The sequence below is a fragment of the Rhizobium sp. C104 genome, assembly GCF_022354505.1.
Classification (GTDB): domain Bacteria; phylum Pseudomonadota; class Alphaproteobacteria; order Rhizobiales; family Rhizobiaceae; genus Rhizobium; species Rhizobium redzepovicii.
This window is the reverse complement of the sequence record NZ_CP092353.1, coordinates 230,686-288,356: the sequence shown is the minus strand read 5'-3', so window position 1 is coordinate 288,356 and position 57,671 is coordinate 230,686. Positions and strand designations below refer to the sequence as shown.

Here is a 57,671-nt window from a genome sequence, read left to right as displayed (position 1 = left end):
CCTGGCAGGAAGCGTCGAATGCGCTTGTTGGTGTTCTCGACGGTCCCTTTTTGCCAAGGCGCACTTGGGTCGCAAAACCAACTGCACACACCGATCCCTTCTTCCAAAGCCCTGAACCCGGCGAACTCGGTACCGCGATCAAATGTGAAGCTTTGACGCGCGAAGGCCGGTAAAGGAGAAAACGCTTTGATGATCTTGTCCATGATCGGGCGCGAATGCCGGCTCGTTTTCTTGATGGGAACGGTATAGCGGCTCTTGCGCTCCACGAGGGAAGTGACTTGGCATGGCCGAGTGGACGTTCGAAGATGAGGAGGTCGCCCTCCCAATGCCCAAACTGCGATCTTTCTCCAATAAAATCAGTCCGTTGGGATATGCGGTGAGTGGCTGGAAACGCACCGTCGCGCGGCTTCCTGGAGCGCAGTGGGCGACGTTTGCGGCGCGCTTCGGGCAGATAGCGATAGAGGCCTAGCCCATAGCCTTCCTGCTGTAGATGAAGCGATAGATTGTCTCTTTGCAGACGCGAACAAGACTTAGCCCCTCCGACAGCAGGCGTCCGGCAATCTGTTCTGGAGACCAGCGAGCCTCCAACTGGTTGATGATCTCTGTGCGCAAATTCGGGTGACGCCGCAGCTTTCTCAGCCGGCGCCGCCGCTCCTTGGAAGTATCGTCAGCAACCGTGCTGTAGTAACCGTCGTAGTCCGGCAGTTCACGATCGCGAAACGTATTGCGCTTGATCTCGCGGTAAATGGTCGAGCGATGACGGCCAAGCTGACGTGCCATCTGGTCTATCGGAACTTTTGCCGCCACCAAGTGATGCAGGCGTCGGCGATCGGCGAGGGTGATCTGCGTATAGCATCAAGACACGCCAGAATCTCCAAAGTGAAGTCATTGAAAATACTGGCATGTCGCACTTGGAAATAGAATGTATCGCGTGATGTTATAACATTTCATAAGGGTTATTATGGAACTATCCTGCGCGCGTACGGCTTGTTCGACTTAGCAAACGCCTCACGCGTCAAGCGATCAACAGGAGGATAAGGGCACCGGGAATGGGCATTGCAGTGGTTTAGTGAAGGGCTGGACCACCTTGACAAGAGCGTCCGCACGTCGAACGCCGGGCGAGATTTGTCCCGCTTCAACGCCGGCGCTCGGCCCAGCGGAACCCTCACTGGATCCTGACCCGGAACCACGGCACTAGGTGTACATTCCGCCGCCAGCTGACCCATCTCATGTTCGAACAGATCATGACCAGCAAAATGATCGGGTCGATAGCTTGGACTAAATTCCATTCGCTTCACCCTTTCCTCGTCGGACCAAAAGTAGTCGACTAGCATTGATTTGGAACATTGCGCAGAGGGGTCGGCAAATATCGTCGCAGAACCGTAAGGCGCCCAACTGGCTTCCAGACCTATGGCGGCTCCTTGAATTCGTCGCTCTGGTGTGACCTTGCAGCCAATGTGTGGAACCAATCTAAAGAATCAAGCGACGGCTCTCGGCGCTTGGACCAGTGCAAGTTGGCCGGAAAGAAACAAACAATTGTCTGCAATCATTCAATGGCTTAAGAGCGTGCGCGGTATTATAGAGGACATCGCCGTGTCTCGGCCTCGAGAAACCCGACAGTTCGTTGATTGGCTCTTTCAGAGGAAACAACCGGACCTGACGCTGCTGGGGGAAGTGGATTCCACGCGCTGTTCAGTCGTTTCAGCGTCGTTCGAAGAGAGGCATTCGACATCGCGGTTTCAGAGCCATGGTTGGTGGTTCCCGTTGGCACGGTACATGCATTGACATCCGCTGATACGTCTGCGTCACCTTCAGGAGAAAGAGTCTCATGCTCAAGCTCACAGAGGATATCGTCACATTGGGTTGGGTGGTCCTGGTCCGAGAGACACAACAGCGCGCTGGCAGTCTGCCCCGCGCGGTAGGGCACGCGCAATGCAGGTGACTCTGGAAACCGCGCGACTATATTTGCGCCCGCTAACCACACCATGGGACCTGCTGCGATTTCATGCACTTCATGCCGATCCTTTCGTTGCGAATGCCATATATGACGGCAAGCCTCCGTCCTTTGCAGACACATGTGCCGAGTTCAAGAAGTCCCGTGCCGATTGGGATAGGTATGGAATCGGTCTCTTTGCAGTATTCGAACGCGACAGCGCCAGCCAGGAAGGCCGCTTCCTTGGACAACGCCGCCTAGGTTTTCTGCCGGAAAGCGACGATCTCGAGCTCAGCGCATGCTTTCACCGGGCCGCATCCGGCAATGAATATGCTCCAGAAGCGGGATGTGCCATCCTTGATTTTGCCTTCACGACCCTGGCAGCACCGCGAGTTCCTGTGCTTTGTTCGGCCTGAGAACCAGCGTTCCTTGCGTTCAGTTGGAAAGATGGGATTCCGGCAGATCGGTGATAGGTGGTTTGGCGACCAACTGACGCGCTGCTTCGAGGTAAGGCAACAAGACCTGAATGGAATAATCGCAGCAAATCCAAGCTTTGCGCCGGTTCGCTACCTTATTCAAAAGCCGGCGATGACGGATTCTGTAGGCCAGGCGATTAGGCCCGACGCGCAATCGCTTCCGCGACCTCGATGCGCCCGTAGCCAACGTTGAAGCAGTAGAGACCCGCGAAGTCGTCGATCAGCTGGTTGCCGCGGGCGTCCTCGATGCGGATCATCCCCTTACCCGCTCCACGATCGTCGGCTCACCAAGTTGCCCGTTGCGAAATCTTTGAGATGCGTAAAAGGATGAGAGCCATGTTACGGTGCTGCCAGGCAGAGTGCGGGTTTCGCGCGGCTCGCTGTAAAACGGTGGCCGACCGTCATACCTACACACCCGACTGCGTCTTCAATTTGTTCTGTCCTGAAGATTAAGATGTAGCTGGAACCATTTGGCAGCATTGACCGACCCATACATGCCCCTGCAATATCTTGCGCAATGACGCCGCATTTTTCGTGACCGACCCCTGTTGGTACCCAGCTTCGGAATTTCCGCGATCATCCAAACCTCTGCCATCTGCGACAAGAATGCGGCCCTTCGATCCGTGGTGCATGGGCGATGCCGCCCGGTTTCGACAGGAGGGCTTAAGCGCACCTGCGGCGCCAATTATCGAATCGTGATCAGATCCCGATCGCTTCATAGGCATCCGCGATTTGTCGGATTGACGCGACATAGGCAGCGGTTCGATAATTTCCGAGTTCCGGTTGCTGTTCGATGAGATCGGCGATGCGACCCCAAGTGCTGCGCATGACGTCTTCCAGTCCGGAACGAACGAGATCGATTTCTGCGCCACCTTCAAGGAACTCGCCGCGGATGTCGGCTGGAAATTCCTTGCCGGTCATGCGTTCCAGCGCCGCGGCAATCGTTTGGTTACGCCGCTCGCGCCGGCGCCGTTCCATCAGCCCGAAGGGAATATGCGTCAGGTTCTTCACCCACTCGAAGTAGCTGACGACGACGCCGCCGGCATTCACGTAAAGATCGGGTAGAATAATGATCCCGCGGGTGCGCAGTGCTCTGTCGGCCTCGAAAGATACCGGTCCGTTGGCCGCTTCGACCACGAGACGCGCCTTGATGCACTCCGCGTTGCCCGCATGGATCGCATTTTCCATCGCCGCCGGAATGAGGATGTCGCATGGCTGCTCGATGCCCTTGATATCGCAGGGAAATGAGGTGGCGCCCTCGAAACCGAGGATGCTGCCGGTTTTGTTCTGATGTTGCTTCAGCGCCTCGATCGCCAGGCCGTCGGCATTGGCGACATAGCCGTCCCGTTCAGCGACGACGGTTATCCGAGCACCATTCTCTTCGGAGAGGAACCTTGCCGCATGGTAGCCGACATTGCCGAAGCCCTGAACGATGACGGCGGCACCCTTCAGATCACGCTTGCCGCTCAATCCGGCGGTGCGCGGATCCTGGAGATAGCTCTGGATGGCGAATTGGACACCTCGACCGGTTGCTTCGGTGCGACCGGCGATACCTCCCTTCGACAGCGGCTTGCCGGTCACGCAGGCGCGGGCATTGATCACATCAGTTGGATTGGCGCGGCGAAACTCGTCCATCATCCAGGCCATCTCCCGCTCGCCCGTACCAATGTCGGGAGCTGGGACGTTGACGCCGGGGCCGATCAGGCCGCGTTTGTTGAGTTCCTGCGTGAAGCGGCGGGTGATGCGCTCGAGCTCCTGCGGCGTCCATTCGCGCGGATCGATCTTCAGCGCGCCCTTCGAGCCGCCGAACGGCACATCAACCAGCGAGCATTTAAGCGTCATCAGCGCTGCCAGCGCTTCGACCTCTTCAGCGTCGGCGTTCGACGCGTAGCGGATGCCACCCTTCACCGGCTCACAGTGCTCGCTGTGGACCGATCGCCACCCGACGAAGCTGTACATGCGGCCGCGCAGGCGAACGCCGAACCGGACAGTATAGGTCGAGTTGCACTGCATGATCCGCTCCGACAGGCCTTCCGGCAGATCGAGGAAGGTCATCGCATGACGGAAGTTCTGATCAACGCTATCCAGGAAGCCCGCAGAGCTGGTCTCTCCGAGCTGTACATTGCGTTGTGGTATTGCGTTCACTTGGCGTTCCTCCTAGCTGGGAAAGTCTCGGCCGCGGCTGTTTCAACTGCACAAAATTCATCGGTCGGCATTGCGAACGAGCAGGACGTAGATCAGCGTGAACAGGCGTCGGGCGGTGTCGTTGTCGATCTTCAGTTTCGCTGACAGCCGGCTTTTCAGCAATTCCGCGGCCTCATTATGAACGCCTCGCCGGCCCATATCGATTGCCTCAAGGCGCTCAGGCCCAGAGTGGCGAACAGCGTCGTAATAACTCTCACAGATGCGGGTGTAGTCTTTCAGCAAGCGGCGAAAGGGCGTGAGCGACAAGTAGTGACTGACAACATGCTCGCCCTGATCAACAGCAACATGCAATGCCAGGCGCCCATCTACCGCTTCGATCCTGAGGCGATAAGGTCCGCCGTCGTGACCGACTGGAATGAATGTATTGGATTCTAGAAGGTCGATGACCGCGATGGCTTGCTCACGCTCCATGCTCGCGTGCTGGCCAGCGAACGAGCGGTCGATCGATACGTCGCAGAGACGGTACTTGGCGAAGGCCATAGCCTGCTCTCCCCTCACATCGCTTCCACACACATAGCGACACCCATGCCGCCGCCGATGCAAAGCGTCGCCAGGCCCTTCCTGGCGCCGCGGCGCTTCATTTCGAAGAGCAGCGTGTTGAGGACGCGGGCACCGGAAGCCCCGATCGGATGACCGATGGCGATCGCGCCGCCGTTGACGTTGACGATCGACGGATCCCAGCCGAGGTCCTTGTTGACCGCGCAAGCCTGCGCCGCGAAGGCCTCGTTGGCCTCGACCAGTTCGACATCGGCGATTGCCCAGCCGACTTTCGCCAGCGCCTTGCGCGATGCCGGGATCGGGCCGGTGCCCATGACCTGCGGATCGACGCCGGCTGTTGCCCAGGACACGATACGGGCCAACGGCTGGATGCCACGCGTGGATGCCTGTGCTTCGGTCATCAGCAGGGTCGCGGCCGCGCCGTCGTTGAGACCCGAGGCGTTACCGGCGGTGACGGTGCCCTCCTTGTCGAAGGCCGGGCGGAGCTTGGTCATCTGGTCAAGCGTTGCGCCATGGCGGATATATTCGTCCTGGTCGACTGTGACATCGCCCTTGCGGGTCTTGACGATGAACGGAATGATCTCGTCGGCAAAACGCCCTGCTTTCTGTGCCGCCTCGGCCTTGTTCTGGGATGCCAGCGAGAACTCGTCCTGTTCCTCGCGACTGAGCTGCCACTGCCGGGCGACGTTCTCGGCGGTGATGCCCATGTGGTAACCGTAGAAGGCGTCGGTCAGGCCGTCCTTGATCATGGTGTCGATCATCTTGAAGTCGCCCATCTTCACGCCGCCGCGAAGATGCGAGCAATGCGGCGCCATCGACATCGACTCCATGCCGCCGGCAACAATGATATCCGCATCACCGGTTGCAATCTGCTGCATGCCGAGAGCCACGGCGCGAAGGCCCGAGCCACAGAGCTGGTTCATGCCCCAGGCGGTCTTTTCCTGAGGGACACCCGCCTTCATCGCCGCCTGACGCGCCGGGTTCTGGCCCTCGCCTGCCTGCAGCACCTGGCCGAGGATCACCTCGTCGATCTCGCTCGCCTCGACGCCTGCGCGCTCAAGCACGCCCTTGATGACGGCAGCACCCAGTTCGTGCGCCGGCGTATTGGCGAACGCGCCGTTGAAGGATCCGACCGCGGTACGGCCGGCGCTGGCGATGACGATCGATGGGGTGCTCATGCTGGTCTCCTCTATGGTCCTCGCGAAGCCGGCAAAGACGGCTCCAGCATCTCGGCAATAAGCCGCCGGTCGGCCTAGTTGACGATGGTCGCCTCGGTGGCGCTGCGGATCTCGCCGTCGGTGACGCCCTCGGCAAGCTCGACCAGCTTCAGTCCGCCATCAACGACGTCGAGCACACCAAGATTGGTGATGATCCGATCGACGACGCTTTGTCCGGTCAGCGGCAGGGTGCAGGCCTTCAGCACCTTTGATTCGCCGGCCTTGTTGGTGTGGTCCATGACGACCACCACCCGCTTGACCCCAGCAACGAGATCCATTGCCCCGCCCATGCCCTTGACGAGCTTGCCCGGGATCATCCAGTTGGCGAGGTCACCGTTCTCTGACACCTCCATGGCGCCGAGGATCGCCATGGCGATCTTGCCGCCGCGGATCATCGCGAAGCTCTGCGCTGAATCGAAGAACGCGGAATGCGGCAAGGCCGTAACCGTCTGCTTGCCGGCGTTGATGAGATCGGCATCGATCTCACCCTCTGTCGGAAAAGGTCCGATGCCGAGCAAGCCGTTCTCCGACTGCAACGTCACATGGACACCTTCGGGGATGTAATTGGCGACCAGCGTCGGAATGCCGATGCCGAGGTTGACGTAAGTCCCGTCTTCGAGTTCGCGGGCAGCGCGCGCCGCCATCTGGTTTCTGTCCCAGGCCATGTCTCTTCCCTGCCCTTCAAGCCGCCGCACGCGTCGTGCGCTGTTCGATGCGTTTCTCGTGCTGACCCTGGATCAGGCGATGCACATAGATCCCCGGCACGTGGATGTGATCGGGATCAAGGCTGCCGACCGGCACGATCTCCTCGACTTCGGCGACGCAGATCTTGCCGCAGGTGGCCGCCGGCGGGTTGAAGTTGCGGGCCGTCTTGCGGAAGACGAGATTGCCCGTCGTGTCGGCCTTCCAAGCCTTGACGATCGACAGATCGGCGACGATGCCGGTCTCGAGAACGAAGACCTCTCCGTCAAAGACCTTGAGTTCTTTTCCCTTTGCTACCACCGTGCCGACGCCGGTCTTGGTATAGAAGCCGGCAATACCTGCGCCGCCGGCCCGCATCCGTTCGGCAAGCGTGCCCTGCGGATTGAACTCGAGCTCAAGTTCGCCGCTGAGATACTGCCGCATGAACTCGGCGTTCTCGCCGACATAGGACGAGATCATCTTCTTGATCTGCTTTGTCTTCAGCAGCACGCCGAGACCGAAGTCGTCGACCCCGCAATTGTTGGACGCGATCGTCAGGTCCTTGGTGCCGGCCTCGCGAATCGCGTCGATCAGCAGTTTCGGAATGCCACAAAGGCCGAAGCCGCCCGCGGCAATCAACATGCGGTCGAACAGCAAGCCCTCAAGCGCCGACGTCGGATTGTCGAAAATCTTGTTCATACTCCCCCGTTAGGTTCGTCTGTTGCGGCGCCGAGGCGCCGCCTGAATTCATTCCTTGGTTCCCGAACACCCGCAGCAGTTTCCCAACCGCTGCGGGCGATCTCGTTCACCCGCGATTGATGCAAACGACCTTCGGCTGGGTCATTTCTTCATAGGCAAAGCGCACGCCCTCTCGCCCCATGGAGCCATATTTGGAACCGCCGAACGGCATGGCATCGAAGCGGTAGTCCGAGGAGTCGTTAATCATCACACCGCCAGCCTCGATCCTGCCTGCGGCGTCCAGTGCGACATTGAGGTTGCTGGTGAAGATGCCGGCGTGCAGACTGTATTCCGGTTCATTCGCGAGTTCGATCGCTTCATCGAGCGTCTGAAAAGGGGCAAGCATGACCACAGGCGCGAACACTTCCTCGTGCCACAGGCGGCAGCTGACCGGCGTGCCTTCCAGCACGGTTGGGTGATAGAGCGACCCCTCGCGTTTGTGACCGCAGAGCAGCTTCGCGCCTGCGGCGATGGCGTCATTGACAGCTGCTTCGGTGCGTTCGGCGACTTCCTTCGAGACCATCGGGCCAACATCCGTGTCTTCCTTCAGCGGATCCCCGGCCTTGAGCTTGTTGGTCGCGGCGACAAAGGCGTCGCGAAAGCGCCCATAGAGTTCAGCCTGGACAAGAACACGCTGGGCGCCGATGCAGTTCTGCCCGGCTGCCCAGAAGGCGCCCGAAACGCAGCCTTCAACCGCCTTGTCGAAGTCGCAGTCATTCATAACGATGACCGGCGCATTGCCGCCCAGTTCCATTGCAAGTTTCTTCAGTCCCGCCTTGCGACTGATGGCTTCTCCCGTAGCAAACCCACCGGTAAAGGAGACCATGCGGACGTCCCGTGCAGAGACAAGGGCCGTCACGATCTCCCTGTCGCCGTGAACGAGGGTGATGATCTCGCGCGGCAAGCCTGCTTCGACCAAGGCGTCAACAAGGTTGATAGAGGAAAACGGCGTCAGGTTCGAGGGTTTCAGCAGTACCGCGTTACCACCGGCAATCGCAGGACCAAGCTTGTGCGCGACTAGGTTCAGAGGGTCGTTATAGGGGGTGATCGCGGTGATGATGCCGAGCGGCTCTCGCGTAAACCAGCCCTGGCGCTGTTCCGACCCCACATAGGCATCGAAAGGCACGATCTCGCCGGCATTGCGTTTTGCCTCTTCGGCAGACAGCTTCAGCGTATTGACGCAACGAAGCACTTCCTTGCGCGCCTGGATGATCGTCTTGCCGGCTTCGCGCACGATGGTCTCAGCGAAAGCGTCACGACGGCTCTCGATAATCTGCGCAGCGCCTTTGAGGATGCTCGCACGCTTGTGTCTTGGCAGCTTGCTGGAAAGCTCAGAGCCGCGACGGGCGCGGGCGAGGAGTTCACCGATTTCGCTTGCATCCGTGGCCTCAACCGTCCCCAGCACAGACCCGTCATAGGGGCTATGGACGGTGATCGGCGCCAAGCTGGTGCTGATATGAAGTTCGGCGGCGGTCATAGGCCGGCTTCCTCTTTACTGGTGCGCATTGCTTTGCGACGGGTAAGTTTCTCGGTCCGGGCAAGGAGAGATCCCTGCCCCATTCTCAATTCCATGAATGCGATGGGTTGCGGTCGGAACCTGCCTACGCCTACCGTCAGATCTTCTGACCGTCGCGGACGAGGTCGTCCATGACCGAGCGCACCGCCTTCTCGGCGATCGAGACGATCTCGTCGATCTCCGCCTTGGTGGTGACGAGCGGCGGTGCAAAGCCGAGGATGTCGCCATGCGGCATGGCGCGGGCGATGAGGCCACGATCGCGGGCAGCCTTGGAGACGCGGGCACCGACCTTCAGGGACGGATCGAAGCGCTTCTTGTTCTCACGATCGCCGACAAACTCGATGGCACCCATCAGACCAACGCCACGCACTTCGCCGACGATCGGCAGCTGTGCGAACTTCTCCTTGAGCTGTGCCTGGAAATAGGCGCCAACCTCGCGGGCGTTGCCCGGCAGGTCTTCCTTCTCGACGATGTCAAGGACCGCGTTGGCAGCTGCCGCACCGATCGGGTGGCCGGAATAGGTGTAGCCGTGCGAGAAGGCGCCGACCTTGTCAGCTCCCTCTTCCATGACCTTATAGACCTTCTCACCGACGATCGACGCCGAAAGCGGGAAATAGGCCGAAGTGAGGCCCTTGGCGACGGTGATCAGGTCGGGTTCGATGCAGTAATGCTGCGAGCCGAACATCGAGCCGGTGCGGCCGAAGCCGGTGACGACTTCGTCGGCGATCAAAAGCACGTCGTGCTTCTTGAGCACCGCCTGGATCGCTTCCCAATAGCCTTCCGGCGGCGGCGTGATACCACCGGTGCCAAGCACCGGCTCGGCGATGAAGGCGCCGACATTGTCCGGCCCGAGCGTCTCGATCATCTCGTCGAGCTCGGCAGCACGGCGGGCTGAGAATTCGTGTTCGGTTTCGCCGGGGTTGGCACCCCAGTAGTGGTGCGGAACACCGGTATGGTCGATCTGCGGCAGCGGCAGATCCATGTGGTCGTGATAGAAACTCATGCCGGTCATAGAGCCGGAGACGACGCTGCAGCCGTGATAGCCGCGTTCACGCGATATAATTTTCTTCTTCGTCGGTTTGCCGCGCAGGTTGTTGTAGTACCAGACGAGCTTTGCCTGGGTCTCGTTGGCGTCCGAGCCCGACATGCCGTAGAACACCTTGCTCATTTTGCCGGGCGCCATCTTCACGAGGCGATCGGAAAGGATCGCAAGCTCTTCGGTCGTGTGTGCAGCGTAGGAATGGTAATAGGCCAGGCGGTAAGCCTGACGCGAGATTGCCTCGGCGACCTCGGTGCGACCGTAACCGACATTGACGCAGTAGAGGCCGGCAAAACCATCGATCAGCTGGTTGCCATGGGCATCCTGGACGCGGATTCCCTTACCCGTCTCGACGATCGTCGGCTCGCCAAGCTTTCCGCTGGCAAAATCCTTCAACTGCGTGAAAGGATGCAGGACCGAGTTGCGATCCTTCTCAGCTATGTTTTTGATGTTGACAGTCATTTTAATTCCTTCCACCGCCGCATCTCGGCTGCGAATTTTGTATCTGTGAACAGGGCCAGATCGAGCAGGAGCACACAACCTCAAGTTTAGGACAGCTTCGCTTGGCCGACCCGCTCCGATGATAGTGCCTTCAAGTGCGAGCTAAACCGCACCATTTCGCTCTGGGGTGGCGCAGGGTTCCTGCAAACTTTTCCGCTTAATGCAGTAGTTCGCTATTCGTGCGGGCTTTGCCGATTTGAATCGTGCCGGTGGGCTTGTGAAGCAACCGTGGTTGTCGAGACAGGAGTGAAAAGACAAAGCGGGGATCGGACCACCGAACCCCGCCTGCATTAGGTGAATCGGATTGCTATCTCCGACAACACATCCTCTTACGAGACACGAGATTTCGCAGTTCGTGGTGTCGATGACCAGCAATTTCCGCGGAACGTTGGACAGGAATTCGGCTTGTCGATCGGTGATCAGGATGCTTTCGGTGATTTCGATGCCCCAATCCCCATACCAAAGACCAGACATGAAATGGAACGTCATTCCCGGCTTCAGTTCCGTCTTGTCACCCTCCCGGAAGCTCGCCGAGCTCTCGCCCCACGCAGTCGGATAGCCCATCCCGATCGGGTAACCTGAGCGACTCGTCTTCTCAAAGCCGTATCGCGCCAACGTTCCGGAATAGGCTCTGGCGATATCCTCGCAGAGGTTACCGGCCACGGCCTTTCGAGCCCCGCCTGCATGCCATCGAGAACAGCCTTTTCCGCGTCCAGTATCTGCTGGGTAGGTCGTCCGAGATAATAGGTGCGCGACAAGGGGCAGTGATAGCGCTTGTGTACGCCGGCAAGCTCGAAGAAAACGCTCTCGTCGGCCCGTATAGGCCGGTCCGTCCAGGTCAGATGCGGGGCGGACGCGTCTGCCCCGGCGCCAAGATTCGGGACGCAGGCCGGATAATCTCCCCAGTAGGCATCGACGCCGCGGGTGCCGATATAAGTGAGTTCGGCAATCACGTCGGATTGCTTTATTCCCAGTCGCAGCAATTCGCCGACACGCTGATGCATGGCTTCGACGATCTTACCATCCGCGCATGTACTCGATTTCTCGTGGGGACTTTACCAAGCGCTGCGAGTTGATCAGTCTGTCGGCATTTTTGAATCTTGCATTCGGGAGCGACGCGGACAGCGCTTCAAAAGATCGGGCCGACAGGCAGGCGCTGTCCTTTTCGACACCGATCGTTGCCGAGCCATGACCCTCGTTTGCAATGATCTGCCCCGGGGCCGACATTGCGTGCAAGGTATCGGACTGGACATATTCGTCACCGTACCATTTGATGCGGTCTTCGCCGATATAGGCCGTCCTGCGGCAACCGTTGGCGTCCATGCGCCGGCCGAACCAGAGCGGATCCTTGTCCTTGGACACCACGACGCATTGAGGCACACAATAGGAGCAGCCATCGTAGCCCGTCAGCCAGCCCATGTTTGCAGGATCGGTTACGACCAATAAGTCGATGCCCGTCTGCTCCATTGCCCCGCGCGCCTTTTCGAGGCGAGTTTTGTATTCAGACAAATCGAACCGTAGCGTTTCGCCGTTCACGTCAGATCCTCCAATTGAAGTCGAAAATTCAAGCGCGGCAGGTTGCTGCGGCGATAGTCAGCCTGCAGAGGTCCGTGATGTCGTAGATGGGCAGCCCGGTCTTTGATCGCAGGGCATTTGCGACGGTGGGAAAGCCTGTGCACTCGAAGAGTATCATTGCGATATCGGGATGGTCCGCGCGAAGTTGCGCGATGCGGTCACCAACTTCCCGTTGAATCTGGTCAACGTCGGTACGGACGAACGGGCGAGCCAAAGCATTGCGCACGTAAACGCCACCTTCGATTCCTCCGACGACCACGCTTTTGCGATCCGCGGGATTTTCGATGCCCAGTAGGTCTTCACTGCAATGTCGAGAGTTGGCGGTCAAAACAGCAAGTTTCTTTTGAGGTGCGAGTTGCCGCAGCAGAGCCGGAATGAGGAGCAGGCTGGAAGTCACAACCGGCACATTGACCGCCGCTGAGATCGCTTGCTGGTGACGGATAAAAAAACCGCAGTCTGCGGTAATCACGCCAGCACCGCGGGCGATCAGCCGCTCGGCGGCGGCTATACAGGCACTCTCGAGCGATGCATCGCCAGGAATGATCACTTCCGCCAGAGCGCCCTCAACCATTTCTGTGATCACGGGTCGGTTGAAAGTCGCCGGGTGGAAGAGCGATCCTTCCCGCGGAGCGAAAGTCGGGCTGTCTGCCGTCAGGCCTTCATCGAGCTCAAGAATTCCGAGAGTAAGGTTGGTTTGCGAAGACATAAAATGAAGCTCCATGGTTAAAACGGCTGTTACCGCTTTGAGAAAAATTCGATTAGCAACTGGCCTCGAGAAATGAGGGGAACGACGAGCCCCTCATCCTGCTTTCTGAAACCAGCGCACCTCCCAAGCCATGCCGAATTTTCTTTCAGTTCTAGCGCCATACTGCGCATCCAGAACCTCCGGTTGATCAATCGATTGTGGTTCCGGCTTTCGCAGCAAGCGCCCTGGCAAAGGCGAAATTGGCAATGGCGGTGTTTTGAATTCCCGTCCCGGTCAGATCGGCAATGGTGATCTGGCTATTGCTGGTGCGACCGGCGATCGCACCAACAACAACCTGGCCGAGCTCGGCAAAAGATTGGTCTTCAGCGACTGCGCCGGCCGCGATAGCGTGATGCAGCTCGCCGAGCCGACGCGTTTGACAGAGGCTGTCCGCGACATAGAGATCGGCGCGGGCAATTGCCTGCGGCTCGACCTCATTCTTGTGTTCGGCATCCGAACCCATGGTCGTGATGTGTTGCCCCGGATCGAGCCATTGCGCCTCAAGGTTCGGATGATCGGCCGGTGTTGTGGTAATGATGACTTGCGCACCGGCGACAGCCTCTTTCCCGCTTTTGCAAGCGGTGACGCTGATACCCAATTGGGCGGACAGTTCTCGCGCCGTCTTTCCGGCCCTGGAGCTGCCGCGCGCCCAAATGCGGGCTTCGCGAATTGGCCGAACCAACATGAGCGCCTGCAGCTGTAGACGCGCCTGCATCCCAGCACCAAACACAGCAGCCACCGACGAGTCTTTGCGGGCGAGGCGCATTGCAGCTACCGCGCCCGCGGCGGCCGTGCGGACATCGGTGAGATAGCCGTTATCGAGCAACCATGCCTGAACCAAGCCCGTCTTGCTGGACAGTAGGATTATCAGGCCATTCGTGCTGGGCAGACCAAGTTCCGGATTGCAGAAAAAGCCGGGGCTGATTTTTATGGCGAAGCCATCTAGGCCGGGGACATAGGCGGTTTTGACGTCGACTTCGCCGCGATGCTCGACAATATCCAGACGAAAAATTGGTGGCATCACCACGCTTTTCGTCGCTAGCGTGCGAAACGCCTCTTCGACGCAACGGACGGCCTCCAGATCCAATGACACCAGCTTTCTCAGCTGGTGTTCCGTTAAGATCGTCGTCGACCTCATGAAGCCCATCCTCAGCCATTCCTCGTCATTGCTGACGATACGTTGATGCAATTTCATATCGATATTGCCGCCCGACAGTACGATCACAACCGGTCCCCGCAGATCGTTGATCTTGTTTGCTAGCAAAGCCGCAATGCCGATCGCTCCCGCACCCTCCACGACTTCGCGCACCTGCGCGTACGCATGTCGAATGCCGGCGGCGATTTCGGATTCGCTCAACAATATGACGTCGTCCAACAGGTCCCGGCACATGGCAAATGTCCATTTGTTGGCGAGCCCGATTCCGCCGCCGAGTGAATCAGCGAGACTTTCGAATTCTTCGACCTGGACAGGGCGCCCCGCATCAAGGCTGGCTTTAATCGCGGCGCCGCGATCCATCGTGAGGCCGATGATTCGCGCAGCCGGCCGAAGGCTCTTCACTGCTGCCGCCACGCCCGAAGCCAACCCTCCGCCCGATAGTGGAATAAGAACAGTAGCTACGTGTGGCAGCGCCTCGACGATTTCCAGTCCGAGGGTACCTTGACCGGCAATGACTGCCGGGTGATCAAACGGAGGAATGAGGCATCGTCCCTCGCCTGCTAATCTCTCGGCTTCTTCCTGAGCGTCATCCTGCGATCGACCGACTATCCGAACCCCAGGCCCAAGCTGCCGAATTTCGGAAACCTTGTTCTCAGGCACCAGATTGGACATGCAGATCGTTGCATTCACGCCGCAAGCGTTCGCCGCGAAGGAAAGTGCGCGCCCGTGATTGCCGGTCGAGGCGGCGACAACTCCCCGTCGCCGCTCTTCTTGAGAAAGCTGGAGAACCGCATTGAAGGCACCGCGCAGCTTGAAACTGCCGGTGGTCTGCCGGTGCTCCAGTTTGAGATAAACCGGAACTCTGGAAAAGCTCGATAACGTAGACGATTGCGTGAGCGGGGTGGTTAGTATGTGATCCTTGATGCGCTTTCGGGCATCTTCGATATCGTTGAGATCGATCATTCGGGTCAGCCTCGGCGCGAAACCAGTCATCACGCGTTTTGGAACAGCTCCCAGCAGTAGCGGATAGCCAGTTCCGTTGTCGGGATTAGCGCGTTGTCCGAGACGCCGAAGGTCGGCGTGTGCACGCCGGACTCGTTTCCGGCTTCCTTGCTGCCAAACCAGAAATAAATCGATGGCAGGCAGCTGGCATAGAAGCCGAAGTCGTCGCTGCCCGAGCTCGCCGAGCCTTCGACATACCTGTCCTCGCCGTCAGTATGCACCACGATGTGCTTAAACAGCGCAACCATTGCGCTGTCGTTAACCACAGGAGGTTCGCCGGCATGCGAGCTGAACTCCGCCCGTCCGCGGTGCATGGCAGCGACACCTTCGGCGATTTCGCCAACGCGCTGGACCAACAGCTTTCTTCTCTCGGGGCTGCTTGTCCGGATCGTTCCAGTCATGGTGACCGAGGGACAGATAATGTTCGTCGCTTCCCCACCACGGATCGTTCCAATGGTGACGATTGCGCCATCGTCTACCGGCATTTCGCGCGACACGACTTTCTGCACTTCATTGATGAAGGCGCCCGCGATCGCAATTGCGTCCACGCCGAGATGCGGTTTGGCGCCGTGTGCCATCGTCCCGGTGAATTCGAGCGAGAACTGGTCTGCAGATTTCGTAACAGCGCCCGCGCGAGCGCCGTATGAGCCGACAGGAATGTCCGTGCGGACATGAAATCCGACGGCGGCATCAAATCCTTCGAGCAACTTTTCATCGACAGCGGTCCTGCCGCCGAGCGGCTCCGCTTCCTCGGCCGGCTGAAAGAAGACCCGCAGCCTTCCTGAGAAATTTTCGCGCATGCGATGGAATGCAAGCGCCGTTCCCAAGGCGATTGAGCCGTGCATGTCATGGCCGCATGCGTGCATCACGCCAGGCACTTGTGACCTATAAGGCAGGTCCTCGCGGGCTTCATGTATGGGAAGGGCGTCAATGTCGCCACGCAGTGCGATTGACCGATTTGCGCCTGGGGCCAAGCCCTGGATATCCACATAGACACCGGTCTTGTGGAAGGTCGTCACTTCGGTCAATCCGAAGCCGGCGAGGGTTTCGATGATCCGCTTTTGCGTTTTCCATTCGTTGTTGGAAAGTTCGGGCTCGCGATGCATTGCGTGTCGCATCTCGACAACTGCATTGCGTTCGACTTCGGAGAGTAGGTTGTTCGTGGTATTGTTCATCGTCACGGTCTTTTCAGCGTTGTCTGGTGTCGAGGCTAGCAGCAGCTGAGCGGCAAAACCCGTCGATTTGAATGCACGTCACGCAGTGTTCCTGCAAAACGCGGCGGTGGCGCGCGATCTGGCTCTGCAAAGAAAATATACTGCTGCCATTGCTACGCCTCGATAGGGATCGCGAAGCTTGCCTTGAGACGATCCATCACCACCATCGTTTTGAAGCCTTTGATATCCGCATTTTCATAGAAGAACCGCCGCGTGAAATGTTCGTAGTCCTCCATGTCTTTGGCGGTAACCACGAGCATGAAGTCGGCATCCCCTGTCACGTAGAAGCCCATCATTACCTCGCGGGTATTTCGGATCGACGCCTTGAACCGATCGACGATGTCGGCTCTTTCTCGTTCAAGGGACACCATGACGACCATGGTGATATGTCGTCCGACTGCTTTCGGTGAGACGATCGAAACGTCCCCTTCAATGACACCCTCGTTGCGCAACCGCCTCAAGCGTCGCTGGCATGCCGTTGGAGAGAGGTGAACGACGCCCGCGAGTTCCTCCGATGTCAATCGATTGTTCTTTTGGACCGCCTGGAGAAGCGCGATGTCCGCACGATCGAGTTCGACCACCGCTATGCCTCCCCGAAGAAGCAATTTGGGACGCGCGTGCGGAAGCCTGCGAGGCCTATTGGGTCTCGCAAACTTCTGTCGCATTTCTGTCTCCGGCACAGATAGTCATCCGACCTGGTCACGCCATTTCGAGAGCGAAGGAGACATGTTGGAATCAGACGAGTATGCACCGAATTCAGTCTCTATTTGACGAAGAGGGTGCGCGGGGTCTTCGTCAGGGGTTCATAACCAGTGTCGGAGACCGCAAAGCTTTGTGTGATCGTGATTCCGACATTGTCGAGCCACAGGCCGGGCATCATGTGGAACACCATGCCGGGCTGGAGCACGGTTTCGTCGCCCTTGCGAATGCTCGCCGTGCGTTCGCCCGAGGCCGGAGGGAACCCGATGCCGGTCGGATAACCGATGCGAGACTCTTCTCGATCCCGTGGCGTGCCAGGGCCTTCCGGAAGTCGCCATCGACCTCCGAGCAGGTTCGCCCGGGTCGAACTGCTTCCAGCCCAGCGTTCAAGGCTTCAACAGCAATTTCCGACAGGTTCAGGAAAGCGGGTAGAGGCTGGCCGACGACGATCGTGCGCGCCAGGTTGACCTGGTAGCGATGCCGGCATCCGTTCAGTTCCAGGTTGACAACGGTGGACTCCGGTAGGGGATCGTCGGTCCAGGCGGCATGTGGCGCGATCGAGCGCTCGCCAATGCAGAGATCCGGAGGGCAGCAAGGATAGTCGCCACCGAATTCGGGCGTGCCCGAAATCTGCTGGTGATAGATCGCAGCCGCGATATCGCACTCACGAACCCCGGCTTGCACCATATCGATGACGCGCGTCATGGCGGCGTCTGCAAGTTGGCCGGCCTGACGCATGATGGCCACTTCGGCCGGGCTCTTCACGAGTCGGATCCATCCAACAAGGAGGTCGGCGTCGACGAACTCGGCATTCGGTAGTGCGCGGGTGAGATCGGCGTGGCCGCGTGCCGGATAGTAATATCCCCCATCTCGACGCCGATGCGCGCCTTTTCCCCTCCAAGCTCCTTCACGATATCGGCCATGAAAGTATAGGCCGAGAGCGTAGCAGATTGAACATAGGTGTCCGGATAGGCCCGGATGTTGTCCTCGGACAGATAGGTGGTCATGGAGGCTGAAACTCGGTCCATGAAACGGCCAATCCAGATCGGCTCCGCGTGGTCTTGTGCCACAACCACCATTTGAGGAGTGTAGAAGGAATAGGCATTGTAGCCGGTAAGGTAGTTCTGGTTGGGCGGTTCCGAGAGGAGGAGGATATCAATTCCTCGCTTCGCCATTTCCTTTTTGACAGCCGCCAGACGAGTCTGGAACTCGCCTAGTTCGAAGTGCAGTTCCTTTATCACGTGGTTCTCCGTGTAGGACGTTCGCCTATGGCGAAGCTTTGATCAGAGCGCTCCGGCACAATCTGCCGAGGCGCGGAGTTTTCGAAAGTCACTCAGATGCGCCGCGCTAAGCCTATTACGGGCGCAGGTACCGGTCGAGCACGTTGCGGGTTACCTGCTCGACCATGGGATCGTTTCTCAGCAATCCGGCAACCCATTCGCAACTTCCGGCATGAAACACCTCACCCTTATTGCGCTTGAAATTGATGATCATTCCATTGCCACGCTTGAGCTTTTCGATATTTTCTCTTGTTGCCTCGCCGAACAGCAATTCCGCGGTCTGGCGCATCTCGGAGTCGTCGAGCGCCAGGTCTTCACGCGCCAAATCCGCGCTCCATTCCATCTGTGCCGCCATTCCGATCGCGAGGATCTCCGTTCCTTCCGGCGCCCTGCTTGTTGCCGTAGGGTATGGCAGCCCATCGCGAATTTCATAGTCCAGGCCGTCCACCTCGTAGCCAAAGATGTGGCTCTCGGCACCGAGCACGTCACCGTAGAAAAGACCAGTGTCGGCAAAAGCCCAATGCTCAGGTCTATAGATAGGGAAGCCCCGGGCTCCGCGCGGAGCGCAGCCCAACCATCCAGCATAAATGCCCTTGGTGGAGTTGAGGCCGAACGTGTGGGCCTCGGGCCGGCCTACCTCCGGCGTCTCCCATAGGGTCGCCGTGCGACTGGCGTCGCCGGTTTTGTAGACCGGGTCCTCTGCACGGGCCCGCGCTTTGTAGCAAACCTGCCGCCGCCCTTCGTCTTCAAGCCTCGTCTGCCAACAAAAGTTGCCCGCGAAACGCGCCACCCGACCGCCTTGATCGACATAGGCGTCGACGGCGTCGCGCATCTCCCAAGTCCAATATTCGTCATGGCCGACGAAGACTACACACTCATAGTTCAACAATATCTTTGCTGTCCTTGTGGACCACAGCGACGTTCGGCCCCCAAATATATAGTGCCGGGAAATCGAATACTTCCGCTCGCGCCTTGGTCGGTATCATCTGACCCATGGCAACGTCCCAACGCCCCTGCCATTTGCCGCCTGCAATGATGTCCCACCCCGGCGTTACGAACGCAATTCCCGTGCCAAGGTATTTGGCAATGCTCCCCGCCACGTCCACATCGTATCCAATAAGTTCGTGCTTCTCGTCCAGGTGCGAGATCGGGCCCCAGTCGGTTCCAACTGCGACTGTGAGCGTCTTGTTCGAAAGCACGCGATCGAGGACTTCGCCGGCATAGCGGACGCAGAAAATGCGGCGGAGGCCAGAGCCAAGGACATGGCTGCGATATTTGCGAGTGTTTTTTCATGCGATGTTCCCCTGTTCTTTTTGATCATGAGCACGACTACTGGCACCCAAATCCATCTTCGGAACGCTGATACCCGCATTTTTAGGGCGACTTGCGTTCAATTAGTTCATGTACATGAAACTCCCGCGTATTGCAACAACTGTTTTAACACCTATTCAATGATACAAACGTATCGCGCCGATGGCCCGGGCGTTCGAAGGCTTCATGCCCTTGCGCCCGCACGCCTGAAAACTTGGCCGGAATGCGTGCTTTGCCAGCGTCCTAAAGAGGATGCTTTGCCATCTCGTCGGCAACGTCTTGGTCAATCGGTGTATCGAAGGTCATTAATATGTAACCCAGCACCGAATAGAAGCCGACCGTGGCCATAATGTCGAAGACAGCTTGCTGCCCCATGGCAGCAGAAATCCCTCGCTCAAGATGCGAAGGCAGACGCGCTCCGTCAAAAAGCGCGTCAACAGCTCCGGCAATCAATCCATCTTCGCCATCCGGAGTTCCAGCCATACCCCGGATCCGGGCATCGGAAATGCCAAGACCACGAGCGCGGCTTACATGATGGGCCCACTCATAGGCAGAACCCATCCGATGTGCCGCGCGCAGAATCACGAGCTCGGATCGAACTGCCCCCAAAGCGCTGTCCTTGACGATATGCTGCCGTAAGGGGGCCCACGCTCGGAGGAGCGCGGGATGATGAGCCATGGTGCGATAGACATTGAGCGCGGCGGCAAAACCAGTTTTCATATCCGCGATATCTGCGGGCCAGTTTTCGTCAGAGATAGGTGGGCAGGACGGTGTCGTCATTTCGCGAGAACCTCAGTCTGCCACTGCGGCGCGGATTGCATCGCCAAGCCGTTCGACGATAAGGTCAATCTGCTCGGGCTGAATAATATAGGGTGGCGCCAGCAGCACATGGTCGCCCTGCACCCCGTCAATCGTGCCGCCCATGGGGTAACACATAAGGCCTCGGCGCATCGCTTCCTTCTTGATCCGGGAATACATCTTGCGGGCTGGATCGAAAGGTTGCTTGGTGTCTTTGTCCGATACGATCTCCACGCCGCGGAAAAGACCGCGGCCACGGATGTCGCCGACATACGGCGATTGCCCGAGTGCCTCATCGAGGCCGGCCTGCAGGCGATCACCCATCCTGATCACGTTTGTCACCATCTCGGGGCGGCTGATTATCTCAACCACCTTACTGGCTGCCGCCGCTGCGATCGGATGTCCGATGTAGGTATGGCCATGCTGGAAGAGACCCGATCCGTCTGCGAACGCGCGGTAGATCTTCTCGGAAAGCAACACCGCCCCGACCGGCTGAAAGCCACCGCCCAGGCCCTTTGCAATCGTTACAAGATCCGCGACAATCCCCTCCTGTTCCAACGCGAAGATCGTGCCGGTGCGCCCCATTCCGCACATGACTTCATCGAGGATCAGCAAGATGCCATACTTGTCGCACACCTGCCGAACCCGTTTGAAATAGTCGGCAACCGGCCCCACTGCGCCAAGCGTCGCACCGACTACCGGCTCGGCGACGAAAGCAATGACCTTGTCCTCTCCAAGTTGAAGGATCTTGTCTTCCAACTCCGATGCAAGACGCTCGGCATAAGCCTCGGGCGTTTCGCCCACCTGAAGATCGCGGTAGGCATAGCAGGGAGAAACATGATGTGTTTCAGGCAGGATGGGTTTGAACTGGGCACGACGCCAAGCATTGCCGCCTGTGGCCAGAGCTCCGATCGTATTGCCGTGATAGCTCTGCCGACGTGCGATGATGTGGCGCCGCTGCGGTTGCCCGATTTCGACAAAATACTGCCGCGCCATCTTGAGCGCCGCCTCGACAGCTTCTGAACCGCCGGACACCAGGTAGACATAATCAAGGCCATCCGGCGCGAGTTCAATCAGTTGCTCTGCAAGCCGCTCGGCGACATCGGTTGTAAAGAAGGACGTATGGGTGTAGCTGATGCGGCCCATCTGCACCTTCATCGCGTCCAGAACTTCTGGATGATTGTGCCCCAGGCAACTGACCGCGGCGCCGCCCGATCCGTCTAAGTAGCTCCGTCCGTCGCTGTCCACGATGTAGATGCCTTGCCCTGCTACCGCGGTAGGCAGAGTTGTACCGATCGTTCGATGGAGAATTTTGGTCATGGTGATCTCGGGTGCTTATCCGTCCGGCTTTCGAACGTTTCCAACCATTGATTTGCAGGTTTCGCCGAAATATGCAACAAATGTTTTATGCAATAGGTTTTGACGCATTTGTTTTCACCGCCCCAGCCATGTTTCTGGAGCGGCTTTTGTTAAGGATTGGCATTCAATTATTTGACTTTTTTGTTCCCGAGAGAGATGGTCCGGGTGAATTATGACATCGTATGTGAGGCAAATGTTGCAAAAGGGTCCATTGCACGCTCTAATTATTGAGCGGTTCGACGAGATGTCTGAGCAGTTGCAACAAGCAGCTCGACACATCTTGGAGCATCCCCAAGAAGTAGCGCTTGTTTCTATGCGCGAGCTCGCGCGCAATGCTGGTGTGCAGCCGTCGACGATGACTCGGCTGGCGAAGTTTCTTGGCTTTTCAGGATATGAAGACTTTAGAGGACATCACGCTGACGTCATCCGGGTGAGCGCAGACGGCTTTGCCGCCCGCGCACTGCAAAGAGACGAAGGAGCGGCCAACGGCGAGGGCTTGGCGTATCGCATGCTCCAGGGCCTCTCAGGTCAGATCGATCGGCTCTGCGATTCCGATACAATTCTGCGGCTCAACACGATGGCCGATCACCTCGCCAAAGCTCGGCGCATCTATGTGCTCGGGTTGCGCTCCTGCCATTCTGTCGCCTGGCATTTCCATTACGTTATGACGTTGCTTGGCGAGAAAACAGTTCATCTGGATGGTCCGGCCGGCACAAGCGGAGATCCGCTCATTCGCGCCACCCAAGACGACGTGCTTTTAGCTATTTCCATAAATCCCTATTCGCTTCAGACCCTTGAATTGGCCGAGGCGGCCCGGGAAAAAGGGATGCCTATTTTGGCGATTACCGACAGCGAAGTGTCTCCTTTGGTGACGATCGCAGAGCACGTGGTGTTATTCCCGACCGAGAGCCAAACATTCTTTCATACGTTGACGCCAGCGCTAGCCGTTTCCGAGGTCTTGTGCGGCCTTCTTGCGAGCCATGATCGCTTAGCCGCTCTGGAAGAACTGAAGCGTGCCGACCGCCACCTTTCAGCGATGAATACCTATGCCACCTCCATTCCGCGGCGGAAGATCTGAGCGCGCGGATACCAGCACAGTTGTGCGTTGCCCAAATAGCCAGCCCCACAGATTCTCCGGGGCTGCCCTTTCGTTAGAAGCATCCACACTGCTTAGACGCGATATCGTCGGGAAAGCTCAGGTCGCGCCGACCGTTGCCTGCAATTTTCCTCGGCCCCGCCACAAGGTGAAGTAAAGAGCGACCAGCCAGACAACAGGGAGTAGCGTCAAAAACGATCCAACTGCAGCAATCGTTGGGTCGATTTGCTGCTTCAAGTTCTCCAGCATCTTCAAAGGGAGCGTGGGGATCGAATAGCCGCTGACAAACGACGTGATAATGACCTCGTCGAAGGACGCAAGGAACGCGAACAAAGCGCCACCGATGATACCTGAGCGGATCAACGGTAGGGTCACCCGCATGAAGGTCTGCATAGGTCCGGCACGCATGCTCATCGCAGCCTGCTCCAGCCTCCTGTCGAAGCCCGAGAGAGTCGCCAAGACGACCACCACGACATAACCAATGGCGCCGATGGTTTGGCCCAGAATAATTCCTGTGCTGGTTCCCACAAGGCCAAATCTCGCCAGTCCGAGATAGACGGCTACACCGACGACGATGATTGGAAACGTTATTGGCGTCAGGATTGCCATGGTCAGACCCGAACGGAGGCGGGGTGCGCAGCGGCTTAGACCAAAGGCGGCCAATGTACCAACGACCGTGGACACGACGGCGACGACCACACCGAATTGGAAGCTGTTCCACAAAGCTCCGATCCAGGAAGGATCCCCAAAGAACGAATAGTACCACCGCAGGGAAACTGCTCTTGGGGGAAACTCGATAAATTCTCCCGAACTGAACGATATCACGATGACGATCAAGCCCGGCGCCAGCAGATAGATCATAACGGGGGTAAGGAAGACAGCTCCGAGGATCTTCGACCAGGAGGTATCCCGTTGCGCCTTGTAGACCCCCGCAGCCCACCGACGGGCCTGATACGGTATTGCAAGTTCGTGCAGAAAGCGGACGCCCTTGCTGGCAGACGGCAACCGGATCGGGCGTGGCTTTCGCTCCGCTTGTCCTGATTGGTCATGGGCGGCTGCAAGATCGACTCCTGCTGTGGAAAGAAGCAGAAGCGCCACCGCAAGGAGAATGAAAGCCGCAGCTGCCGTCTGACCGATGTTCAAGGAGGTCGTAAGCAGCGAGTTGATGAGGGTAGACAGCATAGTGTCGCCTAGACCGCCAAGAGCCTGCGGCGTGATGTAGAACCCAAGGCACACGACAAAGACCAGGATGCAGCCACTTCGAATGCCCGGGATGCTGAGTGGAAAGAACACACGCAAAAAGGCTGTGAGAGGCTTTGCCCCCATGCTACGAGCAGCCGACATCAAGGACTTATCGATACCCATCATCACGCTGATCAATGGCAAGATCATCATCGGCAGCATAATATGCACCATGCCGACGTATACGGCGAAGCGATTATATATGAGCGATAGTGGCCTTTCGATAAGACCAGCATTGAGCAACAGGGTGTTGATCAGGCCACTGTCGCCCAAAACGACCGTCCAAGCATACGTGCGCACCAGTGCGCTCGTTAGCCAAGGTAGGAAGACCATTACCATCAAGATGGGACGTGCGCGACCGGCGTTGGCGATCAGAAATGCAGTAGGGTAGCCGATGACCAAGCACAGTGCCGTCGCGATGAAGCTGATCTCGAAGGTTTGAAACAGGATCAGGACGAAGGATCGCTGTGCAAAAAATCCTTCATAATTTGCAAGAGAAAACGCTGGCGCGTTCAAGCTCGTCAGGAACAAGAGGATCATCGGTATACCGAAAACCGCAAACAAGAGGCCGCAGGCCGGCACCGTAAGCAGGATCGGCATTGACCGTAGTTTTTGAATCGTCATTTACCTGCCCCCACGTTACGCCGCAACAAAGCGGATATCGGACCGGAGCCAGTCTAAGCGGACCTCATCCCCGGGTTGGAAGACTTCCTGGCCTGAGGCAACATGTTCGCGCGCGATTAGCATGGTGTTCCCGACACGTACCCGGTATTTCCTCAGCGGACCTGCATAGATCATATCTTCAACGGTGCCGGACACAGCCTGTCTTTGATCCGCGTCGGCGCGTCTCGCGGCCGTGCGCCCACCAATGCAAATGCGTTCGGGTCGCAACATTGAAACCATTCCGGAAGACGGCACGGCGTCCGATTCCACTTTGAATTCGGTGTTCTCGAGGATGTTGGCCTCGCCCAGGAAATTGGCGACGAAGCGCGTTTTCGGTCGATCGTAGAGTGCTTCGGGCGTATCGATCTGCTCGATTTGGCCAGCTTGCATCACGACGATGCGGTCGGACAAGGTCAGGGCCTCCTCCTGATCGTGGGTCACGCAAATGGTGGTCTTTCCAAATTCTCTATGCAGTTCTTTGATCTCGACCTGCATTTGTTCGCGCAGGTTTCGATCCAGCGCACCAAGCGGCTCGTCGAGCAGCAATATCGGCGGGTCGGCGATCAGCGCGCGCGCAACGGCGACGCGCTGCTGCTGGCCGCCACTCAGTTGTGACGGCATCCGGCTGCCAAATTCGCCGAGCCGAACGCGCTCCAGCATTCGGCTGACTCGCGTCGCCCTGTCGGCGGCCTTGATCCCACGCATCTCCAGCGGGAACTCCAAGTTGCGATGAACCGTGAGGTGCGGGAAAAGGGCATAACTCTGGAATACGATGCCTTGGTCACGTCTGTAAGACGGAACCTTGGAAACTGATTTTCCGGCAATGAGAATGTCGCCCTTTGTCGGTGCCGTGAAGCCGGCAAGGAGCATCAAAGCGGTCGTCTTTCCCGAACCGCTTGGACCGAGAATAGTCAGAAACTCACCCCGAGATACGGAAAGGGAGATATCCTTAACCGCAGCCACGGCCCCATACATCTTTGTAACATTACGGAATTCAATCTGGGTGGCGGCTGGGTCGTTCTTCAATACTTCGTCCTCGGCAGGAAGATAACTTTTCAGGTTCAGGGTCATCAGGATACTCCAGGAGGAACAGTGCGCCAGTTTGGCGTACCATGCCTAAAACTCAGTCGTCAGATAAGGTGGCACCATCCTCACGGAGCATAGTCCAGCGTCCGCGATTGGATGGCGCCACCGATCGAAGTTCGATGAACGGCTTACTGGAGAATCCACTCATTCCAGCGTTGGACCATCAGCTCTTTATTCGACTTGCCGTCCGCGCTTGTCTCGGCATACCATTTTGCGTTCAGAGCAAAACTGGAGGCCGTGTAATCGGGATACGATGCGAGCTTTCGTCCGATTTTTTCAGCTATCGTTTTGTAAGCGTTCTTGTTCGTTGGGCCCTGCCCGATCAACTCAGCGAACGCAGCTTGCCGATCGGCGCGACCGGTCAATTCGAGGAATTTCTGAGCATTTTCCGCATTTGGGCTGCCCTTTGGAATGCACCAGAAATCCGTGGTCAACTTCGCCTGATTGCGATTGATCTCGATTGGCGCCCCCTCATCGATCAGTGAAAGTGCACGACCATCATAGGACTGCACGACGTCGGCGACGTTATCGCGCATGATCTGCAGAATTTCGGAACCACTTGTCCACCATTTGCGGATGTGCGGCCTGATCTTGTTGAGGCTGGCAAAGACGCGGTCGACATCCAGTGGGTATAGCTTGTCCATAGGCACGCCATCCGCAAGCAGCGCTTCCTCCCACGGCCCGTTTCCATATTCACCGGTGAAGAGCGAGCGCACGCCCGGGAATTTTTCTACGTCCCAGAACTCCGCCCAGGTAGTCGGCCGCGGCTTGTCAGCCGGAAACTTCTTGGTGTTATACACCATGTTGGTGGAATAGACGTACGAAGCGAAGCCATTGGTGTGTTTCGCGAATTCAGATATTGCGTCCAATTCGTCTTTCTTCCACGAAGAGTAATCTACCTGTTCGAGATATCCCTTGGCGGTGAGTGGGTCGACGTTGGTCTGACCAAGATTCACGACGTCAGCCGAGACGTTCTTGGTGTCGACCATCATCGCGATCTGCGTGGATGAAAAGTCTGCGGTAACCGGGATAACCTTAACCCCGGTCTCGACCACGAACGGCTCGACATAAGCCTTCATGACTGCGTTTCCCCAGGTGCCGCCGCTCATGTTGACTTTCAACTCACCAGCGGAAGCGGCCCGTGCGCGACCCGAAACGGAAGACATCGCACCGACGGCGATCACGGAGGATGTGGCCTGCATGAAGTGCCTGCGATTTATCAAAAAGCTCATTTTCGTTCCCTCTGTTATTCCCTTGCTTATCAAGGGGCATTCATTCTGCTCGGTTTGTGGCGAACACAACTCACGGGATCAAACTCATTGCCGCAAGCGGTGTTTGGACCGCGGTGTTCGTCATTGTTGTGACGGACTTCATCCTTCCATTTCACCAACCAACGCGGCGGTTGCCGGCTGACCAGTTTCAAGCAACGGCACGCCCTCACGGACTATACCGGCTGGAGGCAATGCCTAGCGTAATACGGCGCCTATTGCAACAAATGTTTTATGCGTCCGGATATGCGTCAAGCGTATTAGATGCAGTCGGCCCGAGCTGCGATTTTGGCCAACTCGAAGAACGTTGGGGGAATATAGCCTGCGGGATTGACCTGATAAGCGCGCGCTCGCGTTGCATGTGATCGAAGGAAAGCCCTCCGAGCTGGAAATCTATAAGGAAAACGGAAAGCCGATTCTCATCGATCCTTACGAAATCGAGCTGTCCCGACTTCATTTCTACTGAACTGCACGCTCGCTAGACCGCTGGCTCTATTCTTACCTCCGCAAACGGCCGACCCCGGTCTTCCAACGCGCTTAAACTATGCCGAGTTTTCAATCCTGATTACCGGAAATCTCGGGCCTTGGGGAATGGGCTCGGCATCGTGTCCGGCTCGGGATAAGTACTCGATTTGCATATCGACACCCTCAAGGTGAAGGCCAGGAATTTTTACTGATCGGACCTAATGGCAACGGCGATCGTTTGAGTTCAATCGCATCAGGTTCAGGGATCTTTTGGTCTGCAGCCTTCTCGCTGTCCTAGTGGCAGAGTGAAACACTTGACGCATATTTTTGCATTGTGTATCAAATGACGCACGCGGCGCGCTTCGCAGGGTGCGTTTGCCGGGGTTCCGCCGAAAGGAACCTACTGCTGCATAGCCCGCCTAAATAGGACAATGAGTGAAAGGCTGAGGACTCAATGAAAAAAAATCTTATCACGTGCGTGCGCGCCAAGGGCAACGCCTTCGAGATTGGCTGTGCGCTCGGAAAAGCCAATGCCACAAGCTTCCTTGAATATCGGCTTGGCACCGAGCAATTTCGCGCCTTGGATGCTCGCTGGCGCGGATCGGAGTATTTGAAGAATTTGGAAGCCGCAGCCCGCGCGGCCTATCCCCGCTACGTGCGCGAAATCGAGGGGATCGCAGAAGGTGCCGGCAAGGATTTTGAGACCATCTTCCTGTTGAATTGCCAGGCCGACCTGCAAATTTCAGAAGCGGCCGCCACACAAAACTCTGTTGCCGGAATGGGCTGCACGACTGTCCTGATTCCAGCTGAAGGCAACGGCCCGGCAGTTATCGCCCATAATGAGGACGGCGAACCCGACTATCTTGGTGCCAATTTCTGGATAGAAATTGAGCCCGATGATGGGCTCGCGTGGAGCAGCTTTATGACGCCCGGCATGCTCCCAGGTGGGACTTTTGGCCTGAACGAGTCCGGCCTGGTCCAGACGATCAACGAGATCACGCCGAACGACCAAAAACCGGGCGTGCCCCGGCAGGTTCTCTGCCGCGCCATCCTTGATGCAAAAAGCTTGGAGGATGCGGTCGGTATTTTGAAGCGAAACGACCGCTCTTGCGGATTCCATCACACTCTCGGCGATGCGAAGACCCGCAAGGTACTCTCTGTCGAAGCGCCGGCCTCCGGCTGCGTCGCGGTAGAGGTTACTGAGCCACGCGCTCATGCCAACCATCTTCTCTCCGGCGAGTTCAGTGGATTGAAGCAGACCATCGGTGCTTCCTCCCGCGACCGACAAGAAGCGGCAGATCGGATGATCGCCGAAGGCGCGTTGGCGGGTGGAGCAGAAGCTGTGCTGTTCGATGAGACCACTCCGATTTTTAAAGAATGGAAAGACTCCCGGACGCTCGCGACGAGCATTTTCGAGCTTTTCCCAAACCGCATCGAGTGGCGCATACATGCGGCTCGTGACGAGCGAAACGCACTAAGCGGAACCATGCGCGTCGTCTAATGCAGCTCTTTGATCGCCGAGCGTAGCGCTGGCTTCGTCCTGCGATCGGCGGCCCATGGGTGCGTAGACCCGGGCGAGAAAAGTCTGGGCATCTCTTGCCGGCTTGCGACAGCCGGCACCTCGGCATCGATGGGGTTGGCCCCGCTCCACCGTCCAGTCGCTGACACTCACCGCGTATGGATTCCGCCATATAGGCCGTGATGTTCATGCCCAGACCGATCCAGCCCGCGGTGAAGGCCGAAAGGTTTATGCCGATCTGCGGGCCGCCAAAGTAAAGCAGGAAGAGCTGCACGAGAGAGGGCGTGCCGCGAAAGACGCTGACATAGCCCGTACCGATGGACCGTGGGATCTGGCTGCGCGACAGCCGCATTGCGGTCAGCACCGCAGCAAGGACAGAACGAAAGCCAGAAATGATATGACAACCGTCACTCCGGCGGCGTCAAGGAAATAGGGAAAAAAACCCTGGATCAGCGCGATGTCCAATGCCCCCTCCCGTGGAAGGCCGGGCCATCAGGCCCGGCAAATGGCGATCAGCGGATGTCGCGACCGATCCATTTCGTAGCAATGGTCTCGTAAGTGCCGTCGGCCATCATGCCATCAAGCGCTTTCTGCATCGCTGCCTTAAGTTCCGGATTACCCTTGCGGATTGCGATACCAATGCTGACGCTGGCGCCTTCGATGTTCGGAATGTCGAGCACGCGGATTGGGTCGCCGGATTGCTTGATCACGGCAAGCAGCGCGATGTAGTCAACCAAACCGCATCGATACGGCCGGCGTTCAAGCCCATCACCAGTTCGGGAAGCCCCTTGCAGGTTCGGATCGTCCAGCCACCGGTTTTGCGGGTCCACTTTTCATGGGTCTCGCCGAGGGTTACGCCGATGGCCGCCCTTGAGATCATCCAGTCCTTTCGACGTCGAGTCTTTCAGCACGAAGATGCCGCGACCATCACTATAATAAGGTCCAACGAAATCAACGACCTTCTGACGTTCCGCGGTGATGGTCATGGAACCGACGATGGAATCATACCTGTTTGCGACGAGACCCGGAATGATGCCGTCCCACGCCGTGGTCAGAACTTCGCGTTTCACGCCAAGACGGTTGGCGATTTCATTGGCAATATCGACGTCGAAACCGACGAGCCGGTTCTGCCCGTCAGTCATGCTGAAGGGCGGATGCTGGCCCGACATGGCGGCGCTGAACTTGCCCGGCTCCTTGATCGAAGCCAGTTCATCGGCAGTCGCCGGCAAGGCCACGCTGAACGCCAGGCCGAGGACAACCGTGGAGCGCATTGCGACCCGTGAGATGCATTGAAACATGGATGACTCCCCCGCTTATGATTGATATGCATCGGTGCTTTCCGAATTTCGATACTCTCCTCCTGTAAGTCATTCGTCAAATAGTTTGAATAGCGAGTATAGATCTACAGAATGCAACGCCGATGGGCTTGTGCCTGCGAGCCAACCTATGAGGCACAGCATTGATGCCAGGCTGCATTGTCACGCCATGCGATCGCTGATCGGAACCCCATCATCATCAGACCATCGGCTGCGAGCCTCCATCCCCAGACGGAAGCGGCCCTCGGCTGCGCCCGCTCTCGCATCGGCTAGAGCGTATCCGGATTTAGTTGAATCGGAAGGGATTCCGTTTTTGGCTGTTTTGTGATTCAAGATGCTGCTGGAGTGGAGGCCAGCATCGGATGACTCGACCTCTTTCAAATGATCTTCGCAAGCGTGTTGTTGATGCAATCGAAGCCGGCGAGAGCTGCCGGTCGGTGGCGGTGCGGTTCGGTATTGCCGTGTCTTCAGCGGTGAAGTGGTCTCAGCGCTACCGTTCGAGCGGATCTGTCGCGCCTGGGAAGATGGGCGGCCACCGCAAGCGGGTTCTTGAGCCGTACCGAGCGTTTATCGCCGAGCGGATCAACCAGACGCCGCATGTGTCACTGAACAGGTTGAAGGAAGAACTGGCCGCACGAGGGGTGAAGGTATCCCACGACACCGTATGGCAGTTTCTGCGGCGCGAGGGACTACGGTTCAAAAAAACACTGTTCGCCCTTGAGCAGGCGCGCGCTGACGTCGCACGACGGCGACAGCGCTGGCGATCCTGGCAGGCTGGCCTCGATCCAAGCCGGCTGGTCTTCATCGATGAAACCTGGATCAAGACCAACATGGCGCCGCTTCGAGGCTGGGGGCCGAAGGGCAAACGGCTGCGCAGCTTCGCCCCGCACGGACATTGGCGCACCCTGACTTTCCTCGGCGCGTTGCGCTGCGATCGGCTCACCGCGCCTTGTGTCTTCGATGGACCGATCAACGGTGAGTGCTTTCGCGCTTATGTCGAACAGCAACTCGTACCAGTGCTCAAACCCGGCGATATCGTCGTGATGGATAATCTCGGCTCCCACAAGTCGGTCGCCATCCGTCAGATGATCCGCAACGCTGGTGCTCGGCTCTGGTACCTGCCGCCATACTCCCCCGACCTTAATCCGATCGAACAGGCTTTCGCCAAAATCAAGCACTGGATGCGCCTGGCTCAGAAGCGAACCATCGATGACACCTGGCGCCACATCGGACACCTCGTCACAACCATCGAGCCCAGCGAATGCAGCAACTACTTCGCCAATGCCGGATATGCTTCCGTGAAAACCTGAAACGCTCTAGTCAGCAGAAGGCCCTTGATTAAATCCCTAAAATAGACTTTTGTGATCTCAGAACTATCCATAGTGAGATCTGATCTGTGATGCCCCAGCCCCCTGCCCAACAGAAATCTTCCCTCGACGCCGCTCTCCTCGAAGCGCGGGAACGCTATAACGCGAAGCGCCCCAAGAGTGCGGCGCTGCATCGCGAGGCGATAAACGTCCTCCCCGGCGGCAACACCCGGTCCGTGCTCGCCTATGCGCCTTTTCCGACTGCCATGGCGCGCGGCGAGGGCTGCCGGCTTTGGGACATTGACGGCAACGCCTATCTCGACCTGTGCGGCGAATACACTGCCGGTTTGTTCGGCCATACCGACAGCCGCATCCATGCCGCCCTCCACGACGCGATGGCGAAAGGACTGAGCCTGGCGGCGGTGGGAGAGGCTGAGCAGCGCCTTGCCAAGATCCTCTGCAACCGCTTTCCGTCCATCGACATGATCCGCTTCACCAACAGTGGCACCGAGGCCAACCTTATTGCGCTTAGCGCCGCGCAGGTGGTGACGGAGCGCAAGCGCATCATTGCCTTCCGCGGCGGCTATCACGGCAGCCTTCTGTATTACCCCGTGACCGGCTCGAGCCTGATCACAGCCCCGTTCCCGGTGACGCTATGCGACTACAACGACACCGATGGCACAGTGGCCGCCATCCGGGCCATCGGCGACGACCTTGCTGCCGTAATTGTCGAGCCGATGATGGGCAGCGGGGGCTGCATCGCCGCGGAGCCTGCCTTTCTGGCGGCAGTCGCCGAGGCCACACGCGCTGCCGGTGCGATACTGATCTTCGACGAGGTGATGACCTCGCGCATGTCGGGAGGCGGCCTGCAGGAACGTCTCGGTATCCTGCCCGACATGACCACGCTTGGAAAATATATCGGCGGCGGCATGAGCTTCGGCGCCTTTGGCGGGCGCCACGACCTCATGGAGATCTTCGTCTCTAAGGTGCTTCATGCTGGCACCTTCAACAACAACGTGATGTCCATGGCGGCAGGCGTCACCGCCATGGAAGAGGTGTTTACCGCCGCAGCAGCTGCCGGTCTATTCGCGCTCGGGGAGGGCCTGCGCGAACGACACAACTCAATTTCCAACACGGCCGGCGCGCCGCTGCAGTTCTGTGGCCTTGGCTCGCTCGCCACGGCCCATTTCCGTCGGGGCCGCATTGACCGCCCCTATGCGGTCACCCCCAGGGAGGAGGCGCTGAAAGAGCTGTTCTTCTTCGACATGCTCGACGCCGGCATCTACATCGCCCGCCGCGGCATGACTGCGCTCAGCTTGCCGACGACGGAACGCGACCTTGCGCATTTCACCGCTGCCGTCGGGGATTTCCTCGACGCAAGGGCGGCATTGCTACGATAGGCCGGCACCAAAGGCAGATCGCTACAAGATGGACAGGAGCGACATAACTTCGTCAGCCATGGCCACGGGCGCGCTGGAGGAAGAAGCTTATCGGCTGATCCGCAACTCGCTGATCAATGGCGATTTCACACCGGACAGCAAGCTTTCCATTCGGGGCGTCTGCGCAACATTATCGCTGAGCCCCATGCCGGTTCGCGCAGCCTTACGCCGCCTGGTCAGCGAGCGAGCGCTGGATGCCAAGCCATCGGGAACGGCCGTGGTTCCGCGCATGACCCGGCGCGAGTTTTCCGAACTGACGGCGATGCGCCTGCAATTGGAGCCGCTGGCGCTGACGCTTGCCGCGCCCCATCTGAAGCCCGCACAGTTCGAGCGGCTTGACGCCTTCGTGGCGCAGCATGAAGCCGCCCGGCTCGCCAGCGATCCGACAGGAGTGCGGCAAGCCGATACCGGCTTCCTGTTCGAGCTCTACCGCTCCTCCGGTTCGACCTTGCTGCTCAGCTTCATCGAGAGCCTGTGGCTTCGCCGCAGCCCAATGTTCTGGGAGGCGCGCTGGGCGCTGCTGGGAAGCTCGCTCGGCCGGGCGCCGCACAGGCACAAGGAAATCATGGGCGCCCTGCGCCAGGACCAGCCCGATCTAGCGCGCGACTTCCTCATCGAGGAGATCCGCAATGCGGGCGAATTCTTGCTTGAGGCGATGAGGTTCCGCGAGGCGACGGACTGAGTCGTTACCGATCGGGGCAGCGCGACAACCCAGATGGTCGCCCTACAGATAGGTGCGCTCCTCCAACGAGGTCTTCGCGACCATCTCATGAATCGTCCGTACGAAGGCGGTCTCGGCTGGGTTCATGCTTCGGCGCGGGTTCACCACGAAATGGACCTCGACCGCCGGCAGATGGTCCTTCGGCGGCACCTGCCACAGGAGCCCGGCGTCGACGTCGCGACTGGCGATATGCACTGGCAGCGCTCCAATGCCCGTTCCCGTGATGATCATTCGCCGCACCTCGGGCAGATTGGCAGACAGGCCGTGGGGCTCGGGGTGCAGATTGACGCGCTCACGCAACTGGCGCACCAGATAGAGCGGCCCGTTCTCGAGTTCGGTTTGGAACGACACCGAGCGTTCGCCGGACACATCCTCGATCCCGATGTCCGATCGGCCGAACAGCCTGTGCGGCGGACCGCAGAACAGGCCGAAGAACTCCCGGAACAGGATGCGGCTGTCCAGCATGGGATCATCCTCGCACATTAGGCACAAGCCTACCGACGCCTGGTTCTGCCGCACCCGGCTTAGGACCTCGGCGCTGTCGGTGATCGAGATCGAATAGGTCACCTCGGGATAGGCTGTGTTGAAGCGGGCCATTGCCTCATCGAAATGCGGGCAGACCACATGGCTGGTCATCGCGATGGCCACATGGCCGGTGACAACGGTCTCCGCCGCCGCCATTAGACCCGGCAGTCGTGAGATCGAGCCCAAAAGCATGCAACTTTCGCGAAAAAGCGTCTCACCCGCCGGGGTCAGCGCGAAATGCCCGGGTCGGCGATCAAGCAGCCGCTTCTCTGTGGTCTCTTCCAGGCGTTTCAGCGCACTGCTGATAGTAGGCTGGCTGAGGTTCATAAATTCCGCCGCCCGCGTAATGCCGCCCTGTTCGACGACCACCGTGAAAGTGCGCAGCAGGTTCCAGTCAAGCCTCCAGAGAAAACGCTCTTCGTATGGCCGCACTATTAATCCAATCAATCATCAGGATTATGATGATCTCTTTGCGCTATGAGCGGTGATGAGTCAAGTTGGCCAACAACCTGATTCCAAATGCAAAGTGCTAGTCGAGTTTGAAGTCATCGTCGCATGCAGACGACCATTCGATAGCCGAGAAATCGCTAAGATTGCGCTGGCAACGTCCATTGCAGTGGGACGGACCGTTAAAAGTTTTGAATCGATGTTCCCAAACCTCCCGCCACGCTTGAGGCATAAGATGACAAAGGGAGTTGATCGAATGTCTCTTACCGTTTTCGCCGCCGCTATCGAAGAGGCCGGGGGAAAGTCACGGACCAGGCCTTCGACAACCTGATGGGGATCATCACTCAAGCGCTTAAACGCGAGATGCCAGTGGACGGCGTGATACTGCTAGACGGTGCGATGGTCACCGAGAGCCACGACGACGCCGAGGGCGAGATCCTCCCGGCAAGTACGGGCAATCGTCGGGTGCGAACTGCCCGTTGCCGTCACCCCGGACCTGCACGCAAACGCAACGGAAAACATGGCGTGCCTGGCCGACATCATCACCACCTACCGGACGACGCCGCATACCGAGACGTACGAGACCGCCGAGCGTGCCGCCCGCCTGCTGCAGCGAGCGATGCCGGGTGAGATCAAGCCAAGCGTCACGCTGGCGAATCGTCCAGTCATGAGGGGTGTTCCTCTTGGTCAGGGGGCGAGAATGGAGTAATCGACCAATCTATTAGACCGACCGCGTCCTGAAGTATGGCCTTGGTCTGTGCAAAGCTTGATGAAGCGGCGATCACATGTCCAATGCGGTCTCGGTAGTCACCTTTCCTGACGATCTGCGTCTTAGGTTCGACATAAAGTTTGACCTCTACAACACCCGACACGGTAGCAGCCCGACTGTCGCCACCGATCCAATTGAGAGTGCCATCGCGATCAGGCAATAGGAACCGCACGCCTGCAGTTTGGAGATACCGTCTGCGCAACTCCCAGTCCACGCCCGTGGCAAGTTTAATGTGCTCGGTTACGAGATCGACACCATAAGCCAGCTGAACCCGCCGAGGATAGGTTCCACCCGCGATACGCGGATTGACTTCTATTACGACTGGGCCACGCGTCGTCCACCGCAATTCAATGTTAGTTGGGCCCCACCCCAGACCCAGAAGCTCCCAAACAGCTCAGCGCCACGTGGGAGATGCGCTTGTGCTCGTCATTAGTCAGCGAGGCCGGAAAGATGCTCTCGCGAAAGACAAAATGCGGTGGATGATCGAAGTCGGCGGCGCTAATCCCAATGACCTCATTTCCCATGGTTTCAGCTTCATAGAACGGGCCTTGTGCGAATTCTTCGACGAGTATCTTCGGTGAAGACAGCCAGAGGTGTTTCCCGCCTAGCAGATGGTTCGTGTGCTCAGTCAATTCAGCGACGTTGCGGCACAGTCGGACACCGACGCCGCCGGTACCGCCGAGCGCTGGCTTGACTACCACTGGCAGGCCGATGTCCGCGGCAGAGCTTTCAACCTCCGCCGCGTTAGTGGCCAAACGATAAAAGGGTATCGGAACGCCGGCGTCTTCAAGCAGGCGACGCTGAGTGAATTTGTCGCAGCATCGTTCGACGGACGCGGGATTCGGTCCCGGTAAATCTAAATGCTGGCAGAGCTTTCCCACCATCGCATAGACCTTATCCTCGGCGCTTGTAACGCCAGCAATCTCGTAGGTCCCACGTAGCCGAGAGCATTCGTGGATAAGCGCAGAAAGATTGTTCGTATCAACCTGGATTGCGTCAAGGCCTCCCGCTGCGAGATGGTGGTACTGAGCTGGATCGGCCAACAGAGTAATTGGATGAAGGCCAAAACTCTGGGCAGCTTGGACATATTGCTGACCAACACCGTGTGCGCCTTCAAGCAGGATGAGCGCTCTTCTTGCCATTGACTACTGACCTCCGTATCGTTATGTGCGGCGGTCCGGACGTTAACGGCATCAAGCTTGCTAGCCGCGCCCGACCCCGACCTGCAGTGAACGTACCATTCTCACCGAGTTGCGGTCGTAAAGATCTTGTAAATTTTTATTTGACGAATCTGGTGCAATATTTTGATTGGCGGTCGGTAGCATGGAGCATCCTCAAAAAGGTGCACCCTCGGAAGAGATGCTGGCGGTTTTGATGCTGATCAGTCGGCCGTTAAAATCGCGTATAGAACATGATCATCGCGAAGGGAAACCGGTCTTATCCGCTTTCGGACATTGAGAACGGCGGCCCATCAACTTGGTTTGTGCGGTTTGCAAGGGACAGAGCCGACCGTCACACCTGTGGCGACAACTGTCGCGCGCTTAATAATCGTGCTCGATTGCGGACGATTGACATTCTCAGCCCCTTCTCGCTGTTGTGCTTGAACGCTTGAACAACCCAACCCTACCGGAAAAAAGCCGATGACCACCGCTATCGAGCTACACAACTCCCTGGGACACCATCCATACGATTGGAGCTTAGGTCGATGATAATTTGGCACGCGATGATTGAGGATGCGGTAGTTAGACCCAGCATAAAGCCGCTCGGACACAAAACCGATCAACAGCAGGACACTGGGAGAGAGTCTCCTCCACCTGCAAGCAGGGAATTTATGTGATTGGGTGCCGTTTATCGGCAGGGGTCGAGAACGGTACAATAGACCAAGTAATTAGGCCTGTGGCACGCTCGAGTATCGTCTCGGTATGAGTGTGGTGGGATGAGGTAGCGATGACATGTCCGATCGCGTCTCGGTCGTCGCTCTTTCTGACAATTGGCGTCTTGGGTTTAATGTACAATTCGACCTCGGCCACTCCCTTTTCAGCCGCCGCCCTTCGATCACCGTCGACCCACTCGAGAATGCCGTCCCTGTCCGGCACTAGGAACCGTGCGCCGGCGACCTGTGACCGCGTTATGCGCAAAACCGATTCCTCGCCTACCACAAGCTTGATGTGTTCGGCCACGAGATCTACGCCATACGCCAGCTGCACTAGCCGAGGAGTCGCCAAGCCCGGAACGCGGGGATTGATTTCAATGGCGACCGGTCCGCGTTTTGTCCACCGGAATTCAATGTTCGCGGGCCCCCACCCAAGACCCAGAGCTTCCAAACAGCTCATTGCCACATCCGAGATTCGCTCATGCTCGGCGTCAGCCAGCAGGGCCGGAAAGATGTATTCACGAGCAATGAAATAGGGTGGATCGCCGAAATCAGCGGTGCCAATTGCGATAACCTCATTTCCCATAGTGTCGACGGTATAATACGGGCCTTGCGCAAATTCTTCCACCAGCATCTTCGGCGAAGACCGCCAGACGTGTTTCCCGCCTAGCAGCTGGTCCGTGTGCTCAGTCAATTCAGCCAAGTTGCGGCACAATCGAACACCCGTGCTGCCACTGCCAACAACTGGCTTAAGAATTACCGGCAGCCCGATTTCTTTAGCAGCACTTTCAATGCCAGTCGCGTCTGTTGCCAGACGGTAAGCAGGTACTGGAACCCCGGCTTGTGCGAGGACCTCCCGTTGGGCGAATTTGTCATAGCACCGTTCGATTGAAGCCGGATTCGGACCGGGCAAATCGAAGTGGCGGCAAAGCTTGCTTATTATCAAATATTCCGATTCATCGCGACCGGCAAAGCCCGTAATGCCGGCAAGGTCATACGGAGCACTTAGTCGGGAGCACTGGCGGATCATAGCGTCTAGACTATCCGTGTCGGCACGGATTGCCTCACCCCTTTCCAACTCAAGATAGCCGTACTGAGTTGGATCAGCCGCTAATGTAATTGGATAAAGTCCAAGGCGCTCAGCCGCCTTCATATACAGAGGACCATTACCTCTACTACCTTCAATTAGGATGAGCGCTCTTTTTGCCATTGGTGTTAAACTCCGACCGATGCAAGGGCAAGTAACAGGTAGCGTCTTTCTCTCAATGGATACTCGCGGCGAGCGTATCATTGTCGGTGGAATTGCGTTGCAAAGATTGTGTAAAATTTTGAAATCGGCCTCTACGGCGCTCGTTATGCGAGCGAAATTCGCAAGATCGGATGCCGACCGGATCAGGCCGTCACAGAGCTGTGGTCCTGCCATCGCTGAGCCGCAGCTAAGTGAAATGCGGCGTGAGCGACTGTCCCACCAGAATGCTAGTCCTGCGCGTGTACTAAGACTGATGGGTGCGAGCCTGTCGCGCAGGCAGCTCTCACCGCAGAGAGCGTTCGTCCGTCAACTTATATAGCTTAAGTAAGGCCGGCATAGCGGAAAGGTGATGGCCTCTGGTATGCTGCTTGTTACCGCGAGCGCGTTGATTGCATTATAGAAAACCACCTCTTTCGGCATATCCTTGTCCGCCCTCGCTAGCGCATCTAATACGCTCCGTTTTTGTGTGGAAATCGATATTGAAGGAAATTGAGGTGGATAAGCTGCGGACATGGTGGAGTGCTGCCGGCGGCATATACAGGATGTCGCCAGCATTCACCGTAACTGCAGCGGGTGCAGCTCGTTTATACTGAGGGAAGCGTTTGTAGTCCGGTTGCTCTGGGTCGACATCAAACCACCGCCAGCCGCGGCGTCCACAGTAGGCGGCTTGGCTAGGCGGCAGAATGGTGAACTTGTTTTGCACCTTAACCGATGTTGTGCCCCCACATTGCCCGCTGTCGCCTGATCTGTGATCGAGTTTCCATGGACGAGCGACAAGGAGTTTCTCCATGGATACTACACTGGAGGTTCTTACGAAGCGTACGGAGCCGACGGGAGTTTCATCGGCAATGGCCGGACGAAGTCAAGGCGCGGATCGTGTCGGAGAATTTGCGTCCGGGAGTGACGGTGAACGAAGTGGCGGAACGCCACGGGTTGAAGGCCAATCACCTGTCGTCCTGGCGAACACTGGCGCGGCAGGGCAAGCTGGTCTTGCCTGAGCCGGAAGACGCAGTCGAATTCGCGGCCATCGTTGTCGAGACTCCCGCGCCGGAGCCGCCGGCGGCCAAGCAGACCTCCCGCGCCGAGATTGTCGTCGGTTCTGTCACAATCCGTCTTGAGGAAGGGGCGTCTGCTGCCCGGATCGCCGCCATCGACCGTAGATCTGGAAAATAGTTTATGGCTAGGTAGCGTGTCAAAATGAAGGGGGTAACGACTCCCTTCGGCCCCACAAAGAACTGCGAATAGCGCCACCAGTGTTGACGATCATGCCGCAATTTTCGTATTATTGGAACGCTCTCGCTCAATGTGGCCGATCACCTTGTTGTCGCTGTGAAACGGCGAGAAGATGTCGAAGCACTCGGTGGTTGGTGGCGATGTGACGGCATTGCTGGATCGTTTTGCTCAGCTCCAGGAGAAGGTGCGATCTCGTACTGGATTCGACAGCAGTATCTTTTCCGAAACAAGTCCAAAAAAACTGGCACACGTATCCGGAGGGGCACCTTAACAAAGGGCAGAGGGCGCTAGTCGTACAGCCTCAAGAGTGGCGGTTAGTTCCGCTGCGACAAAATCTCTCGAATGCCTCACCATGAAGCCTGTAGCTCGTCTCATCGTTCGCCGGTTCGAATCCATGCCGAAGATAGAAGCGAGCCCCCGCCTGGTTGCCATGATCGACTGTCAGGCGGAGATAGTGGTAACCGTCATTGCTAGCGGATCGGGCTACGTGGCGCAGCAGCTTTTCACCAATCCGGGCGCTGCGAAATTCCTCGTGGACGAAGAGGTCCTGGATGTACAGGCCCGGCTTGCCCATCCAAGAAGAAAACATCGGGAAGTAAAGGCAGATGGCGGCGATCTTGCCGTCGACCTCGGCCAGCATCACGGTAAATTCGCGCCGAGGACCGAATCCGGCGGCTTCAATATTTTCCCTGGTGCTTTTCAAGCGCCCGGGAGTGCCGAGAGACTCAGCCAGCAACCGAAGCGCCAGCAGGATCTCTTCGCAATCCTCGCGCTTGGCCAACCGGAATGATAATCCAGACGTCATCATGATCCTTTCTGCTCCGCTCGCCAGGCGACCTCGAGAGAGGTCGATATTGCTCAGGAAGCGACCTCAAGCAGCGCTGCCGCCCCCATGCCCCAACCCACGCACATGCTCACCACGGCGAAGCGCGCGCCACGCCGGCGTCCCTCCAGCAGCGCGTGGCCGACAAGGCGCGATCCACTCATCCCGTAGGGATGACCGATGGAGATGGCGCCGCCATTGACATTCAACTTATCCGAGTCAAGTCCGAGTAGGTCGCGGCAATAGACCAGTTGCGCGGCGAAGGCTTCGTTGATCTCGAAGAGGTCGATGTCGTCGAGCGAAAGGCCGTGGCGATCGAGCAAGGACGGAATGGCCAGCGCGGGTCCGATCCCCATTTCCTCAGGAGCGCAGCCGACGGTTAGCATGCCGCGGAATACACCGAGCGGGGTGAGGTTTCGTGAGGCCGCCTCCGAGGCCGACATCAGGACGCAAGCCGAGGCGCCGTCGGAAAGCTGGGAGGAATTACCGGCAGTGACGGTCGAATCCTCGCCCATCACGGGCGCGAGCGCCGCCAAGCCTTGCAGGGTGGTGCCGGGACGATTGCATTCGTCGCGCCCCAATGTGACTGACGCAATACTTTCCTCGCCCGTTTCCCGGTTCTTTGGAGGCTGCTCGGCCAAAACCGGAACGATCTCGTCGGCGAAGCGCCCCGCTTCCTGCGCGGCGGCAGTGCGCTCCTGGCTGATCAGCGCATATTCATCCTGCGCCGCGCGGGTGACGCGATATTTGCGCGCGACCAGATCCGCCGTGGCCAGCATGGGCATATAGTATCCCCCGCGGATCGCCGGCACACGATAGTGGGTGCCGTTCCAATCGTCGTTCTGCACCAGCGAGATGCTGTCCATGCCGCCGGCCAGAGCAATATCGCAGTCGCCGGAGCGGATCTGGTTGGCTGCCGTTGCAATTGCCGATAGACCAGACGCGCATTGCCGGTCGATGGTAACGGCTGGCACGCCGTCGGGAAGGCCAGCGGCGAAGACGGTATGGCGGGCGACATTGATGCCGCTGGTGCCCTGAGTCAGGGCGCAGCCCAGCGTGAAATCCTGCACTTCTCCGCCCTCTAGCCCGGCACGAGCCAAGGCGGCGCGCACGGCATAGGCCGCCAGAAGCGGCCCTTGCGTGGCATTGAAGGCGCCGCGATAGGCCTTGCCGATCGGGGTTCGGGCGGTGGAAACAATGACGGCGTCGCGCATGGGTTATACTTCCTCCAGGCCGCACCAGTCGGCGATGAACAGGGCGGTCGATTGTGTCACGCGCCGGACTGAGTCTAGGTCGACGCGCTCGTTGAACCCGTGGATCGCCTCGGCGCGCGGGCCATAGACGAGCGCTGGGGTGTCGGCGTAGAGGCCGAAGAAACGGGCGTCCGTGGTGGCGGTGATCGCCTCGTGTTCAAGGGGCTTGCCAACGACAAGGCTGTGGGCGCGGTCGAGCGCGGCCAGCGCCGCGCGCGCCGCTGCACTTTTGTCATCCTTGAAGGAATAGCCCTCTGCGGCGAAGCCATTATAGACAACTTCGGGACCGTTCTCGGCGAGGAAGGGGTGGTTGCGGGCCGCATCGAAGATGGTCTCTTCGATCATGTGGCGCACTTCGTCGAGTCTCTGGCCAGGGAATACCCCCATGCGCACATCGAAGACGCACCAGGCGGGGACAGAACTTGCCCAGTCGCCGCCCTCGATCTTGCCGATGTTGAGGTTGAGCGCATGGCTGTGGCCGACATAGTCGTGATGGCGGCATTCCGGCGCATTCATCCGCCGCTCCAGCCGGTGCAGCGCCTCGAATAGGGGGATGGCCGCCTCGATGGCGTTGGCGCCCGAACCGGCATAGGCGACATGCGTCGGCAAGCCTTTCAGGCGCACCTGAAACCAGATCACCCCGACCTGCGAGGACACGAGCTTTTCGGCAAACGGTTCGGGAATCAGTGCTGCATCGGCGCGGTAGCCGCGGTGCAAGCAGGCTAGCGCGCCATTGCCGGTGCACTCCTCCTCCACGACAGACTGAAAGAACACGTCGGCGGCGGGACGCAGGCCGAGATGCTTCAACGCATCGATGGCAAAGAGGTTCGAGGTCAACCCGGCCTTCATGTCACCCGCGCCGCGGCCGTACATCCAGTCGCCGTCGATGTGCGGGTCGAAGGGTGCGCGATCCCACATGTCCAGCGGGCCTGTCGGCACCACGTCGATATGGCCGTTAAGGATCAGGCTGCGTCCGCTGCTGGTCCGGCTGCGTAGGCTGCCCACCACGTTCACGGCGTTCTCATAATTGCCGATCACCGGCGAGAAGCCGGGCATGTTCGCGATCTCCTTCACATCGATTTGCCAGCGGTCGACCTCAAAACCGAGTCCAGACAACTCCCTCTCCACGAAATCCTGTGCCGATTGCTCGGCCCCTCGTGTCGACGGCTGGCGCACCAGTTCGGTCAGAAATTCCAGTTCGCGATCGAAGAGTGCATCGACCGCATGAAGGATGGCAGTCCTGTCCATCTAGAACCTCGGCAAATCCTGATCGGGGATACGGAATGGGGCGCCGGTGGCCGCGCGAAGCTCGGTGAGGCCGACGCCTTCGGCGATTTCGCGCAGATGTAGGCCTTCGGCGGTGACGTCGAAGACCGCCATATCGGTATAGATCCGGCTCACACGGCCTTTGGCGGTTAAGGGCAGGGTACATTGTACGAGGATCTTCGGGTTGCCCTTGCGATCCGTGTGCATCATGATAACGCCCACCCGCCGCGCCTTTTGCGCCAGTTCGATCGCGCCGCCAATGCCCGGCGAGAATTTGCCAGGGATCTTCCAGTTCGCCAGATCGCCGTTCGCCGCGACCTCGAAGGCCCCCAACAGGGTCAGATCGAGGCGGCCGGAGCGCACGATCGCGAAGCTGACCGCGCTGTCGAAGAATGCCGTGCCGGGTATGGTGGAGACATAGGCGCCGCCAGCGTCGATCAGGTTGCGGTCGGCCATGTCGGGCGATAGAACAGGTCCGACGCCGGCGATCCCGTTTTCCGAATGCAGGCAGACCGGGATGCCGGAGACCACATATTGCAGCACCTCAGTCGGCAGCCCGATGCCCAGATTGACAGTCATGCCGGGCAGGATATCGGCAGCTGTGCGCTTCAGCATCTTCTCTTTAGCGTTGGACGACACCGTAGACCTCCGGCAATTCAGTCAGTTCAACCACCGTATCGACAAAAGCTCCGGACAAGTGGATACTCTCGGGTAGGAGCGCGCCAAGGGTCACGATCCTCTCAGCCTCAACAATGGTTTGGCGCGCGGCCATGGCCATTAGGGGATTGAAGTTGCGCGCCGAGGCCGAGAAGGAAAGATTGCCGAAAGCATCGGCCTTGTGGGCATGGATCAACGCGAAATCGGCACGCAGTGCGGTCTCGAGAAGACCCGTCCTGCCCTCTATGACAATGCTCTGCTTTCCCTCCTCGACGGGAGTGCCAAGGCCGATATCAGTTACAAAGCCCATCATTCCAGCTCCGGCCACGCGGATGCGCTCGGCCAGAATGCCTTGCGGGACGAATTCCACCTCGATGGCGCCTTCGTTCATCATGCGTATGGCGGTCGGGTTGAGACCGATATGACTGGTTACCAGCTTGGCCACCTGGCCATTTTCTAGCAACCAATCGACGCCCATTCCTGCTTCATTGGCGTCGTTCTTGATGATTATCAGATTGCGGGGGCCCTGCCTAACCAGCTCACGGATCAGGCAGAAGGGCGTTCCGGGCACGCCGAAGCCGCCGAGCATGACCGAGGCGCCGTCCCCAATGGCCGAGATGGCCTCTTCAATCGCGCCGCGCTTGTCAGGCAGTGTCATGCAAGTCATCCCACTTCTTGCCGACTCGCGCATATGCGGCGGGCCAGCGTTCGCGAATAGTTCGAACAGATCGTCTTGCGCCAAAACGTTGGTTTCGCGCTGTCGGCTTTGGAAAACAATGTCCCGGACGGCGGAATGCCGTTCCCGGTGCGGACCTCCCTGCCCAGACAGCACCCATCAAGGTCGCTTTGCGTTTGGAATCTACTTTGTTCGCGAATTTGACCACTCCCGCTACATAACGCAAACAGATAAATATAATCATGATCATTGATTGAATTTATGGCTCTCCCTTACGAGAAAAGTGTCTTCTCTGGGAGCTGGACTGGAACCGCCTGCGCAGGGGCCGTCTATTCCAACATGGGCGCAAGCGAGTCGATCAGAGTATTGCCCATAGGAGGTGGAGGCCGTCCACATAAGGATCGGTAGTGCTTGAATTGAATTATGTTAATCCGAAGGCGGATACGCGTGCCCGCCGCCCTTGAAGTCGCAGACCCTATAGCAACCTGCCTCCTCTTGCTGAATGGCATCCGGTCCGATCACCGCCTTCCCATGCCCACCCGGAATGTCGAGGATGTAGGTCGGCTGGCAAAGCCCCGAGATTCGACCGCGCAGGCCTGCCACGAGGGCGCGGCCTTCCTCAATGGAGAGGCGGAAATGCCTCGTGCCGCGGGCGAGGTCCGGGTGGTGAAGATAATAAGGTTTTACCCTCGTTTCCACGAAAGCGCGCATGAGCGCCGCCAACGTGTCGGGATCGTCGTTGACGCCCTTGAGCAGAACCGATTGGCTGATCATAACGACGCCCGAATCGACGAGACGAGCGCAGGCCTCGCGAGCCGAAGGCGCCAACTCGCGCGGATGATTGGCATGGAGGGCTACATAGGCCGTCTTGCCGCTCGCCTCTATGGCGGTAATCAAAGCCTCGTTGATCCGTTCCGGCTCGACCACGGGAACGCGGGTGTGAAAGCGGACGATCTTCACGTGATCGATGGCATCCAGCCGCTGCATGATTTCCCCGAGGCGGCGGGGTGAGAGCATGAGCGGTTCCCCACCGGTGAGGATCACCTCCCAGATTTCCGGGCGATTGGCGATATAGGCAAACGCCTCGTCCATGGCCTCGGGCGAGAGGGTGCCGAGCCCCTGCGGACCGACCATTTGGCGGCGGAAGCAGAAGCGGCAATAGACCGGGCAGACATGCACGGCCTTGAGCAGGACCCGGTCGGGATAACGATGCACGATCCCTTCGACAGGACTGTGCGTGAGATCGCCAATGGGATCCTCGCGCTCCTCGGGCGCCACATTTAGCTCGGCCGCATCCGGCACGAACTGGCGCGCGATCGGATCCTTCGGATCGTTCCGGTCGATCAGCGCGGCGATGGCGGGGCTGATCCCGACGGCATGGCGCTCGGCCACGGCGTCGATACTACTAGCAAGGTCTTCAGCCGTAACGAAGCCAGATTCGACCAGCTCTGCAGGTGTGCGGATGGGACGAGCGCTTGTCGGCTTAGGTTGATTGTGCTGCCCTGACATGTTGCTTTACTCCCTCGTTTCAGCGATCGCGCTATACTCACGCCATGAATGCCAGACGGCAATTCCTGACCGCGACAAGGGGAGCTTCAAAAGTCATGCCAACTGCGCAGAAAGAGCCTCAGATGATATGTTGGGCAGTGTATTCAATAGCTCCCATGAGACTGCGGCAGGACGCCAGGTCACATAGCATCGTGCCACACACTCGACAAACCCGACAATTGTTGGATCCCAAGCATTCTCCGAGAAATGGCGAACAGGTTCTTTCGCGGGAAAGTGGGGCTCACGCACCATCCAAGCGCGCCCCGCGTTGTCTGATGTCCAACGATGTTGGACAAGCGACATAGCAGCATGAGAGGTATCGTATTGTGTTTTAATGGTATTCTCTTTTGGAACGGTAGATGCATGGTTATCCTAAAGCGCGTCGCAGACCGACGAGGACATCTCATGAACACGCTCATCCAAAATGATGTCACTGCCATGAGGATCGCGCTTTCCCGACCTGCGGAGCAGATGGGAAGGCTTGGCAATCTAATGGCAGGCTGACCAAAAATCGGAAGTCAGACACGTCTGAGAACTGGCTCGATTTACCGTCATGTCGCCGCATCGGACACCACGAAAGGCCAACACAAATGGCAACAAGAGCCCTCATCCTGTTTGAAAGCAATACACCGGGCGATGGTCTGCTCTACGTCCAAGCGGCCTGGCGTCTCGGTTTTCATCCAAGGGCCCTGTCGGCTGATCCAGCTCAGTACACTACATTGCGAGGGACGCCACCGAGGCGATCGGTGTTGATACGCATTGTTGCACCGATGAGCGATTTAGCGGCCGGAGTGGCATGGCATAGGGAACCGCGTCCTCCTGATCTCGGATTTCCGCTATGCCCTTCAAAACTAATGCCGCTCGCCGTCACTGCATTCCGAAGCAGCAATACCGGGTGCGGAATTGGGCGGAGTATGAATCTGCCTTGCAGCAGCGCGGAAGCCTCGCCGTCTGGTTTTCTGACGAGGCGATTGCCGGCTGCCGGGCCGAACCCCGCAGGACACAAGCCGCTGACTGATCATCCCGCCACGATCAACGGCGGTGCCGAGCGATACGGCGGAGACCGCGCCGACTCAGCGCGACCGGTATCTCCAAAACTAAGCGCAGCATGGAGGTAGGGGCTGGCAGAAGCGGTCTCACCAGCCAATCCATGCAACCCGGTCGTGACGAGCCAGACGGTGCGACTGAGTTCCAGCAAGACAAAATCCGGAGCCGAAATCGAGCGAGCATAGAGCATATGGGCAAGAGCGAAGCGAGCACCGAAACCACGGCCGCGGGCGCGCTGGAGGCAGCGGCCTATCGGCTGATCCGCAACTCGCTGATCAATGGCGATTTCACACCGGACAGCAAGCTTTCCATTCGGGGAGTCTGCGCGACATTATCGCTGAGCCCCATGCCGGGGCGTGCAGCCCTACGCCGCCTAGTCAACGAGCGAGCGCTGGATGCCAAGCCATCGGGAACGGCCGTGGTTCCGCGCATGACCCGGCGCGAGTTTTCCGAACTGACGGCGGTGCGCCTGCAATTGGAGCCGCTGGCGCTGACGCTTGCCGCGCCCCATCTGAAGCCCGCACAGTTCGAGCGGCTTGACGCCTTCGTGGCGCAGCATGAAGCCGCCCGGCTCGCCAGCGATCCGACAGGAGTGCGGCAAGCCGATACCGGCTTCCTGTTCGAGCTCTACCGCTCCTCCGGTTCGACCTTGCTGCTCAGCTTCATCGAGAGCCTGTGGCTTCGCCGCAGCCCAATGTTCTGGGAGGCGCGCTGGGCGCTGCTGGGAAGCTCGCTCGGCCGGGCGCCGCACAGGCACAAGGAAATCATGGGCGCCCTGCGCCAGGACCAGCCCGATCTAGCGCGCGACTTCCTCATCGAGGAGATCCGCAATGCGAGCGAATTCTTGCTTGAGGCGATGAGGTTCCGCGAGGCGACGGACTGAGTCGTTACCGATCGGGGCAGCGCGACAACCCAGATGGTCGCCCTACAGATAGGTGCGCTCCTCCAACGAGGTCTTCGCGACCATCTCATGAATCGTCCGTACGAAGGCGGTCTCGGCTGGGTTCATGCTTCGGCGCGGGTTCACCACGAAATGGACCTCGACGTGCCTGCATTGCACGGATCACGACGACGGTCAGCCGTCGAGCCCGTCATCGGCCACATCAAGAACGAGCATCGGATGGATCGCAATTATCTCGCCGGACAACAAGGAGATGCCATCAATGCCGTTCTGGCTGCCGTTGGCTACAACTTCTCGCTCCTGCTTAACTGGTTCAGAGACTGTTTGTGCCTGCTCGCCGCATTGCTCCTGGCGGCTCTGCCGCGATCCCCGCACGTTTCCGCGTCACACGCTTCCTGAAGATCTCAACGTAAAAACTGTGGCGACGGACAATCCTGCCCGCCACAATGAAAACAGCGTTCTTCACGGTCGGCTAAATAGGTTTCTGGCTCTCGGTCAGAACTTCTGCTTTGCCCGCTTCGGCATAAAATGGGTTCCGATATTGACGAGTGCTTCGGCGACTTCAGCAGCATCGTGGCGGGTCGCTTTCCGTTTTGCCTCGCCGAGCTTGCGGATGGGCGCGATGATATCCCCAGTGACGGCATGACCTCGAAGGACGGGCTGCCAAAGCTTGGGCGCGTAACTTGTTTCCTCGCAGAAAGCAGAGATCCAATCGAATGGATCAAAGGTCTGATCATCGATCCTGGTGAACTTGGGCCGGGGGTCTTTCGGTGTTTCAGAAAGGCTCGCAGAGATGCGGTTATATTCCGCAACGATCGTCTGCACGGCCCGATGTTCAGTTGTTTCCATCGGCAGATTCAGGGCATCCGGACTGGTCAATTCCGGGATCCATTGGCGTGGGTCGATAAATCTCGGTCCGATGATGAGAGCAGTGAGATAGCCATCGAGACCGCTCATTGACCAGATTGGCGATGCCGGACGACGTGCCCTGATAAACGCCTCGAACGCCACATCATCAAGCTTCGGTCGTGCGGTCGTCGTCCCCTGGCTGTTGTGCGTCATGCCGCCCGTCGCTCCTGCTCTGTCATCGCCTCGCGCTCAGCCTTCCAGTTCCATATGTTGACGGCCCCCACTTGCAAGTGTTTTTTAACAGAAATTTTTGATCGGATCGCTTGCTTCCATCTGTGCGGCCTTTCTGTGTGGTCGCACATGACCACTTGCCAAGATGGTTTCCGCAACGCGTGCTCCTAACACGGTAACTGCCTTGAATGGCCAGTGGAACTGACGGAGTTTCACGCGTCTTGGATCGATCGATCGCACCATCTGCTTTTCTCTTGCAAGTTCACTGCATCAGCTCAACACGGTAGCATTATCATGCTCACCGTGATGGCCAATCTCCTATACTGCCTGTGTTTGCCCCTCCGTCCGCCGATAATTTTCGCCACTCACCATGAGCTTCCAGGCGATACGGGCGATCTTGTTGGCGTGCCACCGCAACCAGCTTCGATTTCTTCCTTTGCAGGAGTTCGGTGAGCCATCGGGAAGCATGTCTGCTTCGACCTGTTCTGACGTGCTGAAGAAGGGCAGTCGCGCCAACCACTAAAACGCTCCTCAGCATCGCCGGCACGTGTGATCACACCAAGCCTTACCTTGCCTGCGTCGAATGGTCTTTGGATGTAAGCCCTATCCAGGCGGCAAATTAGCAAAATGGCCGAGACAGAAGCCGCAGATTCAGCGCCCGCCTTCTCGATATGCTGGTCACAGACGACTCGTCACTCTCTGCTGGTGAAACCAATCACGTGCGCGAAAAACGGACGGTAGAATAGCGCGACAAACGATTGACCCGGGTTCGAAACGGAAAATCTTAAACAGGCTACAAGCTTTATAATAAGCAAGCGAAATGTCAGTGGGACTCGGACTGCCGGGTGCAGTCCCGCTCAACACAGGCTTCCTGCGCCAAGGGCCCTCAATAACGGCGGAATTCGTAGCATGGTTGCGGATATCCTGCTACGTCACTGGGGTTCCAAGAAGCTCGAGGCGTCCCGCAGAATGCAGATCAAAGACGTCTCCGTGCGCGGGCCAAGCACCCTCTATCAGCTGCGGAATATCGCATTCCGTTCGATCTGGAGTTCGACGCAAGTCGCAAATCTAGGATGGCTTGTGCAAACTGTCACAATCAGTTGGCTCATGGCGATGATCTCCACTTCGGATCTGATGGTCGCACTTGTGCAGGCTTCGACCACGCTTCCAGCATTCATACTCTCTATCATCGCTGGAGCTATCGCCGATACGTATAGCCGCCGATCGGTCATGATCATCGGGCTGTCATTAATCGCGCTCGCGTCTATCGCACTGGCAGTTGCTGCCGCCTTTGGATTCGTCAGTCCCTGGCTCATTCTCGGGCTGGGATTTATGGCAGGCTGCGGATTTGCGCTGAATGACCCCGCTTGGCATGCCTCGGTGGGTGATAACTCGACAAACGAGATATTCCGGCTGCGGTGACACTCATGTCGGTTGGATACAACGTGACGCGCAGCCTCGGACCGGCTGTGGGCGGAGCCGTTCTCGCGTTCCTTGGCCCTTTGGCGGCCTTTCTTTTTGCCGCGTGCAGCAACCTCGCACCGCTCGGCGCCGTGTTGCGCAACAAGTGGCACGTTCGCTCGTCTCCTCTGCCAGCAGAGCGGATTTCAACAGCAATCCACGACGGCATGCGGTTCACGGCACTTTCCTCCGACATCCGAGCGGCGATTATCCGTGCAACCTCTTCGGTCTTGCCGCCATTGCCATTCTTGCACTTCTGCCGCTCGTCGCACGCGATCGTTTGGCCGGCGGACCTATCATCTACGGCATACTATTTGCCGGTTTTGGAACAGGCGCCTGCATCGCCGGTCTAAACAACCGGCTCTTAAGGAAATTGCTTCCTCCGGAATGGTTGATGGCGATCGCTTCGATCGCTTCCGCGGTGTGTTGCATCTCGCTTGCCTTCACCTCCTATGTACCTATGGCGACACTTGCGCTTGCCATCGGCGGCGCCGGATGGGTCATCACCTGGACCGGGTTCGACGTCTGGGTACAATTGGGCAGTCCGCGCTGGGTCGTCGGCCGTACGCTCTCAATCTACTATGCATTCCTGTCGGGTGGCATGGCAGCGGGGAGCTGGATCTGGGGGACCGTCGCCCAGACCTATTCGCTGGCTTCTTCTCTCGAATTAGCCGCGGCCGCCCTATTCCTCTTTGCGGCTTCAGGGTTCGTCTTGCCGGTGCATCTGGAGGCGGAGGGTGATCAGCAGGGCTCGGTGTATCCGGCGCCCGCTGTGGCGCTTGATCTAAAGCCCCGAAACGGTCCGATTGCAGCGAGGACGGAATATTCCATAGATGAAACCGACCTTGACATCTTCCTCGATCACATGCGCACTCGCAGATACGCCCTAGCTCGCGCAGGTGCGCGCGACTGGACGCTCCAGAGAAATCTTCGAAAGCCCTCCCGGTGGACGGAAACGTTCCGCACGCCGACCTGGATGGATTTCCTGCGTCTGCATCATCGCCTCTCTCCATCGGATCAGCAAGTCGTCCAGCTTCTCGCCGATTTCCATATGAGTGACAAGCCTCCGGAAACTGATCTTGTAATTGAGCGTACAACAGACGCGCGACGGACCCGGAGCCAACCGGCCGCGCGCGTTTCGCGTCCGTGAGGTGATTTTGCGATGAGGCCATCTATCGAGCAGCAGCAACGGTCATAGTGTCGCCGGCCAGAAACGAAGCCTCACGATCATTAGGGGTAGTGTGCGGAAGGTTCTGCAAATTTCGCTGAGAAGGGCGGCCATGGCAGGCTGGTGATGTTCAACGTCACCTGATTCCCTGGAAGGAACGCCACCATGACCAAGATTGAAGATAAGACTGCCGTTGGCGCCGTCAAAGATATTTTGCTTTCAAACCCCGATGGGCTGCACGAGGTGATCCGTGCTGTCATGCAGGAGGTACTTGAAGCCGAGATGGACGAGGCTTTGGGAGCTGCGAAAGGCGAACGCACGCCCGAGCGGCTCGGCTACCGCTCCGGCCACTACGGTCGCACGCTGATGACGCGGGTCGGCAAGTTAGAGCTCCGGGTGCCGCAGGATCGCTCCGGGCACTTCTCCACCGAACTGTTCGAGCGCTACCAGCGCTCGGAGCGGGCGCTGGTGGCGACGCTGGCGGAGATGTATGTGCAGGGAGTGTCGACGCGCAAGGTCAAGGCGATCACCGAGGAACTGTGCGGTCATTCCTTCTCGGCGTCATCGATCTCAGCAATCAACAAGCGCCTGGACGAAAGCCTGAAGGCCTTTGCCTGCCGCCCGCTTCAAGAGCCCTTTCCCTATCTCATTCTCGACGCTCGCTATGAGAAGGTCAGAGAGGCCGGCGTCGTCAGGAGCCAGGCGGTGCTGATCGCCGTCGGCATCGATTGGGATGGCCGGCGGCAGATCCTCTCCGTCGAGATGGCCGGCCGCGAGAGCCGGTCGGCCTGGAAGGACTTCCTGCTGGGGCTGAAAGCCCGCGGCCTCAAGGGTATCGAATTCGTCGTCTCTGACGATCATGCCGGCCTCGTCGCGGCGATCGGCGAAGTCATTCCGGAAGCCGCCTGGCAGCGCTGCTACGTGCACTTCCTGCGCAATGCGCTCGACCACCTGCCGCGCAAGCACGGCGACGATTGCCTGCAGGAACTGCGATGGATCTACGACCGGCGTGACATCGACGAGGCGAAGGCCGATCTTGCCGCCTGGCTGGGCAAATGGTCGGGCAAATATCCGCGCCTCACCGGCTGGGTCGAGGAGGCCATCGAGCAGACGCTCACCTTCTTCCGCCTGCCGCGCACTCACCACAAGCATCTCAAGAGCACCAACATGCTCGAGCGCCTCAACGAGGAGATCAGGCGCAGAACCTATGTCGTGCGCATCTTTCCCAACACCGACAGCTGCTTGCGCCTAGTCCGGGCGCTTGCCGTCGAAACCCACGAAAACTGGATGGAGGCCAACCGCTACATCAATATGGACGACCTCAGAGAGCACAAGAAACTCGCTCTCCGCAATGCCGCATGACCAGTCTCATGACTGCCCATTTTGCTGAACTTGACGCACACAACCTCATTAGGATGCGGAGAATAGCAGCAAACCCAACACAGCTCCTGGCCTGGGTGTGGCATCAACACCTGCCATCCAGGTTCACTCGGCTGGCGTCGATCCCTGCTCACGACAGCCGCCTTTTCCTCGTTTTTCGATTTCTGGTCTTGCCGCAGCCCGCCGAAGCGGAACGTATCCCTTCGGCGTGAACCGCCTTGCGAAGTTCCGCGTCTCCCGTGAGTCTGCGCTCGTAAGAGTGGAATTAAGAGTGCATTGAAGCATGAGACATGCAGTTTTGTTGACGGGGCCGGAGCGGCGTCGGCGATGGTCGTGGGAAGATCGTGCGCAGATTGTGGCCAAGGCTTTCGCGCCAGGTCGGTGAGCGTAATCGATGATGATCTCGGCCGCTCCGGTTCAGGCAGCATGGAACGACCTAGATTCGAACGGCTTGTGGAACAGGTTTGCTCCGGCAATGTCGGAGCTGTCAATTGCATTGAAGCGTCACGCCTGGCGCGCAACGGCAGGGACTTGCATCATCTGGTCGACCTTTGCGCGCTTGCGGGTACGCTGGTCATCGATCCGGATGGCGCCTATGATCCGCAGCTCGTCAACGATCGTCTGCTGTTTGGATTGAAAGGCACGATGTCGGAGTATGAGCTTAGCTTGATGCGTCAGCGCGGCATCGCCGCACGTGATTCCAAGGCAGGACGCGGGGAACTGCGGTTCATGCTGCCGCCGGGATTTTGCTGGAGCGAGGCGGGCAAGATCGAGATTGACCCGGACGAACATGTGGCAGAAACGATCAGGCTCGTCTTCGCCAAATTCCGGGAACTGGGAAGTGGACGACAGGTCTTTTTGTGGCTGCGGTGGGCCGATATCAAGATGCCGGTCGTTCTGCGCAATGTCGACGTCTGCAAGCTTGCCTGGAAGGCGCCGGCCTACCACAGCGTCATGCAGATTCTCCACGATCCACTCTACGCGGGCGCCTATGCCTTCGGAAGACGTGCGCAGCGAACGCGGATCGTCGATGGCCGCGCTCGCAAGGTTACCGGGGTGCGCAAGCCGAGGGATGAATGGAGCGTGCTGTTGCGCGACAATCATCAAGGTTACATCAGTTGGCGGGACCAATACCAACATCGACATGCTGCGCGAGCCCAACAGGTCGTCGTTGAGCTCAGAAATTTGCGATAGGTTTGCGCGGTGTCCGCAGGACATAAGTGCCGAATTCTGCGAGATGTCCTTCGTTGGCTGCCAAAGCTTGAAGGGCGCAATTACCGCGTCTGGCGGCGACCAGGCGCAGGAGACATTCCACCGCGGCAAATGCGGGAGTCATTGTGTGGATAAACGAGGGCATTTCGGTCCGAACGCGGATCACAATTTCAGAAATCTTAGCGATCGGAGACAGGTCGCTGTCGGTCAAAGCCACTGAGTTTAGCACCGCGCGAGACCGCGAAATCGGCGGCCTGCACAGTGAAGCGAGTATACGGGCTGACTGTAACCGCGACCAATGCGTCTTGTGGACCGACAGCTCGGAGCACATCGGTGGAGGAGCCACCCATTCCGTCAATCAATATCGTGGGAGAGTCGAGCAATGACCCGAGGTAGTGCATCAGATAAGCTACCGGAAAGCTTGAACGGCGGCCGATACAAAAAATTTGCCTTGCCTCCACCATGAGGTCGGCGGCTGCTGTCAGCGTGGCAATCGCTGAGGGCTGTGCAAATTCGCCTAGATGGCCATGCAAAGCTCTAATTGTATCGCCGATGAGGGCCTCATCGCCCTCGATATGCCGTCGCACCAGCAATTCCTCTGCACTCCGGATGAAGCTCTCGGGCCCTTCCCTGATGCTGTCCGCAAATACTTCCTTCAATTTCTCGAAACCATCGAAACCAAGGCGCTTTGCAAGCCGCGTAAGTGTTGCCGGAGGGACTCGTGCTCGACGTGCCTGCTCTCTCATCGAAAGCAGTGCGACCTCCGTCGGATGATCAACTAACCAACGCGCGGCGACCTTCATTTGCCGCGGGAAGCGCTCATAGCTGTCCCTTATGAGGTTTGAGACGGGGAAATCCATTCTGATTTACGTCCTCAGGTCGATCGATCAAGGTTGAGTCCAGCAGAAGCGCAAACGCAGTGCAGCGACGAGGCTCAGCCTAACGGCCACTCGTGCCCCAACTGTGGTCCTTCTTAAACACCCCAAGTAACGAGACATTGACGAGGAGCACGAACAGCACGCCCCTGGCCGCCTTGTAGAGCTGGGTGGGCAACTCGATGCGCCGCTCTTCGGGCTATCAGTCGTGAGCTCTGTCATGGTCCCGGCTAGGGCTCTATCTGTGATCTGCCGAAGCATTTTTTCAAGATGAGGGTAGCGGTTACCAAACGACCAAGCACGCTGAATGTCCTGGGGGCGCGTTCCAGATGGAATCGTTCAAGCCAGTCCTCCGCCACTCCGCACGCCGCAGTGACCAACCCCTTAATGGTGTTCCCGTCGAACACATAGCATCTCCACTCTCGGGCAAGCGAGAAAGTCGCCACCACCGCCTCACGGTGCTGCCATATAAAAAAGGCGGTGCTTCGTGCTCCACTCGCTCTCTACGGCAATCCGCATTTCCGCTTCGATCTCACGCTTCAGGCAAGTCGTCCAACCAGCAGGCGCCATCGAGGTGCGGCCGGGAAAAGACCTTTCCAATCATTTCTGCGGCTTTGTTTTGATGATATCGCATATACAAGCGGCCATCGGCTCCGAGATCCAGGATCTCAATCTTTCCTGTGTAATGCGACATGATGTATTTGAATGTCTTTTGGATGCCGCTGAGACGTTGGTTGATGCCGTGCACAATCTTTAGTCCGCGGAGCAATGAAACCTGAAAATGCGATGCACCTTTCACCGGCCTGCCTTGAAAGAGATAATATGGGCGGATACCTATTTGATGACACTTGGCGAAGGTTGCCGCTAAGATCTCGGCATCATCGTTGACTTTCCCGAGAAGCACGGATTGGTTGAGGAACTGCACGCCACACGCGCGTAACGAGCGAATGTTGCGCTCAGCATCGACCGAGATTTCACCGATGTGGTCGAAATGTGTGACGATCACTGCGGCCTTGCCCGCGTCATGGATCCGTTGGAACAAAGCCGGTAACGCAGGGTCCTCGAACCTTTCGGGCGTGTAGGCGACCATTTTTGTGCCGAATCGAATGGACTCCAAATGTGGGAAGGGCAGCAGATGGTCAAGAATTTCATCAAGTCTGGCGGTGCTGAGCATGAACGGGTCGCCTCCCGAGAGCAGCACGTTCGTCATCTCAGGATGACTTCCGATATATTGCGCAATCTGCGCGAAATCAGCTGCGATTTCATCGGAGTCCTTGCCAACAATGCGTTTGCGAAAGCAGTAGCGGCAGTATGAAGCGCAACGGTCCGTTACCAGCAACAATCCCGTCCGGGCGTATTTGTGCTGAAACCCCGGTACAACTGTGTTATCGTGCTCGCCGCTGGTATCCAAATTGCCGGGGCTCTCGAACTCTTCGAATGAGGGTTCGACGATGTATTTAAGTTGGTTATAATAGCCACTTTTGGTGATCTGTTCACGGTAGAATCTTGTGACATGATAACGCGTGATGCTGTTGGCTTGTAGTTCACCGGGGCTAACGCTGCGCGTCCCCTCAATGAAGGTCATGACTGCGGTATCGATCGGCGGATCCGAGTTGATTGGCGATGTTTGAAACGACCAATCGCGAGGCGCGCCAGAGGTCGTTCGCAGCTCACGATAGCTTGGGCTCTGATCCTTGCAGTCAACCGAACTCTCCCTCGGGTCCTGCTCCGGCTGCGCCCCAAACCGCTCGTGCGTGCGCCGGTCCTGAGGATAGGCCGCTTTCCTCGGGTTCGGCTCTGCCGGAAGACGGTGACGTTCCTCCCCCAACGGAAGTGCCGCCGACCAAACTCGCTGCCCAAGGTCGACCGCCATCTCGCTCAGCGCGTGCTGCAAATAGCTCACAAACGGCTCGACCGTGCTGCGCTCAAACAGCGACGGCGCGTAGATCAGCCTTCCACGAATCGCCTCGCCGACCTCAACAAACTCAAGCGCAAGATCATGTTGCTCCACACGTTCGTCAACGCTGACGTACTCAAGTCCCGGCAGCTCCAGAGGAGCCGCAGAATTATTTTGCCATGCAAGTATAGCCGGGAAGCTCGCGGTGTGAGAACTCGTTACGGGGCGGATTGGCGAGCTCGATCACCTGTTCAAACGTCAGGTCC

At 58.3% G+C, this 57,671-nt stretch carries 43 protein-coding genes and 15 pseudogenes (2 of these 58 only partly in view); 16 read left to right on the top strand and 42 right to left on the bottom strand.

Going from position 1 to position 57,671, the window contains the following annotated elements:
- Positions 1-843: pseudogene (locus MF410_RS33515) on the bottom strand (IS30 family transposase); it reaches 136 nt to the left of the window's first position.
- A gap of 1,089 nt (positions 844-1,932) precedes the next feature.
- Here MF410_RS33515 and MF410_RS33510 point away from each other — a divergent pair.
- Complete coding sequence (locus MF410_RS33510) at positions 1,933-2,349, top strand: GNAT family N-acetyltransferase (RefSeq protein WP_239621074.1); 417 nt, start codon at positions 1,933-1,935, stop codon at positions 2,347-2,349.
- Positions 2,350-2,549: 200 nt separating this feature from the next.
- Here the strand turns inward: MF410_RS33510 and MF410_RS33505 are convergent.
- The 21 genes and pseudogenes from MF410_RS33505 to MF410_RS33410 all read right to left on the bottom strand — a co-directional run.
- A pseudogene (locus MF410_RS33505) lies at positions 2,550-2,739 on the bottom strand (aspartate aminotransferase family protein); the annotation flags it as partial.
- Positions 2,740-3,108: 369 nt separating this feature from the next.
- Positions 3,109-4,464 carry a Glu/Leu/Phe/Val dehydrogenase gene (locus tag MF410_RS33500; RefSeq protein ID WP_096772072.1) on the bottom strand — a complete coding sequence of 452 codons (1,356 nt, stop codon included), beginning with the start codon at positions 4,462-4,464 and terminating at the stop codon, positions 3,109-3,111.
- A gap of 147 nt (positions 4,465-4,611) precedes the next feature.
- A complete protein-coding gene (locus tag MF410_RS33495) occupies positions 4,612-5,094 on the bottom strand; it encodes a UPF0262 family protein (protein ID WP_096772071.1) in 483 nt (160 codons plus the stop codon).
- A 14-nt stretch (positions 5,095-5,108) separates the two neighbouring features.
- Entirely contained in the window at positions 5,109-6,290 is a 1,182-nt protein-coding gene (locus MF410_RS33490) for an acetyl-CoA C-acetyltransferase (protein WP_096772070.1), read from the bottom strand.
- Positions 6,291-6,364: 74 nt separating this feature from the next.
- Positions 6,365-6,994, bottom strand: coding sequence for a 3-oxoacid CoA-transferase subunit B (locus MF410_RS33485; RefSeq protein WP_096772069.1), 630 nt, complete (start codon positions 6,992-6,994; stop codon positions 6,365-6,367).
- Positions 6,995-7,010: 16 nt separating this feature from the next.
- Positions 7,011-7,709 carry a CoA transferase subunit A gene (locus MF410_RS33480; protein ID WP_096772068.1) on the bottom strand — a complete coding sequence of 233 codons (699 nt, stop codon included), beginning with the start codon at positions 7,707-7,709 and terminating at the stop codon, positions 7,011-7,013.
- A gap of 106 nt (positions 7,710-7,815) precedes the next feature.
- A complete protein-coding gene (locus MF410_RS33475; RefSeq protein WP_096772067.1) occupies positions 7,816-9,225 on the bottom strand; it encodes an aldehyde dehydrogenase family protein in 1,410 nt (469 codons plus the stop codon).
- A 136-nt stretch (positions 9,226-9,361) separates the two neighbouring features.
- On the bottom strand, positions 9,362-10,765 hold the full coding sequence (locus MF410_RS33470; protein ID WP_096772066.1) for an aspartate aminotransferase family protein: 1,404 nt from the start codon (positions 10,763-10,765) through the stop codon (positions 9,362-9,364).
- A 399-nt stretch (positions 10,766-11,164) separates the two neighbouring features.
- A pseudogene (locus MF410_RS33465) lies at positions 11,165-12,340 on the bottom strand (Xaa-Pro peptidase family protein); the annotation flags it as partial.
- Positions 12,341-12,368: 28 nt separating this feature from the next.
- Positions 12,369-13,085: a hypothetical protein gene (locus MF410_RS33460; RefSeq protein WP_239621071.1), complete on the bottom strand. Its 717-nt coding sequence runs from the start codon at positions 13,083-13,085 to the stop codon at positions 12,369-12,371.
- Positions 13,086-13,272: 187 nt separating this feature from the next.
- Positions 13,273-14,262 (bottom strand): ectoine utilization protein EutC, encoded by a 990-nt coding sequence (gene eutC / locus MF410_RS33455; RefSeq protein ID WP_096772074.1) that lies wholly within the window; start codon positions 14,260-14,262, stop codon positions 13,273-13,275.
- A gap of 27 nt (positions 14,263-14,289) precedes the next feature.
- A pseudogene (gene eutB, locus MF410_RS33450) lies at positions 14,290-15,243 on the bottom strand (hydroxyectoine utilization dehydratase EutB); the annotation flags it as partial.
- Between the two features lie 29 nt (positions 15,244-15,272).
- The gene (locus tag MF410_RS33445) at positions 15,273-16,457 is read right to left on the bottom strand and encodes a M20 family metallopeptidase (RefSeq protein ID WP_096772064.1); all 1,185 of its coding nucleotides are present in this window, start codon (positions 16,455-16,457) and stop codon (positions 15,273-15,275) included.
- 152 nt (positions 16,458-16,609) lie between these two features.
- A complete protein-coding gene (locus tag MF410_RS33440; protein ID WP_096772063.1) occupies positions 16,610-17,077 on the bottom strand; it encodes an Lrp/AsnC family transcriptional regulator in 468 nt (155 codons plus the stop codon).
- A 182-nt stretch (positions 17,078-17,259) separates the two neighbouring features.
- A complete protein-coding gene (locus MF410_RS36885; RefSeq protein ID WP_345774746.1) occupies positions 17,260-17,424 on the bottom strand; it encodes a hypothetical protein in 165 nt (54 codons plus the stop codon).
- Positions 17,373-17,960 (bottom strand): M24 family metallopeptidase, encoded by a 588-nt coding sequence (locus MF410_RS33435; RefSeq protein WP_239621069.1) that lies wholly within the window; start codon positions 17,958-17,960, stop codon positions 17,373-17,375. The genes MF410_RS36885 and MF410_RS33435 overlap by 52 nt, the downstream gene beginning before the upstream one ends.
- A complete protein-coding gene (locus tag MF410_RS33430) occupies positions 17,957-18,436 on the bottom strand; it encodes an aminopeptidase P family N-terminal domain-containing protein (RefSeq protein ID WP_239621067.1) in 480 nt (159 codons plus the stop codon). The genes MF410_RS33435 and MF410_RS33430 overlap by 4 nt, the downstream gene beginning before the upstream one ends.
- A gap of 115 nt (positions 18,437-18,551) precedes the next feature.
- Positions 18,552-19,370 (bottom strand): annotated as a pseudogene (locus MF410_RS33425) (N,N-dimethylformamidase beta subunit family domain-containing protein); the annotation flags it as partial.
- Positions 19,351-19,674: a transporter substrate-binding domain-containing protein gene (locus tag MF410_RS33420; RefSeq protein ID WP_239621066.1), complete on the bottom strand. Its 324-nt coding sequence runs from the start codon at positions 19,672-19,674 to the stop codon at positions 19,351-19,353. The pseudogene MF410_RS33425 and the gene MF410_RS33420, both read right to left, overlap by 20 nt.
- A gap of 355 nt (positions 19,675-20,029) precedes the next feature.
- Complete coding sequence (locus tag MF410_RS33415; protein WP_096772061.1) at positions 20,030-20,566, bottom strand: carboxymuconolactone decarboxylase family protein; 537 nt, start codon at positions 20,564-20,566, stop codon at positions 20,030-20,032.
- Positions 20,567-20,578: 12 nt separating this feature from the next.
- Positions 20,579-21,904, bottom strand: a complete 1,326-nt coding sequence (locus tag MF410_RS33410; RefSeq protein ID WP_096772060.1) for an aspartate aminotransferase family protein — start codon at positions 21,902-21,904, stop codon at positions 20,579-20,581.
- Positions 21,905-22,136: 232 nt separating this feature from the next.
- Here MF410_RS33410 and MF410_RS33405 point away from each other — a divergent pair, with 232 nt between their 5' ends.
- Positions 22,137-23,021, top strand: a complete 885-nt coding sequence (locus MF410_RS33405; protein ID WP_096772073.1) for a MurR/RpiR family transcriptional regulator — start codon at positions 22,137-22,139, stop codon at positions 23,019-23,021.
- A 117-nt stretch (positions 23,022-23,138) separates the two neighbouring features.
- Here MF410_RS33405 and MF410_RS33400 read toward each other — a convergent pair whose 3' ends face one another.
- The 3 genes from MF410_RS33400 to MF410_RS33390 all read right to left on the bottom strand — a co-directional run bounded on the left by MF410_RS33400 (position 23,139) and on the right by MF410_RS33390 (position 27,262).
- A complete protein-coding gene (locus MF410_RS33400) occupies positions 23,139-24,905 on the bottom strand; it encodes an ABC transporter permease subunit (protein WP_239621065.1) in 1,767 nt (588 codons plus the stop codon).
- Positions 24,906-24,920: 15 nt separating this feature from the next.
- Positions 24,921-26,015, bottom strand: coding sequence for an ABC transporter ATP-binding protein (locus MF410_RS33395; protein ID WP_096772058.1), 1,095 nt, complete (start codon positions 26,013-26,015; stop codon positions 24,921-24,923).
- 143 nt (positions 26,016-26,158) lie between these two features.
- Positions 26,159-27,262 (bottom strand): ABC transporter substrate-binding protein, encoded by a 1,104-nt coding sequence (locus MF410_RS33390; protein ID WP_096772057.1) that lies wholly within the window; start codon positions 27,260-27,262, stop codon positions 26,159-26,161.
- Between the two features lie 955 nt (positions 27,263-28,217).
- On the opposite strand from MF410_RS33390, the gene MF410_RS33385 reads away from it, so the two are divergent.
- On the top strand, positions 28,218-29,264 hold the full coding sequence (locus MF410_RS33385) for a C45 family peptidase (RefSeq protein ID WP_096772056.1): 1,047 nt from the start codon (positions 28,218-28,220) through the stop codon (positions 29,262-29,264).
- 169 nt (positions 29,265-29,433) lie between these two features.
- Here MF410_RS33385 and MF410_RS33380 read toward each other — a convergent pair.
- Positions 29,434-29,747 (bottom strand): annotated as a pseudogene (locus MF410_RS33380) (ABC transporter permease subunit); the annotation flags it as partial.
- A 47-nt stretch (positions 29,748-29,794) separates the two neighbouring features.
- Positions 29,795-30,451: pseudogene (locus MF410_RS33375) on the bottom strand (transporter substrate-binding domain-containing protein).
- Positions 30,452-30,915: 464 nt separating this feature from the next.
- On the opposite strand from MF410_RS33375, the gene MF410_RS33370 reads away from it, so the two are divergent.
- The 3 genes from MF410_RS33370 to MF410_RS33360 all read left to right on the top strand — a co-directional run bounded on the left by MF410_RS33370 (position 30,916) and on the right by MF410_RS33360 (position 34,026).
- Positions 30,916-31,908 (top strand): IS630 family transposase, encoded by a 993-nt coding sequence (locus tag MF410_RS33370; protein WP_275593011.1) that lies wholly within the window; start codon positions 30,916-30,918, stop codon positions 31,906-31,908.
- A gap of 89 nt (positions 31,909-31,997) precedes the next feature.
- Positions 31,998-33,305: an aminotransferase class III-fold pyridoxal phosphate-dependent enzyme gene (locus MF410_RS33365; RefSeq protein ID WP_096772375.1), complete on the top strand. Its 1,308-nt coding sequence runs from the start codon at positions 31,998-32,000 to the stop codon at positions 33,303-33,305.
- A 28-nt stretch (positions 33,306-33,333) separates the two neighbouring features.
- A complete protein-coding gene (locus tag MF410_RS33360) occupies positions 33,334-34,026 on the top strand; it encodes a GntR family transcriptional regulator (RefSeq protein WP_239621064.1) in 693 nt (230 codons plus the stop codon).
- Positions 34,027-34,068: 42 nt separating this feature from the next.
- On the opposite strand, the gene MF410_RS33355 is transcribed toward MF410_RS33360, so the two are convergent.
- Positions 34,069-35,022 carry a LysR family transcriptional regulator gene (locus MF410_RS33355; RefSeq protein ID WP_239621063.1) on the bottom strand — a complete coding sequence of 318 codons (954 nt, stop codon included), beginning with the start codon at positions 35,020-35,022 and terminating at the stop codon, positions 34,069-34,071.
- A gap of 345 nt (positions 35,023-35,367) precedes the next feature.
- Here MF410_RS33355 and MF410_RS36720 point away from each other — a divergent pair.
- A pseudogene (locus tag MF410_RS36720) lies at positions 35,368-35,418 on the top strand (hypothetical protein); the annotation flags it as partial.
- Positions 35,419-35,431: 13 nt separating this feature from the next.
- A complete protein-coding gene (locus tag MF410_RS33350) occupies positions 35,432-35,746 on the top strand; it encodes a M81 family metallopeptidase (protein ID WP_275593049.1) in 315 nt (104 codons plus the stop codon).
- Here MF410_RS33350 and MF410_RS33345 read toward each other — a convergent pair.
- From MF410_RS33345 to MF410_RS33335, 3 genes and pseudogenes are all read right to left on the bottom strand, one after another.
- Positions 35,703-36,948, bottom strand: a pseudogene (locus MF410_RS33345) (acetyl-CoA carboxylase biotin carboxylase subunit family protein). The gene MF410_RS33350 and the pseudogene MF410_RS33345 overlap by 44 nt on opposite strands.
- 687 nt (positions 36,949-37,635) lie before the next feature.
- Complete coding sequence (locus MF410_RS33340; RefSeq protein WP_096772284.1) at positions 37,636-38,889, bottom strand: acetyl-CoA carboxylase biotin carboxylase subunit family protein; 1,254 nt, start codon at positions 38,887-38,889, stop codon at positions 37,636-37,638.
- Positions 38,890-39,322: 433 nt separating this feature from the next.
- A complete protein-coding gene (locus MF410_RS33335) occupies positions 39,323-39,718 on the bottom strand; it encodes a cupin-like domain-containing protein (protein ID WP_239621062.1) in 396 nt (131 codons plus the stop codon).
- Positions 39,719-39,804: 86 nt separating this feature from the next.
- Here MF410_RS33335 and MF410_RS33330 point away from each other — a divergent pair, with 86 nt between their 5' ends.
- Positions 39,805-40,101 (top strand): transposase, encoded by a 297-nt coding sequence (locus MF410_RS33330; protein WP_239621060.1) that lies wholly within the window; start codon positions 39,805-39,807, stop codon positions 40,099-40,101.
- Positions 40,102-40,201: 100 nt separating this feature from the next.
- Positions 40,202-40,363 (top strand): annotated as a pseudogene (locus MF410_RS33325) (IS110 family transposase); the annotation flags it as partial.
- A gap of 99 nt (positions 40,364-40,462) precedes the next feature.
- Here MF410_RS33325 and MF410_RS33320 read toward each other — a convergent pair.
- The 6 genes from MF410_RS33320 to MF410_RS33295 form a co-directional block, all read right to left on the bottom strand.
- Positions 40,463-40,966 carry a GNAT family N-acetyltransferase gene (locus MF410_RS33320; protein ID WP_096772290.1) on the bottom strand — a complete coding sequence of 168 codons (504 nt, stop codon included), beginning with the start codon at positions 40,964-40,966 and terminating at the stop codon, positions 40,463-40,465.
- 53 nt (positions 40,967-41,019) lie between these two features.
- Positions 41,020-42,198 (bottom strand): thiolase family protein, encoded by a 1,179-nt coding sequence (locus tag MF410_RS33315; RefSeq protein ID WP_096772285.1) that lies wholly within the window; start codon positions 42,196-42,198, stop codon positions 41,020-41,022.
- A 3-nt stretch (positions 42,199-42,201) separates the two neighbouring features.
- Positions 42,202-43,485: an ArgE/DapE family deacylase gene (locus MF410_RS33310; protein ID WP_096772286.1), complete on the bottom strand. Its 1,284-nt coding sequence runs from the start codon at positions 43,483-43,485 to the stop codon at positions 42,202-42,204.
- Positions 43,486-44,118 (bottom strand): 3-oxoacid CoA-transferase subunit B, encoded by a 633-nt coding sequence (locus MF410_RS33305; protein ID WP_096772287.1) that lies wholly within the window; start codon positions 44,116-44,118, stop codon positions 43,486-43,488.
- A gap of 7 nt (positions 44,119-44,125) precedes the next feature.
- Complete coding sequence (locus tag MF410_RS33300) at positions 44,126-44,827, bottom strand: CoA transferase subunit A (protein WP_096772291.1); 702 nt, start codon at positions 44,825-44,827, stop codon at positions 44,126-44,128.
- 435 nt (positions 44,828-45,262) lie between these two features.
- Positions 45,263-46,345 (bottom strand): lysine-2,3-aminomutase-like protein, encoded by a 1,083-nt coding sequence (locus MF410_RS33295; RefSeq protein WP_096772288.1) that lies wholly within the window; start codon positions 46,343-46,345, stop codon positions 45,263-45,265.
- Positions 46,346-47,222: 877 nt separating this feature from the next.
- On the opposite strand from MF410_RS33295, the pseudogene MF410_RS33290 reads away from it, so the two are divergent.
- From MF410_RS33290 to MF410_RS33280, 3 genes and pseudogenes are all read left to right on the top strand, one after another.
- Positions 47,223-47,360, top strand: a pseudogene (locus tag MF410_RS33290) (IS5/IS1182 family transposase); the annotation flags it as partial.
- Positions 47,361-47,621: 261 nt separating this feature from the next.
- Positions 47,622-48,314 carry a GntR family transcriptional regulator gene (locus MF410_RS33285; RefSeq protein ID WP_239621056.1) on the top strand — a complete coding sequence of 231 codons (693 nt, stop codon included), beginning with the start codon at positions 47,622-47,624 and terminating at the stop codon, positions 48,312-48,314.
- Between the two features lie 183 nt (positions 48,315-48,497).
- Positions 48,498-48,731: pseudogene (locus tag MF410_RS33280) on the top strand (IS5/IS1182 family transposase); the annotation flags it as partial.
- 96 nt (positions 48,732-48,827) lie between these two features.
- On the opposite strand, the gene MF410_RS33275 reads toward MF410_RS33280, so the two are convergent.
- Both MF410_RS33275 and MF410_RS33270 read right to left on the bottom strand, forming a co-directional pair.
- A complete protein-coding gene (locus tag MF410_RS33275; RefSeq protein WP_096772352.1) occupies positions 48,828-49,394 on the bottom strand; it encodes a UPF0149 family protein in 567 nt (188 codons plus the stop codon).
- A gap of 336 nt (positions 49,395-49,730) precedes the next feature.
- Positions 49,731-50,031, bottom strand: a pseudogene (locus tag MF410_RS33270) (transposase); the annotation flags it as partial.
- Positions 50,032-50,381: 350 nt separating this feature from the next.
- Between MF410_RS33270 and MF410_RS33265 the strand changes: the two are divergent.
- The 3 genes and pseudogenes from MF410_RS33265 to MF410_RS33255 form a co-directional block, all read left to right on the top strand.
- Positions 50,382-52,023: pseudogene (locus tag MF410_RS33265) on the top strand (MFS transporter).
- A 183-nt stretch (positions 52,024-52,206) separates the two neighbouring features.
- Positions 52,207-53,403: an IS256 family transposase gene (locus MF410_RS33260; protein WP_097622234.1), complete on the top strand. Its 1,197-nt coding sequence runs from the start codon at positions 52,207-52,209 to the stop codon at positions 53,401-53,403.
- Between the two features lie 345 nt (positions 53,404-53,748).
- A pseudogene (locus tag MF410_RS33255) lies at positions 53,749-54,558 on the top strand (recombinase family protein); the annotation flags it as partial.
- A gap of 254 nt (positions 54,559-54,812) precedes the next feature.
- Here the strand turns inward: MF410_RS33255 and MF410_RS33250 are convergent.
- The 3 genes from MF410_RS33250 to MF410_RS33240 all read right to left on the bottom strand — a co-directional run.
- On the bottom strand, positions 54,813-55,493 hold the full coding sequence (locus tag MF410_RS33250; protein ID WP_239621054.1) for a MurR/RpiR family transcriptional regulator: 681 nt from the start codon (positions 55,491-55,493) through the stop codon (positions 54,813-54,815).
- Positions 55,494-56,040: 547 nt separating this feature from the next.
- Positions 56,041-57,093, bottom strand: a complete 1,053-nt coding sequence (locus tag MF410_RS33245) for a lysine 2,3-aminomutase (RefSeq protein ID WP_342588558.1) — start codon at positions 57,091-57,093, stop codon at positions 56,041-56,043.
- Positions 57,094-57,574: 481 nt separating this feature from the next.
- Positions 57,575-57,671 carry the 3' end of a condensation domain-containing protein gene (locus MF410_RS33240; protein ID WP_239621051.1) on the bottom strand. It continues 1,052 nt past the right edge of the window, so the window shows 97 of its 1,149 coding nt (coding positions 1,053-1,149); its start codon lies beyond the right edge, outside the window — the gene reads right to left on this strand; it ends in the stop codon at positions 57,575-57,577.

Coding starts and splice junctions, on each gene's coding strand:
- MF410_RS33365 (WP_096772375.1), top strand. CDS start 31,998: ATGCCCCAGCCCCCTGCCCAACAGAAATCTTCCCTCGACGCCGCTCTC.
- MF410_RS33405 (WP_096772073.1), top strand. CDS start 22,137: ATGTTGCAAAAGGGTCCATTGCACGCTCTAATTATTGAGCGGTTCGAC.
- MF410_RS33300 (WP_096772291.1), bottom strand. CDS start 44,827: ATGACTTGCATGACACTGCCTGACAAGCGCGGCGCGATTGAAGAGGCC.
- MF410_RS33445 (WP_096772064.1), bottom strand. CDS start 16,457: ATGAACAATACCACGAACAACCTACTCTCCGAAGTCGAACGCAATGCA.
- MF410_RS33390 (WP_096772057.1), bottom strand. CDS start 27,262: ATGAGCTTTTTGATAAATCGCAGGCACTTCATGCAGGCCACATCCTCC.
- MF410_RS33490 (WP_096772070.1), bottom strand. CDS start 6,290: ATGAGCACCCCATCGATCGTCATCGCCAGCGCCGGCCGTACCGCGGTC.
- MF410_RS33500 (WP_096772072.1), bottom strand. CDS start 4,464: ATGACCTTCCTCGATCTGCCGGAAGGCCTGTCGGAGCGGATCATGCAG.
- MF410_RS33335 (WP_239621062.1), bottom strand. CDS start 39,718: ATGGAGAAACTCCTTGTCGCTCGTCCATGGAAACTCGATCACAGATCA.
- MF410_RS33245 (WP_342588558.1), bottom strand. CDS start 57,093: ATGACCTTCATTGAGGGGACGCGCAGCGTTAGCCCCGGTGAACTACAA.
- MF410_RS33315 (WP_096772285.1), bottom strand. CDS start 42,198: ATGCGCGACGCCGTCATTGTTTCCACCGCCCGAACCCCGATCGGCAAG.
- MF410_RS33495 (WP_096772071.1), bottom strand. CDS start 5,094: ATGGCCTTCGCCAAGTACCGTCTCTGCGACGTATCGATCGACCGCTCG.
- MF410_RS33320 (WP_096772290.1), bottom strand. CDS start 40,966: ATGACGTCTGGATTATCATTCCGGTTGGCCAAGCGCGAGGATTGCGAA.
- MF410_RS33410 (WP_096772060.1), bottom strand. CDS start 21,904: ATGACCAAAATTCTCCATCGAACGATCGGTACAACTCTGCCTACCGCG.
- MF410_RS33360 (WP_239621064.1), top strand. CDS start 33,334: ATGGACAGGAGCGACATAACTTCGTCAGCCATGGCCACGGGCGCGCTG.
- MF410_RS33460 (WP_239621071.1), bottom strand. CDS start 13,085: ATGTCTTCGCAAACCAACCTTACTCTCGGAATTCTTGAGCTCGATGAA.
- MF410_RS33340 (WP_096772284.1), bottom strand. CDS start 38,889: ATGGCAAAAAGAGCGCTCATCCTAATTGAAGGTAGTAGAGGTAATGGT.
- MF410_RS33250 (WP_239621054.1), bottom strand. CDS start 55,493: ATGGATTTCCCCGTCTCAAACCTCATAAGGGACAGCTATGAGCGCTTC.
- MF410_RS33305 (WP_096772287.1), bottom strand. CDS start 44,118: ATGCTGAAGCGCACAGCTGCCGATATCCTGCCCGGCATGACTGTCAAT.
- MF410_RS33510 (WP_239621074.1), top strand. CDS start 1,933: ATGCAGGTGACTCTGGAAACCGCGCGACTATATTTGCGCCCGCTAACC.
- MF410_RS33260 (WP_097622234.1), top strand. CDS start 52,207: ATGACCAAGATTGAAGATAAGACTGCCGTTGGCGCCGTCAAAGATATT.
- MF410_RS33475 (WP_096772067.1), bottom strand. CDS start 9,225: ATGACCGCCGCCGAACTTCATATCAGCACCAGCTTGGCGCCGATCACC.
- eutC (WP_096772074.1), bottom strand. CDS start 14,262: ATGAGGTCGACGACGATCTTAACGGAACACCAGCTGAGAAAGCTGGTG.
- MF410_RS33470 (WP_096772066.1), bottom strand. CDS start 10,765: ATGACTGTCAACATCAAAAACATAGCTGAGAAGGATCGCAACTCGGTC.
- MF410_RS33480 (WP_096772068.1), bottom strand. CDS start 7,709: ATGAACAAGATTTTCGACAATCCGACGTCGGCGCTTGAGGGCTTGCTG.
- MF410_RS33415 (WP_096772061.1), bottom strand. CDS start 20,566: ATGACGACACCGTCCTGCCCACCTATCTCTGACGAAAACTGGCCCGCA.
- MF410_RS33310 (WP_096772286.1), bottom strand. CDS start 43,485: ATGGACAGGACTGCCATCCTTCATGCGGTCGATGCACTCTTCGATCGC.
- MF410_RS33395 (WP_096772058.1), bottom strand. CDS start 26,015: ATGACCCTGAACCTGAAAAGTTATCTTCCTGCCGAGGACGAAGTATTG.
- MF410_RS33385 (WP_096772056.1), top strand. CDS start 28,218: ATGAAAAAAAATCTTATCACGTGCGTGCGCGCCAAGGGCAACGCCTTC.
- MF410_RS33295 (WP_096772288.1), bottom strand. CDS start 46,345: ATGTCAGGGCAGCACAATCAACCTAAGCCGACAAGCGCTCGTCCCATC.
- MF410_RS33275 (WP_096772352.1), bottom strand. CDS start 49,394: ATGACGCACAACAGCCAGGGGACGACGACCGCACGACCGAAGCTTGAT.
- MF410_RS33485 (WP_096772069.1), bottom strand. CDS start 6,994: ATGGCCTGGGACAGAAACCAGATGGCGGCGCGCGCTGCCCGCGAACTC.
- MF410_RS33285 (WP_239621056.1), top strand. CDS start 47,622: ATGGGCAAGAGCGAAGCGAGCACCGAAACCACGGCCGCGGGCGCGCTG.
- MF410_RS33400 (WP_239621065.1), bottom strand. CDS start 24,905: ATGACGATTCAAAAACTACGGTCAATGCCGATCCTGCTTACGGTGCCG.